The sequence below is a fragment of the Clostridium sp. Marseille-Q5894 genome (assembly GCF_946902305.1).
GTDB lineage: Bacteria > Bacillota_I > Bacilli_A > Erysipelotrichales > Coprobacillaceae > Thomasclavelia.
The window spans coordinates 173,014-230,684 of record NZ_CAMPPT010000005.1; the positions used below are offsets into that span (position 1 = coordinate 173,014).

At 30.3% G+C, this 57,671-nt stretch carries 55 protein-coding genes, 6 tRNA genes and 1 pseudogene (2 of these 62 only partly in view); 16 read left to right on the forward strand and 46 right to left on the reverse strand.

The features are described from left to right. The 12 genes from OC535_RS09355 to OC535_RS09410 form a co-directional block, all read left to right on the forward strand. Nucleotides 1–855 carry the 3' portion of a lipopolysaccharide biosynthesis protein gene (locus OC535_RS09355; protein WP_024722258.1) on the forward strand. Its footprint begins 555 nt before the window's first position, so only the last 855 of its 1,410 coding nucleotides appear in the window; the start codon falls outside the window, past its left edge; the stop codon is at nt 853–855. Between the two features lie 129 nt (nt 856–984). After that, a complete protein-coding gene (locus OC535_RS09360; RefSeq protein WP_498823648.1) occupies nt 985–2,601 on the forward strand; it encodes a response regulator transcription factor in 1,617 nt (538 codons plus the stop codon). Beyond that, on the forward strand, nt 2,591–4,309 hold the full coding sequence (locus OC535_RS09365; protein ID WP_498823649.1) for a cache domain-containing sensor histidine kinase: 1,719 nt from the start codon (nt 2,591–2,593) through the stop codon (nt 4,307–4,309). The genes OC535_RS09360 and OC535_RS09365 overlap by 11 nt, the downstream gene beginning before the upstream one ends. Then, nucleotides 4,302–5,252, forward strand: coding sequence for a substrate-binding domain-containing protein (locus OC535_RS09370; protein WP_498823650.1), 951 nt, complete (start codon nt 4,302–4,304; stop codon nt 5,250–5,252). The genes OC535_RS09365 and OC535_RS09370 overlap by 8 nt, the downstream gene beginning before the upstream one ends. Nucleotides 5,253–5,385: 133 nt before the next feature. Next, the gene (locus OC535_RS09375; RefSeq protein ID WP_498823651.1) at nt 5,386–6,474 is read left to right on the forward strand and encodes a galactose ABC transporter substrate-binding protein; all 1,089 of its coding nucleotides are present in this window, start codon (nt 5,386–5,388) and stop codon (nt 6,472–6,474) included. 72 nt (nt 6,475–6,546) lie between these two features. After that, a complete protein-coding gene (locus OC535_RS09380) occupies nt 6,547–8,043 on the forward strand; it encodes a sugar ABC transporter ATP-binding protein (RefSeq protein WP_498823652.1) in 1,497 nt (498 codons plus the stop codon). Nucleotides 8,044–8,057: 14 nt separating this feature from the next. Continuing rightward, nucleotides 8,058–9,131: a galactose/methyl galactoside ABC transporter permease MglC gene (locus OC535_RS09385; protein WP_498823653.1), complete on the forward strand. Its 1,074-nt coding sequence runs from the start codon at nt 8,058–8,060 to the stop codon at nt 9,129–9,131. A gap of 13 nt (nt 9,132–9,144) precedes the next feature. Next, nucleotides 9,145–9,726 (forward strand): InlB B-repeat-containing protein, encoded by a 582-nt coding sequence (locus OC535_RS09390; RefSeq protein WP_227053223.1) that lies wholly within the window; start codon nt 9,145–9,147, stop codon nt 9,724–9,726. 125 nt (nt 9,727–9,851) lie between these two features. After that, nucleotides 9,852–12,428 (forward strand): cation-translocating P-type ATPase, encoded by a 2,577-nt coding sequence (locus tag OC535_RS09395; protein ID WP_498823654.1) that lies wholly within the window; start codon nt 9,852–9,854, stop codon nt 12,426–12,428. Nucleotides 12,429–12,461: 33 nt separating this feature from the next. Continuing rightward, nucleotides 12,462–13,115, forward strand: coding sequence for a sporulation protein YunB (locus tag OC535_RS09400; protein WP_498823655.1), 654 nt, complete (start codon nt 12,462–12,464; stop codon nt 13,113–13,115). Next, entirely contained in the window at nt 13,100–13,936 is an 837-nt protein-coding gene (locus tag OC535_RS09405; protein ID WP_024722249.1) for a hypothetical protein, read from the forward strand. Before OC535_RS09400 ends, OC535_RS09405 begins: the two co-directional genes overlap by 16 nt. A gap of 174 nt (nt 13,937–14,110) precedes the next feature. Continuing rightward, complete coding sequence (locus OC535_RS09410; RefSeq protein ID WP_024722248.1) at nt 14,111–14,476, forward strand: diacylglycerol kinase family protein; 366 nt, start codon at nt 14,111–14,113, stop codon at nt 14,474–14,476. Between the two features lie 220 nt (nt 14,477–14,696). Here the strand turns inward: OC535_RS09410 and OC535_RS09415 are convergent, their stop codons facing one another. Then, the gene (locus OC535_RS09415) at nt 14,697–16,052 is read right to left on the reverse strand and encodes a recombinase family protein (RefSeq protein WP_498823656.1); all 1,356 of its coding nucleotides are present in this window, start codon (nt 16,050–16,052) and stop codon (nt 14,697–14,699) included. Between the two features lie 166 nt (nt 16,053–16,218). Here OC535_RS09415 and OC535_RS09420 point away from each other — a divergent pair, with 166 nt between their 5' ends. Continuing rightward, nucleotides 16,219–16,479: a hypothetical protein gene (locus OC535_RS09420; RefSeq protein WP_498823657.1), complete on the forward strand. Its 261-nt coding sequence runs from the start codon at nt 16,219–16,221 to the stop codon at nt 16,477–16,479. Nucleotides 16,480–16,535: 56 nt separating this feature from the next. Further along, nucleotides 16,536–17,336: a hypothetical protein gene (locus OC535_RS09425; protein ID WP_498823658.1), complete on the forward strand. Its 801-nt coding sequence runs from the start codon at nt 16,536–16,538 to the stop codon at nt 17,334–17,336. A gap of 47 nt (nt 17,337–17,383) precedes the next feature. Here the strand turns inward: OC535_RS09425 and OC535_RS09430 are convergent, their stop codons facing one another. The 26 genes from OC535_RS09430 to OC535_RS09555 form a co-directional block, all read right to left on the reverse strand. Next, a complete protein-coding gene (locus tag OC535_RS09430; protein WP_498823659.1) occupies nt 17,384–17,959 on the reverse strand; it encodes a type III toxin-antitoxin system ToxN/AbiQ family toxin in 576 nt (191 codons plus the stop codon). A 238-nt stretch (nt 17,960–18,197) separates the two neighbouring features. Further along, on the reverse strand, nt 18,198–19,934 hold the full coding sequence (locus OC535_RS09435) for a relaxase/mobilization nuclease domain-containing protein (RefSeq protein ID WP_498823660.1): 1,737 nt from the start codon (nt 19,932–19,934) through the stop codon (nt 18,198–18,200). After that, entirely contained in the window at nt 19,918–20,307 is a 390-nt protein-coding gene (locus OC535_RS09440) for a plasmid mobilization protein (protein ID WP_498823661.1), read from the reverse strand. Before OC535_RS09440 ends, OC535_RS09435 begins: the two co-directional genes overlap by 17 nt. A gap of 301 nt (nt 20,308–20,608) precedes the next feature. Then, nucleotides 20,609–21,247, reverse strand: coding sequence for a hypothetical protein (locus tag OC535_RS09445; RefSeq protein ID WP_498823662.1), 639 nt, complete (start codon nt 21,245–21,247; stop codon nt 20,609–20,611). Between the two features lie 40 nt (nt 21,248–21,287). Further along, nucleotides 21,288–22,178, reverse strand: a complete 891-nt coding sequence (locus OC535_RS09450; RefSeq protein ID WP_498823663.1) for a hypothetical protein — start codon at nt 22,176–22,178, stop codon at nt 21,288–21,290. A gap of 90 nt (nt 22,179–22,268) precedes the next feature. Continuing rightward, nucleotides 22,269–23,339 (reverse strand): ArdC-like ssDNA-binding domain-containing protein, encoded by a 1,071-nt coding sequence (locus tag OC535_RS09455; protein WP_498823664.1) that lies wholly within the window; start codon nt 23,337–23,339, stop codon nt 22,269–22,271. Next, the gene (locus OC535_RS09460) at nt 23,336–23,524 is read right to left on the reverse strand and encodes a hypothetical protein (protein ID WP_498823665.1); all 189 of its coding nucleotides are present in this window, start codon (nt 23,522–23,524) and stop codon (nt 23,336–23,338) included. Before OC535_RS09460 ends, OC535_RS09455 begins: the two co-directional genes overlap by 4 nt. Before the next feature lie 227 nt (nt 23,525–23,751). Continuing rightward, on the reverse strand, nt 23,752–25,452 hold the full coding sequence (locus tag OC535_RS09465) for a C40 family peptidase (RefSeq protein ID WP_498823666.1): 1,701 nt from the start codon (nt 25,450–25,452) through the stop codon (nt 23,752–23,754). Then, complete coding sequence (locus tag OC535_RS09470) at nt 25,449–27,848, reverse strand: VirB4-like conjugal transfer ATPase, CD1110 family (RefSeq protein ID WP_498823667.1); 2,400 nt, start codon at nt 27,846–27,848, stop codon at nt 25,449–25,451. The genes OC535_RS09465 and OC535_RS09470 overlap by 4 nt, the downstream gene beginning before the upstream one ends. Continuing rightward, complete coding sequence (locus tag OC535_RS09475; protein WP_498823668.1) at nt 27,841–28,530, reverse strand: PrgI family protein; 690 nt, start codon at nt 28,528–28,530, stop codon at nt 27,841–27,843. The genes OC535_RS09470 and OC535_RS09475 overlap by 8 nt, the downstream gene beginning before the upstream one ends. Before the next feature lie 9 nt (nt 28,531–28,539). Further along, nucleotides 28,540–29,211: a hypothetical protein gene (locus tag OC535_RS09480; protein ID WP_498823669.1), complete on the reverse strand. Its 672-nt coding sequence runs from the start codon at nt 29,209–29,211 to the stop codon at nt 28,540–28,542. 164 nt (nt 29,212–29,375) lie between these two features. Then, the gene (locus OC535_RS09485) at nt 29,376–29,702 is read right to left on the reverse strand and encodes a hypothetical protein (protein WP_195643815.1); all 327 of its coding nucleotides are present in this window, start codon (nt 29,700–29,702) and stop codon (nt 29,376–29,378) included. Nucleotides 29,703–29,752: 50 nt separating this feature from the next. Next, complete coding sequence (locus OC535_RS09490) at nt 29,753–31,489, reverse strand: VirD4-like conjugal transfer protein, CD1115 family (RefSeq protein WP_498823670.1); 1,737 nt, start codon at nt 31,487–31,489, stop codon at nt 29,753–29,755. A 207-nt stretch (nt 31,490–31,696) separates the two neighbouring features. After that, on the reverse strand, nt 31,697–32,845 hold the full coding sequence (locus tag OC535_RS09495) for a hypothetical protein (protein WP_498823671.1): 1,149 nt from the start codon (nt 32,843–32,845) through the stop codon (nt 31,697–31,699). After that, nucleotides 32,838–35,567 carry a DNA primase gene (gene dnaG, locus OC535_RS09500; protein WP_498823672.1) on the reverse strand — a complete coding sequence of 910 codons (2,730 nt, stop codon included), beginning with the start codon at nt 35,565–35,567 and terminating at the stop codon, nt 32,838–32,840. Before dnaG ends, OC535_RS09495 begins: the two co-directional genes overlap by 8 nt. Beyond that, complete coding sequence (locus OC535_RS09505) at nt 35,560–35,760, reverse strand: hypothetical protein (RefSeq protein ID WP_009299885.1); 201 nt, start codon at nt 35,758–35,760, stop codon at nt 35,560–35,562. The genes dnaG and OC535_RS09505 overlap by 8 nt, the downstream gene beginning before the upstream one ends. Nucleotides 35,761–35,918: 158 nt before the next feature. Further along, complete coding sequence (locus OC535_RS09510; protein WP_009299884.1) at nt 35,919–36,803, reverse strand: SpaA isopeptide-forming pilin-related protein; 885 nt, start codon at nt 36,801–36,803, stop codon at nt 35,919–35,921. Continuing rightward, a complete protein-coding gene (locus OC535_RS09515; protein ID WP_009299883.1) occupies nt 36,800–37,591 on the reverse strand; it encodes a class C sortase in 792 nt (263 codons plus the stop codon). Before OC535_RS09515 ends, OC535_RS09510 begins: the two co-directional genes overlap by 4 nt. Beyond that, nucleotides 37,591–39,411 carry an isopeptide-forming domain-containing fimbrial protein gene (locus tag OC535_RS09520; protein ID WP_498823673.1) on the reverse strand — a complete coding sequence of 607 codons (1,821 nt, stop codon included), beginning with the start codon at nt 39,409–39,411 and terminating at the stop codon, nt 37,591–37,593. Before OC535_RS09520 ends, OC535_RS09515 begins: the two co-directional genes overlap by 1 nt. Nucleotides 39,412–39,413: 2 nt before the next feature. After that, nucleotides 39,414–43,040: a SpaA isopeptide-forming pilin-related protein gene (locus tag OC535_RS09525; RefSeq protein ID WP_498823675.1), complete on the reverse strand. Its 3,627-nt coding sequence runs from the start codon at nt 43,038–43,040 to the stop codon at nt 39,414–39,416. A gap of 267 nt (nt 43,041–43,307) precedes the next feature. Further along, nucleotides 43,308–44,621: a hypothetical protein gene (locus tag OC535_RS09530; RefSeq protein WP_498823676.1), complete on the reverse strand. Its 1,314-nt coding sequence runs from the start codon at nt 44,619–44,621 to the stop codon at nt 43,308–43,310. Nucleotides 44,622–44,646: 25 nt separating this feature from the next. Beyond that, nucleotides 44,647–44,916 (reverse strand): hypothetical protein, encoded by a 270-nt coding sequence (locus OC535_RS09535; RefSeq protein ID WP_498823677.1) that lies wholly within the window; start codon nt 44,914–44,916, stop codon nt 44,647–44,649. A 578-nt stretch (nt 44,917–45,494) separates the two neighbouring features. Beyond that, a complete protein-coding gene (locus OC535_RS09540) occupies nt 45,495–45,953 on the reverse strand; it encodes a hypothetical protein (protein WP_498823678.1) in 459 nt (152 codons plus the stop codon). 17 nt (nt 45,954–45,970) lie between these two features. After that, nucleotides 45,971–46,426 (reverse strand): hypothetical protein, encoded by a 456-nt coding sequence (locus OC535_RS09545; RefSeq protein ID WP_498823679.1) that lies wholly within the window; start codon nt 46,424–46,426, stop codon nt 45,971–45,973. 516 nt (nt 46,427–46,942) lie between these two features. Then, nucleotides 46,943–47,638 (reverse strand): sortase family protein, encoded by a 696-nt coding sequence (locus tag OC535_RS09550; RefSeq protein ID WP_498823680.1) that lies wholly within the window; start codon nt 47,636–47,638, stop codon nt 46,943–46,945. 6 nt (nt 47,639–47,644) lie between these two features. Next, nucleotides 47,645–47,902 (reverse strand): hypothetical protein, encoded by a 258-nt coding sequence (locus OC535_RS09555; protein ID WP_498823681.1) that lies wholly within the window; start codon nt 47,900–47,902, stop codon nt 47,645–47,647. 187 nt (nt 47,903–48,089) lie between these two features. Between OC535_RS09555 and OC535_RS09560 the strand changes: the two genes are divergently transcribed. Then, complete coding sequence (locus tag OC535_RS09560; protein WP_498823682.1) at nt 48,090–48,548, forward strand: hypothetical protein; 459 nt, start codon at nt 48,090–48,092, stop codon at nt 48,546–48,548. Here the strand turns inward: OC535_RS09560 and OC535_RS09565 are convergent. The 19 genes and pseudogenes from OC535_RS09565 to OC535_RS09655 form a co-directional block, all read right to left on the reverse strand. Next, nucleotides 48,532–48,837: a hypothetical protein gene (locus tag OC535_RS09565; protein WP_498823683.1), complete on the reverse strand. Its 306-nt coding sequence runs from the start codon at nt 48,835–48,837 to the stop codon at nt 48,532–48,534. The genes OC535_RS09560 and OC535_RS09565 overlap by 17 nt on opposite strands. 612 nt (nt 48,838–49,449) lie before the next feature. Beyond that, on the reverse strand, nt 49,450–49,824 hold the full coding sequence (locus OC535_RS09570) for a hypothetical protein (RefSeq protein WP_498823684.1): 375 nt from the start codon (nt 49,822–49,824) through the stop codon (nt 49,450–49,452). Nucleotides 49,825–49,835: 11 nt separating this feature from the next. Beyond that, on the reverse strand, nt 49,836–50,126 hold the full coding sequence (locus tag OC535_RS09575) for a hypothetical protein (protein ID WP_498823685.1): 291 nt from the start codon (nt 50,124–50,126) through the stop codon (nt 49,836–49,838). 29 nt (nt 50,127–50,155) lie between these two features. Further along, nucleotides 50,156–50,434 (reverse strand): DUF2786 domain-containing protein, encoded by a 279-nt coding sequence (locus tag OC535_RS09580; RefSeq protein WP_498823686.1) that lies wholly within the window; start codon nt 50,432–50,434, stop codon nt 50,156–50,158. Between the two features lie 5 nt (nt 50,435–50,439). Beyond that, a pseudogene (locus OC535_RS09585) lies at nt 50,440–50,718 on the reverse strand (DUF6618 family protein); the annotation flags it as partial. Between the two features lie 58 nt (nt 50,719–50,776). Further along, a complete protein-coding gene (locus tag OC535_RS09590) occupies nt 50,777–50,968 on the reverse strand; it encodes a hypothetical protein (RefSeq protein WP_498823687.1) in 192 nt (63 codons plus the stop codon). Between the two features lie 93 nt (nt 50,969–51,061). Further along, nucleotides 51,062–51,424: a hypothetical protein gene (locus OC535_RS09595; protein WP_498823688.1), complete on the reverse strand. Its 363-nt coding sequence runs from the start codon at nt 51,422–51,424 to the stop codon at nt 51,062–51,064. Between the two features lie 25 nt (nt 51,425–51,449). Continuing rightward, entirely contained in the window at nt 51,450–52,502 is a 1,053-nt protein-coding gene (locus OC535_RS09600; protein ID WP_498823689.1) for a hypothetical protein, read from the reverse strand. 105 nt (nt 52,503–52,607) lie between these two features. Beyond that, nucleotides 52,608–52,910, reverse strand: coding sequence for a single-stranded DNA-binding protein (locus OC535_RS09605; protein ID WP_498823690.1), 303 nt, complete (start codon nt 52,908–52,910; stop codon nt 52,608–52,610). A gap of 23 nt (nt 52,911–52,933) precedes the next feature. Next, the gene (locus OC535_RS09610) at nt 52,934–54,055 is read right to left on the reverse strand and encodes a ParB/RepB/Spo0J family partition protein (RefSeq protein ID WP_498823691.1); all 1,122 of its coding nucleotides are present in this window, start codon (nt 54,053–54,055) and stop codon (nt 52,934–52,936) included. Next, entirely contained in the window at nt 54,055–54,939 is an 885-nt protein-coding gene (locus tag OC535_RS09615; RefSeq protein WP_498823692.1) for a ParA family protein, read from the reverse strand. Before OC535_RS09615 ends, OC535_RS09610 begins: the two co-directional genes overlap by 1 nt. 157 nt (nt 54,940–55,096) lie before the next feature. Further along, nucleotides 55,097–55,170: transfer RNA gene (locus tag OC535_RS09620), tRNA-Gly, on the reverse strand. A 62-nt stretch (nt 55,171–55,232) separates the two neighbouring features. Next, a tRNA-Lys gene (locus OC535_RS09625) sits at nt 55,233–55,308 on the reverse strand. A gap of 4 nt (nt 55,309–55,312) precedes the next feature. Next, nucleotides 55,313–55,388, reverse strand: a tRNA-Gln gene (locus tag OC535_RS09630). A 6-nt stretch (nt 55,389–55,394) separates the two neighbouring features. Then, nucleotides 55,395–55,477: transfer RNA gene (locus OC535_RS09635), tRNA-Tyr, on the reverse strand. Nucleotides 55,478–55,481: 4 nt separating this feature from the next. Next, nucleotides 55,482–55,557 (reverse strand) — tRNA-Thr (locus OC535_RS09640). A 13-nt stretch (nt 55,558–55,570) separates the two neighbouring features. Further along, a tRNA-Val gene (locus OC535_RS09645) sits at nt 55,571–55,646 on the reverse strand. A gap of 98 nt (nt 55,647–55,744) precedes the next feature. Beyond that, on the reverse strand, nt 55,745–57,025 hold the full coding sequence (locus OC535_RS09650) for a glucose-6-phosphate isomerase (protein WP_024722247.1): 1,281 nt from the start codon (nt 57,023–57,025) through the stop codon (nt 55,745–55,747). Between the two features lies 1 nt (nt 57,026). Beyond that, on the reverse strand, nt 57,027–57,404 hold the full coding sequence (locus tag OC535_RS09655) for a S1 RNA-binding domain-containing protein (protein WP_024722246.1): 378 nt from the start codon (nt 57,402–57,404) through the stop codon (nt 57,027–57,029). Nucleotides 57,405–57,583: 179 nt separating this feature from the next. On the opposite strand from OC535_RS09655, the gene OC535_RS09660 reads away from it, so the two are divergent. Then, nucleotides 57,584–57,671 carry the beginning of a NifU family protein gene (locus OC535_RS09660; protein WP_227052550.1) on the forward strand. The gene runs 164 nt beyond the window's last position, so only the first 88 of its 252 coding nucleotides appear in the window; its start codon is at nt 57,584–57,586; its stop codon lies off the right edge, out of view.

Sequence of the window (57,671 nt, forward strand, 5' to 3'; positions counted from 1 at the left end):
ATGTATGTTCTTTTTGTTTGTAACATCTTTAGCTATTTTAGTCTAAGACATCTTAGAATTGAATATGCTTCAAAAATGCTACAGTATGCGTTACCATTTATTCCTAATACAGTATCATGGTATATTAATCAGTTATCAGATCGCTGGATCATTTCAATATTTTTAGGAGCAGGGGCAAATGGTATCTATGCGCTGGCAAATAAAATTCCTTCAATTGTCAATATCTTATATCCAGCTTTTAATCTGGCCTGGACTGATTCGGCAACAAGAAGTGTCAATGATCCTGATAGTGGTCGATATTATAATCGAATGTTTAAGATGCTATTTTGTATTGTTTCAGCGGGAACTGTTTTATTGCTTGCAGTTTCACCAATTATTTTTGAAATCTTATGTCGAAATGAATCTTTATATGAAGCATTTAACTATACGCCAACTTTAATTATTGCTACTTATTTTTATTGTTTTTCACAATTTTTTGGAAGTATTTATGTAGCTGTGAAATGTGCTAAAAATATGTCGATTACGACAACGATGGCGGCAGTGATCAATATTATAATTAATTTGCTTTTAATTAATAAAATTGGAGTACAAGCCGCAGTACTTTCAACATTAGTAGCTAATTTGTTTTTAGCAGGATATCGTTTTTATGATTTAAATAAAAATTATTATCGCTTAAGAATTAATAAACGATTAACTATTTTAACTGTTATAGTTATTGCCATAGTTTCATTACTAGCTTGGTCTAATGATCCAATTCTTTGGAGTTTAGATATTGTTTTAGCATTTGGATATGCATATTTTATTTCAGGTGATATATTTGTAGGAATGCTTAAATCTTTTTTGAAGAGAAAATAAAATAAAATAGCTGGAGAATATTTCCAGTTATTTTTATTTGAAATTAATTTATTAAATTTATACCGGCTAAGAAGAATTTATGATACAATTTGTAAAGGGTTTCAGTTTAAAGTAACGGAGGGGAAACGGATGTACACAGTAGTAATCGCTGATGATGAAATTGCATTACGTCGAGCAATGATAAAAAGAATTGATTGGCAAAAAATAGGTTTTGAGGTTATTGGTGAAGCTGAAAATGGAGTTGAAGCTTTAGAGTTAGTAGAACGTTTAGAACCTGATCTTTTATTGACTGATATAAAAATGCCATTTATTTCAGGAATTAATTTAGCTAGAAAAGTAAGGAAAATTAGACCAGCAATGCAAATTGCTTTTTTAAGTGGTTATGATGATTTCAGTTACGCCCAGCAGGCAATTCAATATAATATCATCAAATATTTATTAAAACCAATTTCATCAAAAGAACTGACAAAAGAACTGATTGATATTAAAGAAAAGATGGATGCTATCAATCAATCTTTTATGACTTCAATTGAAAGTGATCAACAGCAGTTTTTAGTAGAAAGATTATTAATGCCGTTGATATTTGATACTGATTTTATTATTGATGATAAGCGAAAAGAATATGAAAATCTTATTAACCAGGAAGCTGTTCAATTACAAATCAGAAGTAGTTTAGAAGAAAAAACAAAGTATTTAATGATGGTGATTCGTTATTTTGATAAAAAAGGGACAAATATCACAAATAGGCAGCATTTACCAGGGGTAAAAAGAATTATTAAAAAATATTTACGGTTTGGAACATTCTATTCTGGTAAAAAAATCATTACTTTACTTTCTGGACAGGCTTGGGAAATCGATAAATATGTAAATATTATCGCTAACGAAATAGTTCAAAGCAGTGAACGAATTTTATGTGCTGATTGTTATTTGGGATTCAGCAACATAAGTGATTCTTTATTGAATGTTAATTTATTGTATAATGAAGCAATAAGTGCTGTTGAATATGGTCAGGGATCAAAACGAGGAATAAATTTTATTGGTGATATTAAGCGGACTTCGATGATTTGTTATGAAAATGTAGATAAAATTGCAAGTAAGACAGAGAAGTTGATTAAATCTGGGACGGATAGTGAAATAGAATTGTATTTATCTAGTGTTTTTGTAATGTTTATTGATCAAGGTGCGAGTCGGGCTGATATTGATTTATTGATGGTTAGAATTATTTCTTCTATATGGGCTCTTGTATATTCTGTTTGTGATGCTAAATCTTCATCTCTATTTTTTAGTAAAACTTCACAGTTATCAAATATATTTAATAAATATTCTTTTAATGAAAAAAGAATGGCTTTAATTAAATTTTGTATATTATCAAAAAATTTAATTAAAGATCAAAAAAAGATGAATAGTGAATTGATTTGTGATGAATTAATGGAAATAATCGATAAAGAATATAGTAATGAGGAATTGTCGTTAGGGGTAGTTAGTGATAAATTGCATGTAAGTATTAGTTATTTAAGTTCTTTGGTAAAAAAGAATATGGGTGAAACTTTTATTACTTTGCTTACTAGAAAACGGATGGAAGTAGCTAAAGATCTTGTTTTGTATTCATCGGCAAAAGTATTAGAAATTGCTTATAAATGCGGTTATAGTGATCAACATTATTTTAGTTATTGTTTTAAAAAACAATTTGGTGTATCACCAAATAAAATGCGTGAACAAAATACGGTGGTAAATAATGAAGTTTAAAAAAAAGGATTTTTCGATTTCTATTTATTTATCACTATTTGTTGTCAGTATTATTATCATCGTCGTTTTCCTTTTAACTATTTCATTTAGACAAATATTAAAAGATAGTTTATTATCTACAGCCCAAACTAATTCAGAGCAATCGGTAACCCAGGTCTTGAATACAATTGAAAATTATTCAAATGATATCTTAAATAAAATGAATGATATGACTAAAATTATTAACGAATCTACTGATATTGTTAGTATTAAGGAATATATGGAAACGATGGTAAATATTAATGAAGATATTGTTTCTATTATTGTTTATGATATGGAAGGTAATATTTTGGATTATCAAAGCAATGCTGCTTTAAAAACTAATGTAAATAATAACTTATCATTTGATAAAACGTTATTTAGTAATAATCGCGATTATGCGATTACATCACCGCATGTTCAGAATCTTTTTGAGGGAAATTATCCCTGGGTTGTAACAGTATGTCAAAAACAATGGTCAAGCAGTTATGATAAACTTGTATATGTAGCAATGGATATTCGTTTTGTTTCAATTGCTCGTTATATTGATGATGTTGGAATTGGAGAGCATGGATACTGTTTCATTGTTAATAAAAATGATGATTTAGTATATCATCCTTTACAGCAGCTTATTTATTTGGATATAAAAGATGAAAAGATAAGTGAAGTTATTCACTATCATGAAGGAAATACAATAAATAATGGCGTAATTTATACAGTTAAAGATGTTTCAGAATTTGATTGGCGTGTTGTTGGGGTTAGTTATGTTAATGAATTAGTAGATGCTAAAGCAACTACTGCGGTTAAATCAATTATTGTTATTGCCTTGCTGGTAATGATTTTTGCAATTGTCATTTTGTTTATTTTATCTAAAAAGTTAACTAAACCAGTACGTTCTCTTGTGGAAGCAATGAGTATATTTGAAAAAAATGCTGTTGATTTTAAATATACACCGGTAAAAGGGGCAAGTGAATTTAATAAATTATCTAACTCTTTTGAACATATGGTTATTCAGATCCAAGAACTGATGGAAAAAGTTAAAAATGAAGAAGTTGCATTACGAAAAACAGAATTAAAAGCTTTACAGGCGCAAATCAATCCTCATTTTTTATACAATACTCTAGATTCTATTCAATGGATGTGTGAAGAAGAAAAAACTGAAGATGCCATTACGATGGTTGGCGCATTAGCACAGCTGTTTAGAATTAGTATCTCAAAAGGTTACGAACTGATTCCAATTGAAAAAGAAATTCAGCATGCTAAAAACTATTTAGTTATTCAAAGTTATCGTTATAAAGATCAATTTATTTATAACTTTGATATTGATGAAGAAGTTTTACCTTATTTATGTAATAAAATAACAATTCAACCAATTATCGAAAATGCCTTATATCATGGAATTTCTAGAATGGTTGATGAAGGCGAAATTTCTATTTCAGTGCATAAAGTCGGTAATGATATTATTATGAAAATTAAAGATAATGGTGTTGGAATGAGTGAGGAGCAGGTTCAAAATATTTTGAAAAAAGAACGAACTGATAGTAAAGGAATTGGCGTTAAAAATGTTAATGATCGAATAAAAATATATTTTGGTAACAATTATGGAATCGTTGTTGAAAGCGAATTAGATGTAGGAACAACAATTACGATCAAAATTCCTGCTGTGATGGAGGATAGATATAGTGTGTGATAAAATAAAAAAGATAACTATTGTAATTATATTGATGTTTGCATTAATTGGATGTAATAGTGTAAGTCGCAAAGTAAAGGTGGCAGTTATTGTTAAATCAACCACATCACAATTTTTTAAATCAGTTTTATCAGGAGCTAATGCAGCTAGTAAAGAATATAATTTAGATCTTACATTTAATGGTCCTGAAAATGAAGAGGATTATGCAACACAAATAAAAATGATGGAAAAAGCTATCAAGGATGATGTTGACGCGATTGTCTTATCAGCTATAGATTATCGTAAATTAGTAGAGAGCGTTGAAGCCGCGGTTGAGTCAGGAATTCAAGTAGTTGTTATCGATAGTGATGTAGATTCAAAAAAAGTTCGTACTCGAATAAGTACAGATAATTATGAAGCAGGTAAGATGGCCGGAGAAACAGTCCTTAAGTTGCAGGGGGATAAGATTCATCTGGGAATTGTAAATTTTGATGTTAATACTGCAAATGGACAAGAAAGAGAAAGTGGTTTGCGTAAAATATTGGAAAATGATGAAAGAATTTTATCTGTAAAAACTATAAATGTTCAATCAGCGGTTGATTATACAACGCAAGCAACAAAAGATATTTTATTACAGTATCCAGATATTAATGTTCTTGTTACTTTTAATGAATGGACAACACTTGGAGTTGGTTATGCAATTGAACAACTGGAATATAAAGATAAAGTTTCTGTAATTGGTTTTGATAATAATCCTGTTTCTATACAAATGTTAGAGGATGGCATAGTAGATGCATTAATTGTACAGAATCCTTTTGCAATTGGTTATTTAGGAGTTGAGGAAGCTTATCATTTATCAAGGAGACAAAGTAGTAAAGAAAACATTTATACTAAAACAGTAGTGATTACTAAAGATAATATGTTTCAAGAGGATAATCAAAAAATTGTTTTTCCATTCGATTGATCTTCCGATAAAGGAAGATTTTTTTATTGGAATAATTTTTTACCCATAAAAGATAAGATATTATATTACAATATTTAGTGCCAGCAAATAAAATATAAATAAGTGAAAACGAAATTATAGAGGAGGACTAAAAATGAAAAAAATATTATCGTTTTTATTATCATGTACCATGTTAGTATGTATGGCTTCAGTACTAACTGGTTGTGGCGGTGAAGGAGATGGAGATGTTCATGTATTCTATTATAATTACAGCGACACATATATCTCTAGTGTAAGAACTGCTTTAGGAAAACAATTGACAGATGCTGGTGTTAGTTACCAAGACTATGATGCAAATGGAAATCAGACAACACAAACAGAACAAGTGCAGACAGCAATTACTAAAGGGGCTAAAGTATTAGTTGTTAATATCGTAAATACTGGTTCTGATGATGCAGCACAAGGAATTGTAGATATGGCTAAAAAGGAAAATATTCCTGTAGTTTTCTTTAATCGTGAAGTTTCAGATACAATCGTAAATGGCTATGATAAATGTGCATTTGTAGGAACAGATGCTGCTGAGGCGGGACATCTACAAGGAGAAATGATTGGTGAATATTTATTAGCTAATTATGATGCTTATGATTTAAATAAAGATGGTGTTATTTCTTATATCTTATTTAAAGGAGAAGAAGGGAATAACGAAGCGATTTATCGTACCCAATATGCTGTTGAAGATGCAAATAAGAAATTAGTTGCAGCTGGTAAACCAGAATTAAATTTCTATGATGCATCAAATAATGATAAATATTTAGTTGATAAAAATGGACAATGGTCATCAACTGCAGCTAACGAATATATGACTACAGCATTAGCTGCTTATAGTGACAGTCATAATAATATGATTGAGTTGGTTATTTGCAACAATGATGGTATGGCTGAAGGGGCTATTACAGCTTTAAATTCGGTCGGATATAATACAGGTGTAGATAAAGAAGGTAAAGTTGGTAAATCAATTCCAGTATTTGGAGTAGATGCTACAGATGCTGCGAAAGATTTAATTAAAAAGCAAAAAATGGCAGGAACTATTAAGCAAGATGCTGATGGTATGGCAAAAGCAATTGCATTATTAACGCAAAATGCTTTAGATGAAAAAGATTTAATGGATGGAACAAAAGATTATAACGTGGATAAAAAAGCTGCTAAGATTCGTATCGCTTATGGTAAATATTTAGGGGAATAAAAAATAAGTGGGGTGTTTGGTTTGTTATCCAAACACCTCTTTAATTTTATGAATAAATAAAGGAGGGAAATTATGAGTGATGTTTTGTTGGAAATGAAAAACATTAGTAAAGAATTTCCAGGTGTAAAAGCATTAGATAATGTTTCATTGACGGTAAAACGTGGTACTGTTCATGCGCTGATGGGCGAAAATGGAGCGGGTAAATCTACTTTGATGAAATGTTTATTTGGAATGTATGTTAAAGATAGTGGTCAAATTTTTTTAGAAGGAACAGAAGTTAATTTTAAAAACTCTAAAGATGCTTTAGAGCATGGTGTAGCAATGGTGCACCAGGAATTAAATCAAGCTTTAAAAAGAAATGTCATGGATAATATTTGGTTAGGAAGATATCCTACTAAATTTAAAATTATGACATCTGAAAGTATTATGTATAAAAATACTAAGGCGATTTTTAAAGATTTGGATATTGATGTCGATCCAAAAAGAATTATGAGTACGATGTCAGTTTCTAATCGCCAAATGGTAGAAATTGCTAAAGCAGTATCATATAATTCTAAAATTATTGTTTTAGATGAACCTACTTCCTCATTAAATGAACAGGAAGTGGAACATTTGTTTAGAATTATTAATATGTTGCGTGATCGAGGCTGTGGAATTATATATATTTCTCATAAAATGGAAGAAATTTTAAAAATAAGTGATGAAGTTACGATCATGCGAGATGGACAATGGATCGCTACTAAACCAGCTAGTGAGCTGACGATGGATAAGATCATTAAGCTGATGGTAGGAAGAGAATTAACTAATCGTTTTCCACCTAAAACAAATGAAATCGGAGAAGTTGTTTTAGAAGTAGATAAATTAACAGGTATGTATAATCATATTAAAGATATTACGTTTGATGTAAAGCGTGGTGAAATCGTGGGAATTGCAGGGTTAGATGGTTCAGGACGTACAGAAGTTGTAGAAACTCTTTTTGGAATAGCAACGAAAAAAGATGGAACGATTAAAATTGATGGTAAAGTTATCAAAAATAAATCAGCTCGTGAATCAATAAAAAATGGTTTTGCTTTGTTGACTGAAGAAAGAAGGGCAACTGGTATTTTTGGAATTTTAGATATTAGAGAAAATACAACTATATCCAATTTAGACAGTTATGTAAAAAATCATTTATATTTGAGTAATAAGCAAATGAAACTTGATACTCAATGGTCGATTGGAGCAATGAGAATCAAAACCCCTTCTCAAAGTACACAAATAAGATCTTTATCAGGAGGTAATCAGCAAAAAGTAATTTTAGGACGCTGGTTACTTACAAATCCTGAGGTATTATTATTAGATGAGCCAACAAGAGGAATTGATGTTGGGGCTAAATACGAAATTTATCAGTTGATTATTGATTTAGCAAGTAAAGGAAGATCAGTAATTATGGTATCTTCAGAAATGCCAGAGTTACTTGGAGTTTGTGATCGAATTTTGGTAATGTCTGGGGGAAGACTTGCAGGTGAAGTAGATGCTAAGACAGCAACTCAAGAAGAAATTATGACACTTGCGACAAAATATGTATAAAGGAGAATTATTATATGACAAAAATATTTAGTGGGATAACTAGACAATATAATGATTTTAAGCAATTAAACAGCAAAGATAAAAAAACGTATTTAAAAGAATTACTTATCAATAATTCTTTATATATCATTATGATCATTGCTATAATTGCAATTCAAATCATTAGTCCTAAATTTTTATCTAGTTCATCAATTATTAATATTATTTCACTTTCAGCTGCAAATCTACCTATTGCTTTAGGAATCGCAGGATGTATTATTTTGACCGGAACTGACTTATCTGCTGGACGTATCGTAGGTTTAGTGGCTTGTATTTCAGCTTCACTTTTACAAGCATCGGGATATGCTAATAAAATGTTTCCTGATCTTGCAACAATGCCTATTTTTGTGGTTTTATTACTAGCAATTGCTATTGGAGCAGTCGTTGGTTTTGTAAATGGTTTCTGTGTTTCTAAGTTCAGTTTACATCCATTTATTGTAACTTTAGCTACTCAATTGATTGTATATGGTATTTTATTAATGTATTTGATGATTGGTACTAATAATGGTCAATCAATCTCAGGATTAGATGCTAGTTATACAGGTTTTATTGCCGGAGCAGCAATCAGTATTGGTAATAAAGGAATTCCAAATTTTGTTTGGTATTCAATCGTAATTACAATCATTATGTGGTTTATTTGGAATAAAACAAAGTTTGGTAAGAATATGTTTGCAGTTGGATCTAATCCAGATGCTGCTAATGTATCTGGAGTAAATGTTTCAAGAACGATCATCATGGTATTTGTGTTAGCGGGAATCATGTATGGTTTGACAGGTTTTGTTGAATCAGCGCGAATTGGTTCAAATAGTGCTGCAACGGGGTTAAACTATGAACTGGATGCAATTGCTGCCTGTGTTATCGGTGGAGTATCATTTGTTGGTGGTATAGGAAAGATCCGTGGTGTAATTATTGGTGTTGTTTTATTACGAATTATCTTTGTTGGATTAACTTTTTTAAGTATTGATGCGAATATGCAGTATATTATTAAAGGATTGATCATTTTAGTTGCTTGTGCAATTGATATGCGAAAATATTTAGTAAGAAAATAAAATTGGTGATAATATGAATGAAGAACAAGAGATTGAAAAAAAACAGAAAACCTGGGGCTCTGGTGGTGGAATGTATCAAGGGGTCAATGTTCCTGTTAAAATGTTAAATTATATAATTGTTATTTTAATGGTTATTTTAATTGGTGTTGTCATTTTTTTAGGAATCAATGGTCATTTTACAGTTACTTTAGAAACTAATGGTGGTGGAAAAATAAAGCCGATTGAATGTAAAATTGGTGATTCAATTGAAATTGAAAAACCGCAAAAAGCAGGTTATACTTTTGATGGCTGGTATCTTGATCAGGACTTAAAGCATCAATGGAATCCTGACAAACAAAAAGTTGAACAAAGTATGACTTTATATGCTTCTTGGAAACCTAATAAAATAAATGTTATATTTGATTATGATGGTGGTAATGAACTTATACAATCTAAAGAAGTTGTTTATAATGATACTTATGGTAAATTGCCTCAGCCAACTAAAGAAGGATATCAGTTTTTAGGCTGGATCTATAGTGGTGAAGTTATTACTGGTGATACAGTTGTAACAGTAAATGGTGAACACGTTTTAAAGGCTTTATGGCAATCTCAATAATTTTTCAATAATCACTGTAACCAAGTCTTGATTAGACTTGGTTTTTTAGTTTAGATATTATATTTAAACAATTTTCTTATTAATATTTTTGTATAGTTTATTAAGAGTATAGATAGGAGGATAAAATGGAGGCTTATCAAAAATCTTTTAAAGAGGTTCAAAATGAATTAGGGGTATTTAATCAGGGGTTAAATAAAAAACAAATTTATAAATATAAACAGTTATTTGGTAAAAATGAAATAGTTAGTGAAAAACAAGAAAGTGCGATTGCAATATTTATTGATCAATTTAAAGATCTTTTAGTTATTATTTTAATTGTTGCGGGAATTATTTCAGCAATCAGTGGTGAATTTGAAAGTACTTTAGTAATTTTGATAGTAATTAGTCTAAATGCAGCATTAGGAACTTTTCAAACAGTTAAAGCACAAAAATCTATCGATAGTTTAAAGAAACTATCGATACCTAAAGTTAAAGTTATTCGTGATGGCAAAGTCCAGATAATCAATTCAAATGAGTTAGTAGTGGGAGATATTGTAAATATTGAAGCTGGTGATATTATAGCCGGAGATGGAAGATTAAAAGAAGCGGTTAATCTCCAGGTTAATGAAAGTGCTTTAACAGGCGAATCAAATAGTGTTGAAAAACAGCTGTTACCAATTGAAAAGAAATGTACTATTGGGGATATGAATAATATGGTCTTTTCAGGTAGTTTAGTAACGAATGGGACAGGACAGTATATTGTTACAGCAGTGGGTATGAAAAGTGAGTTGGGAAAAATAGCTGGAATGCTTAATGAGACAAAACAAAGAAAGACGCCTTTACAAAGAACATTAGATGAGTTTTCTGTTAAGTTATCAATTGCTATTATTTCTATTTGTATTATTGTGTTAATAATGAGTGTCTTTATTGCTAAAGAAAATATTTTAGATTCATTAATGATTGCTGTAGCTTTAGCTGTTGCGGCAATTCCCGAGGCATTAGGATCAATAGTAACGATCGTTTTATCAATTTCAACTCAAAAAATGGCAAAAGAAAATGCTATTATTAAAAATTTAAATGCAGTTGAGAGTTTAGGTTGTGTTTCAGTAATATGCTCAGATAAAACCGGAACACTGACCCAAAACAAAATGACAGCAATAGATATATATACAAATAAAAAAATAGTTTCTGTAAATGATATGGATCATCATCAATATAATCATTGTCTTATGTTAAAAGCATTTGCTTTATGTAATAATGCTACAATCAACAATAACCAGCAGGTAGGCGATCCTACTGAATTAGCATTATTAAATCTTTATCACGACTATACAATTAAACATCCCTTTAAGTTAATTGCCAAAAGACAATTAGAATTACCTTTTGATTCAACTCGTAAATTAATGAGTGTTAGCTCCAAAAATCATCTATATACTAAAGGTGCGCCAGATGTTTTATTACAACGTTGTAATAGAATTTTAGTTGATGGGTATAAAGAAATTTTATCTGAAATTGAACGAAGAAGAATTTTAAAACAAAATGAAGACTTTGCTAAAAAAGGATTACGGGTCATAGCGGTAGCGTATAAGGAATTTTATAAAAATACGCTAGATGTTAGGGATGAAACTGATCTAATATTTGTAGGATTAGTTTCATTGATCGATCCGCCACGTAAAGAAAGTAAAGAGGCAGTAAAAAATTGTCTTATTGCTGGAATTAAACCAATTATGATAACAGGGGATCATGTTGTTACGGCCTGCAGTATTGCTAAAAATATCGGTATTTATCAAGATGGAGATATTTGTCTTGAAGGGGTCCAGTTAGAAAGAATGACAGATCGAGAATTAGCAAATGTTTTACCAAGGGCGAGTGTTTATGCTAGAGTTGCCCCAGAGCATAAAATAAGAATCGTAAAAGCTTGGCAAAATCAAGGACAGATCGTTGCGATGACCGGTGATGGAGTCAATGATGCGCCAGCTTTAAAACAAAGTGATATAGGTGTAGCAATGGGAATTTCTGGTAGTGAGGTTTCTAAAGATGCTGCTAGTATGATTTTAACTGATGATAATTTTGCTACGATCGTACAAGCAATAATTACGGGACGTAATGTTTATGCAAATATAAAAAATGCGATAATTTATTTATTATCAGGGAATTTAGCAGCAATAATCTGTGTATTAATTACTTCGTTTATGATTTTACCAACACCATTTTTACCAGTGCACCTTTTATTTATCAATTTAATTACAGACTCTCTTCCAGCTATTGCGATTGGGATGGAACAGGGCAGTAATGAAATTTTAAAACAAAAACCTCGTGGCATGAATGATTCTCTATTAAATAAAGAAACGTTATTACAAATTAGTTTTGAAGGAGTGATTATTTGTATTTTTACAATGTTATCTTACTTTGTAGGCTTAAAAACTGATGAACTATTAGCATCATCAATGGCTTTTGGGACATTATGTTTGGCGCGGCTATTACATGGTTTTAATTGCCGTAGTAACTTACCATTATATAAGATGCCACTAAATTATTATAGTATTGGAGCTTTTATTATTGGAACAGTTTTATTGGGCTGGATTTTAGTTTCTCCAAATTTTCATACTATCTTTTCTATTAGTGAACTAAATTTACGTCATTTAGCAATGATTTTTGTTTTTGCAACAATGCCTAGTATTATCATTCAGTTATATAAGGTGGTTGCCACAAAGCATATTTGATGGGGTTGCTTAATATACTATATTGGTGATTTGATGAAAAAACGATATTTGTTCATTATTGTTATAGTGCTTTTGGGCGTTATATTACATTTTTTGAGTGTAAGTATAACGCCAATGTTAAAGAAAATCGCCACCAAAGAAATAGATCGTTTTTGTCAAATGGTAATCAATAATACACCTTTTCCAGTTGAATTAGATCATCAGGAATTAATAAAAGTAAATCGTAGTGGTAACGAGATTTCAACGATTAATTTTGATACTAATTATGCCTCGAGTATCGGAGCAAAGATAGTAAATAATTTAGATGAATTATTTGTTTCGTTAGAGGAGGGAGTATATAAAAAAACAGATGACACATTTTATCAACGTAAATTGGAAGAAATCAGTAATAATGGTGGTGTCATTGCTAGTGTACCTTTAGGGATGATGACAGACAATCCTTTTTTAGCTGAAATAGGACCAAAAATAGAAATTAGATATAAAACCATTTCTGCGATTACTTGCACTGTAAACAAAGAAATAAAGAGTTATGGTGTTAATCATGTAATGGTTTCATTATCCTTAACGATTAAAATTAAAATGATGGTTCTGTTGCCATTTTATAATGAAGAATTTAATAAAGCTTATGATTATCCATTAGTAATTGAAATTATTGAAGGGGAGGTGCCTAATTGGTATCAAAATTAGAAATATTACAACGTTTTTATCAAATTTATATAGATCAAGAAAGTGACTATTTTACGTATCAAAATAATAATTATTATTTTTGTAGAATAAATAATTTTACAAATAACTATTCGTATTATATTCATAGTTTAAATTTAGCTGGTTTTACAGTTGTAAATAATTGTTTTGATCGTCCTATAACTATGGACCATATTTTATATATTTATCAAATTGAACCATATACTTTAGATATGTTTATTCGTCGATCAATGATTCCAATTCCTTCCACGATTGAAGTGATAAAAATAAAAGAAAGCTGGTGTAAAATTTTAGATGAAGCAAAATGCAAAATAGGTAATTATGCTTCTAGAATCAGTCACTTTGAACATTTTGTAGTATTATCATATTATTATCAAGGATTAGGGGAATGTGCTATCAGTATTTTAAATCAGATAAAATCTATTAAACTGCCAGCTGGTATAGAACACTTTTATTTAGAAGATAACTATGAAACACTGTGTTGTCCAAGTAATTTTGTTATTGCCTCAAGAATCAAAGACTTAACTACCGGATATAAAAATAATTTAATTATGATCAATGAGTTAGAAGAATATATAAATAGTGCCAATCTAACAAATGATGAATTAGTATACTTATACGCCCGTTTGTTATTTCCAGGTGAATTTATGCAGCTGGCAATAAATGATGATTGTAATGATAATTTAATCAAAGCAAAACTGCTTAAGATTTATCAAAATATTGATAATGAAAAAGAAATGCTTAACCAAGCTTATCAATTATTGAGCAAATACACATATATTCCTAAAATAGCATGGCTTTAAATACTCTTAACTGTCTGGATAGCCTTATTTTATTGGCTTTACAGACAGTTTTAATTTTTAGCAGGATCAGTAAATAATTGAGAAAGTGTTACTGTTATTAAAAAGATAAATAAGATTGATTTTAATTAGAATAATTAGTAAAATTTTTATATGATAGAAGGGGGTAATAGTTTGATGCAGGAGTTAAAAAAAAGAATAAATAGCTTTAAATATGCATTTGAAGGAATAATAATGACGATTAGATCAGAAACAAATATGAAGATTCATTTGTTTGTAATGCTTTTAGTAATTGTTGCGGGAGTTGTTTTAAAGCTGAGTGCTGCGCAATGGAAAATATGTATTATCTTATTTTCACTAGTTATTGCCGGTGAATTATTTAATACGGCAATAGAAGCAGTAGTTGACATGGTAATGCCTGAATTTCATCCTAAAGCTAAGATTGCTAAAGATGCAGCGGCAGGCGGAGTTCTTGTTCTAGCAATCGGTGCAGCAATAATTGGCTTAATGATATTTATTCCTAAAATAATTGCTCTTCTATAATTTTATTTGTTACAAAATATAAAATGCTAAGTTCTTTATAAATAGAACTTAGCATTTTAATGTGAGTTTAAATGTAAATAAAAAAGCCGATTACATCGACTATCTTTTATTTATGGAGCCATATTGATCGATATAATCGAACTCATGCCTCTTAAAAATCAAAGTTATTGTACCATAGTTCCTCTACAGACATTATACTATAATAACAGGTGTTTATCAACTAAATTCTAGTTATTTTAAGAACTTTTTTTTCTACCAAATTTATTTTAATGTCTTTTACATATTTTTGGAAAAGCTGACATTTTAATTCTTTGCTTATAGAAGTAATACTATGGCTTACTTTCTTTCTTTGAATTTCCTGAATATTTTTTAACTGTTTTTTATAATAACTTATTTTTTTATCAGTTCTTTTTTTAAAATCATTATATTCTAATAACTGTTCTTTTGTTCCTTCTGTAACTGTTAGTTCATAATAGTTTGAAATAATTTTTGACAATCGCTTTATCTCTTTTTCGATTTCCTTTTCTTCACCGCTTTTTTCTATATTCAAAATTTCTTTATTATATAGATCATTAGTAACATTTGTTAATTGACGATCTATTATTTTTTCATTAATTCTTTTATTACATTTTGGACAGTAATAATAAAAGTATATTTTACCTTTTTTATTTGTTGTTTTTTGTTCTAAATGCGTTGAACAGTCATTGCACGTACAAAGATTATGATACGCATAATCATATTTTCTAATTCTTGCAGATCGATTAATAAAATAATTTGCTCTATAAAAAGTATCTCTATCTATTATTAAATCCGTTAAAATATTTTTATATATTTTACCGTTCCATTCAACCTCACCGATATAAATTCTATTTTTACACATTCTAATAAGTGTTTTATCCACCCACGAACGCCCTAAAGCCTGTTCAATGGTTAACTCAGCAGCTAACTGCAATGCACTTTTTCCTATTGAAATTTCATGAAAAATTCTTTTCACAACTCTAACTTCTTCAATATTGTTTGAAATCACCAGTTTTTCACTGGTTTCTCTGATATATCCCAATGGTGGTTTGCCACCAAATGGATACAAACCATTTTCGAGTTTATCTCGAATCACATCTTTAACCCTTTGTGAAGTAAGTTCAGGTTGAAGTTGAGAAAAAATCATTGAAACATTTGCATTGGCTTTTTCCATAGGATTTTTTAAATCCGTTTTAGGATTGTCAAGCGGAATCAAAGAACACTCCATATTGTTACATATTTTTATGATTGAATTAAAGTCAATGAGGTCTCTAGTCAGTCGATCAAATTTCATCATAACAACCATTTTATATAATCCTTTTTTTATTCCATCTAAAAGATCTAATAAATCTGCACGATTGATATTAGTACCTGATTTTCCGCCATCTGAATATATATCAATATCATCATCAGTATATCCCATTTTATACACAAATTTTCTGCACTGGTTCTCCTGGACTTCTAAACTACATCCTTCTTCATATTGTTTTTTTGTTGATACTCTTATATAAATAGCTATCCTTCGGGTATCAAAGTGGTTTATTCTCTTCATAATCATCATTACTCTCTCCATTCATAATAGTTTAAAAAATAATCTTTTATGATTAAATAATAATATTTTTTTATTATTATTTTCAATACATCAATAATGTTTTTTTACTATTTTATAATAAAAATTGATTATTTATATTTTTAGAGGTATAATAATGATGAGGTGAACAACAATGCGTAAAAATAAAAAAGATGATTCAAAAATAACTTTAAAAATAAAATCTCTTTTAGCTGGAAAAGGACTTTCATTTGCTGATTTTGGAAGAACAATTGGCGCCATTCCTCAAACAATGAACAAAAAAAGAACTACTGATTCATATCGGGTAAGTGATCTTATTCTTTTAGCAAAAGCAACTGAAACCAGATTATGTTTTATAGATCAAGATGGAAATACATTGCTGGAACTCAATGAGAAAGATATACAAAAAAATTAGTAGTCATGTATGACCACTAATTTTAAATTTATTCATTTATAACAGGAGACTATAAGATGCGTGATAATAAAATACCTTTTGGTTTGAGAAATAATTTATTAGTAACCATAAATGACCTTAGAGAAGATGAAGCAGGTATAAATTGCAATTGTATATGTCCGCAGTGCAAAAAACCACTGATTGCTGTTTTTTCAGAAAAACAAAAAAATCATTTTAGGCACAAGATGCATGAAAACCACTGTTACTTTAATATTAACAATTTTATACCCGAATTTATATGGCAACAGTTAAATGAGAGTGATTATCCTGAAATATTAAATATTTCAAAAGAAACCATGAAATATTTGAAAATCTATTTAAAAAACAAAGAGTTGAAAAAAAGAATTGAAGCAAAAAAAATTTTGCAGTATAAAGTTTCCAATATTAATCATAAAAATAATACTTTTACATTTATTATTGATGATAATGAATTTATTGTAAAACTCTATTTTGATAAAAAAAATATTCCTGTCAGTCAATACAATTTCCATATAAACATTAATGATTTAATAAAGGATTACGAAAAACTTGATGAGCTTAAAAACATAATTTTTGAGGAGTGTTTAAAAAAATCAGTCAGCTATCTAAATAACAAGTATGAAAACAGTTCGTTAATACATCAGCCTTTCAATTCTAAAAAAGAGTTAGAAAATGCATTATGTCCATATGGATATAAAATAAAAATTCCACCTGATTTTAAAAAAGAAAAAGCTTGTACTGGATGCAGTCATTTAGTTGAAGACAAATGTCTTTATCCTTATAAGTTTCATTACATTAACGGCAAATGGATAAGAGTGGAAAATAAAAAGAGCGAGTGAACATATGTGTTCACTCGCTTTATCAGCATTTCTCAAAAGAAATATTTTTAAATTGTTAAACCAATATCATCATTATCTAAATTCATGTCATCCACATCATTTTCAATTGTTTTTTCAGTATATTCTCTACACTTTAGTTCAAGTGTCTTAAAATCACAACACCTTTCAGCAACTCTTTGAGGCAAATTATTGTTTGTTCTTTTTTTATATAATTTTAACGCTTTCTCTCTTAGTCCACCGCCCTCACGATTTAACCATCTTAATTGGTCTCTTAATAAATTTTGATATCTTTTCTCTGCATATGTTAAACATACAGCGTTTGTATTAATCACTGTATAACTGCGATCAGGAATCGGGATCATATTATTAAAATTTATTGCACCCAGTTTTCCACTATCAATTTTATAAAAATCGATTTGATTTTTCATTTTTAAATGTTTTGGCTTAGGTGAAGATAATGGTGCAAAATATTTGCAATTATTTATAGTAAACAAAACTCCAACGAACGGTCTTAATTCCTTCTCATTAGCATTATAGCTTACTCTATAGTCGTACTTTCTTAAAAAATCACAATAACTAGTATCTACAATTACTAATTTATATACAGGATTCTTTTCTTTCATCTTATTTCCTCCAAACGAAAAGCTAGAGATCATTCTCTAGCTTTTCAACTTTTTCCATACCCGCTTATCTGGTGGGGAACACCGCTTTTTCCATACCCGCTTATCTGGTGGGGAACACCGCTTTTTCCATGCCCGCTTATCTGGTGGGGAACACCGCTTTTTTGAATGTTTCCATTCATTAAACTATAGTCATTATATAATATTTTATTCATTTTTTCAATATAATTTGCTTAATTTACTAATAATTATACTCATAATTTACTGATCTGTTTTTTTCTAAAGTATCAATATTTTTACCCGTGATTTCATCATAATACTTTTTATTTTCTTTGTCATAAACTCTATACTGCTCATCTTCAATTATATATATGTATGCTTTTTTATTATACTTCACCCATGATACAGCTTCTTTATCAACTTCTATACAAGTTTTTTGATCACGAAGCATAACAAGTTTTTTTCCTTCTCTATCACTGTCGAGTATCTGCTCTTTATTTGCATAAAAGCCTTTAGTCAGTATTTTATTCATTTTATCAATCTCATTACGATAGCTGTATGATTTTATATAATTAAGTCTGTCTATCTTTTCTTCGATTTTTTTTATCGCAAGCAGGCAGGCATTAGTCTCAGCTTTTAATGTATTTGCTTCTGTTATAATCTGTTTTGCTTCTTCTATAGATGTAGTTGGTTTAAAAGCATTTAATTCTTTTTTAGCTTCTTCAAATAATTTAAGTTCTTTACAGTAGGTCTTTTCCATTTCTATTTTATCAGCTGAACTGCACTCTTTTAAAGCATCATTAAAATAACAGGTTTCAATGTAAATTTTGGCTATCGGCATAAGTTTCTGGAGCTGGCGATTGTGAATCTTAAGATGATCATAATTTCTTTTTAAACAGGAATAATCATCTTCATATTGCAGGATACGCTGATCGATATCGTTGTAGCTATTTATTTTTTCACTATTCATTATTTCAAAAACTTTATTGATCTGATTAATTTCTTTCACTATAAGATAGCGCCTTTTATAATATTCACCGCTGTTTTCATCTGTTAAATTATTAGCCAAAGCATCCTGCTTATTTATAAAAGTTTTCATCTTATACTGCTGTAAAGACATATAACCGCTTAATTTGTTGCAATCTATTTTATTGGATTTTTGTTCTCCACCGATATTCTTATATAAAATATGTTTTGATTCAAGCAACTGATCCTGATAAGTCCTGTAACGAATAGATTTTATCCTTTGTCGAAGGTTTTTCTCTGAATATTTTCCATCATCAATAGTTTTTAATCTCACAAATCTTTTCATCCCGAAAGTTTTGACACTTATATATTTACCACGGTTTATTAAATATCCTTCATTTTCTAAAAGTTCAAGCAGTTCTTCAAAGTCTTCAGCATTTTCAATTAGTCGTTCTATATCTTCTTTTATTTGTGCTCTCCATGACTTATTTGCAAAATTGTACAAAAAATTTTTGTTGCTGTATTTGTTTATTGGTGGAGCATCATTTAATACCGTTAGCCCGTATTCTTTACTTATTTCATCAGATACCTTGCGCAGATTCGATATTCCTTCCTCATGCCATAAACTGTCAGTAAGTTTCTTTCCCGTCTTGATATTGACACTGTTTAAAACTATATGATTATGTATATGTGCTTTATCAATATGAGTAGCTACAACTGCCTGAAAATCCGGATATAACCGTTTAGCAGTTTCTATTCCTATTTCATGTGCTTCTTCATAAGTCAGTTTATCAATGCAATTAAATGACTGATAAATATGATAGCCGGTACGTTTTCCTTTATTGTTATATAAACGGTTCATCATCAGCATTTCATTGTGTGCAAGATTTGCATCAGGTGAACAGTTGATTCCGCTGACAAGCAGTCCGCCATCTGTTTTTTGTGGATTGACAATATATTTTAAACAACCAAGGATATTCTTATGCAGTGCTTTTCTAAATGTCACTGTCATAATCAGTTACTTCCTCATGAATGATATAAAGTTTTTTTGAAATAATTTTATACAGTTTTTTCTGCTCTTCAAGACACTGCTTAGCAAGCAGTTTCGCCTGAAGCATATCTTGTTTTGTGGCAACAGTATTTTTAGACAGACTGTTGAGTTTTCTTGCAATCTGATTGATATTATTCCCGACTTGTTTTATTTCACTTATAACTTCATCTTTGCTGGGAATGCTTTCTACAACTATTTTTCCATTTAGTACCCGATTACGTACAAAAGAAGCAATATCTTTTGAGTTGTACTGCTTTACAAGCCAGTTAATTTTTTTCCATTCATCATTGGTAAAATACAGTTCATATCTTTTTTTATTTTCTCTTCTTGACATATTTACTCCTTCCTAAAAACCGTAGAAAAAATATAAAGCCAACCAAAAACAGCATTCATATGAGCGCTGTTTTTGGTTGAGATTTTTTGCGTGCGCGCACGCTAAGAAACGGTCACGTTTCTTTCAAATTTCAAAGCGCTGGCTAGTGATTTGAAATTTTGCAAGCATGGTGTCTGTCCGGACACCCTACCTGCGGTAGCTTGTTGGGGAAAGTCCCCAAACCCCTTAAAAATTTGAACATTATATATGTTCAAACACAGTAACATATAAAAAAAACAACTGGTTATATATGACCAGTTGTTTACATTTCAATATCTAATTCTATATTCATTTTATTTTCTATTTCTTTAACTTCATCTATTTCAATCTGACCATCAAGCCACTGTAATGCAAGTTCTCTATTTGTAATTTCTTCAATATTCGGTAAGCCGTTTTCTCCTTGAATAAAATCATAACATATGTATTTACGATTTTCAAAATCAAAAAACATAAAACTGCTCCCAAAATTTTGTTGAACCTGTTCACAATATTCTTTATACTCTGTTTTATTTCGATTAAACGTTTTAGTGAACTGGTCAAATTCTTCTTTTGAAATTTCCAACACTTCTGGAAATTTACTATTTTCAGTTTTTTCTAATTTATGAATATTAGTGAGTATTATATTTTGGTATCTTTCTTTAGAAAAGGGTTCAATTGACTGATCTATTTTATATAAAATCTTGTCCATATCCTCTAGTCGGGCACATGCCTCCTCAAAAGCTTTTTTATAATCCTCTTTTGAAAAATCATTATCTTTTTTTAATTTTATTTCTTTATCTTTTAATTCCAGTTCACGTTCTTTTAACAGATTGGCTTTTTTCAATTCATTATCAATAGATGATAAAGTATTTTCAATATTATCCGCAAACCGCAGATCTCTAACAGTTTCAAATAAAACCATTTTATTCTTCCTTTCAATAAACATATTTTAATTTATGGTACTAATATAAAGTTACTTGAAAGCCTTCACCTGTAGGTTTAACTTCATATCCGTTTTTTCCATTTTTTTCTGCATATTCCAGTGCCTGATTATAAGAATCAATTGAATTTCCGCTAAAGAATTTATTTTCAGCAGATGGCTTTTCTTTTTTATCAGATGGACTGGATGTGACATTTTTTCTACTCATTGATTCATCAGCTGATGAATCAGCCACTGTATCACTATTAACAGTTACCGGTTGTTTAACGGTAACCTGAATATCTTTGGATGTCTCATTGCCTGCTTTATCCTGAAGAACATAGTTTAATACATAACTACCGCTTACCGCAGTGTTTATTTCATTATGAATAACATCTTCTACACTTAATTTATCAATATTATCCTCAGCTTTGATTATATATGATTTATAATCAATACTGTCATTTGTGTTGATTTCAATAATTTCCTGTGATAATTCCAAAACAGGAGGTATATCATCATAAATATTAATCTTTAAAACTGATTTCTCTGTGTGATAATCATTTTTAAATATAATATTTGCCTGATAAGTACCTGGTGTTCCGTTTTTTAAACTCTTTAAACATTTTTTTGTTTCTTTATCATTACTAACTTTTAATTCAAAATACTCTTTATTGTAAGATTTAATTAAATCTTCAATATCAGTGTTTCTGCTTTTGCTGGATGCGATTCTAAAAACATCATTAGAAAATTCATAATCATCAGTATTCATTTTTATTTCAGAATCAAAATAATTAAAATTCATATATTTATAAGTAAACAGAAAACCTGATATGCTTATAAGAGCTATAGTCACTACTATGATAGAAATAATTATAATTTTTTTTCTTTTCTTTCTGCGATAGAGCATCAATAATTCAGTTTCATCAATCATTTTCACACCACCTTATATTAATTATCTTCATGCGATTAACCGCCTAATAACTGTTCTTCCATATTAGCTCCTTCTGGTCATACCTGACCACTATATATTAATTTCGATTTCTGCTTTTGAGTAATCTTTTTCATTTTCTATTTTCTCAGTCTTAACCTCTTGTATTTTTTCACGATTAAGTTCATCCAGACGCATAGCGTGCTTTTTGTAATTTTCAAAGGCATCAGAAATGAGTGTTTCAATTTTTTTGTTTACATAGCTTTTAACATCAGCAGTATCTTTTTTATTTTCTCCCAGCTCTTTTATTTCTTCTATCAGACTGTCAAAAACTTTCTTAAAATGTTCTTTTCGTCTGATCGGGATTTCAAGTCCATAATTTTTATGAAACATAATACTTATTACATCTGCTTCAAATTCTTTATGCAATGGACTTTTACCATCTATAAAATTGTGATTTGAAATCATATGTCCAAACTCATGTGATAGAGTTGATAATTTTGCAGTGTCATCTAATAATGAATTAACAGCGATTGTATCTTTCTTATAATCATAAAACCCGCTCAATGTAATTGAATCAAACTGCTCACAGCAGACATTACATCCTAATGTTCGGCAGTAATCTGCAAGTACATCAGCAAGTTTCCCATGCTCTTTTGATTCATAGCCAACTGACAGCAGGGCAGGGTATTTCTCTTTTGGATAATCTGTTTGACTAATATCAAAAACAGTTCCGGTTCCGTATACTAGTTTTTCATAAATCTTCAGTTTACCGCTCTTAGCCTGCTCTTTGATATCATCTTTTGCTTCGCTCCATTTAATATATTTTTCACTATTTTTGTCATAAATATATTTGATAGTTTTTGGAACAAGTATAGTCATGCCCTTTGAACCTTTTTTTATATTGGCATTTTTAGCTTTCCAGTCTTTAAAGGAAGCACAAAAACTCGCATATGGATTCTGCTTAAAAATAAGTGCTGTATTTTTTAACGAATATTTATAGAATTTGGATGAAAAAGCGAGCAGTTCATGCAGATCGTTTGATGAGGTCTCATAATTCTCAATCAGATCACTGATGACATGCTCGCTTTCCTGTAGTGTTTTATCCAGTTTTTCTTTAGCTTTTTTTATCTGTTCAGGGGAAGCTTTATATTTTTTAGTCATAATTTTCCTCCTTTGTACAACTCGTAAATTGCATCATCCATTTCTTTTAACATTTCTTCGTCCGGAATCCGACTTCCAACAGGATACATATGTTCAACATAAAACATATCCCTAGTATTTTCATCTGCTACAACGGAAAATCCTTCTTTTTTTAAATTTTTTATGCATATTAAATTATTTTTCATATTGTTACCTTCTTTAATTAAAATAAAAAAGACAGCCATCGACTGTCTAAAAAGCAATTTAACGAGGGAGTAATTATCATACATACAACAACTGATTTTTGAGAAACTATTGCTGATACTCCCTCATCAATTATTAGTTTATCATATAGAATAATAAAATTCTACTTATTTTTTAAAAATCAATAATTATTTTATTCTAAATATAGATAACAGTTTGTTATCTGTTATTAATATAATCTTCTACATGAATACAGGTGTTTTTTATAGCTTTCTACTGATTTAGTTGTTATGGCTTTACCTGTTTGAGGCGCATGAACAACTCTGCCACCGCCAATATAAAGCGTTACATGGTGTATACCGTTATACGTTCCATCTTTTGAATACAGAAGAATATCGCCTGCCTGTAATTCAGAAAAAGAAATTTTCTTTCCCATCTTTGATAAACTTTTTGTAGTCTGCGTACCGATATTAGCACCTGCCTGATAATACGCCCAGCATATCAATCCAGAACAGTCAAATTTTGTCCAGTTTGGATCCTTGACCTGATTCATAGAGTGACATCCACCCCAGACATACATATATCCTAATCGTGTTAATGCTTTTTGTGCTATTGCATTTCCAAGAGTACTGTTACCTGAAACAACAGTTCCGCCTTCAATGCTGTCATTTGATCCATACTTTACTTGAAAATCAACACTGAATTCAGATATTAGATTTTCAGAATTATAATACTCTTTTGCTTCTTCAACTACCTTACTGTTTATATAACTGCTGTTTTTCTTTAGGCAGTCTACATAATCATCAAATGTTGCGTTTTTTATTTCAAGAGTTGCAACTCCGTTAGTATTTGTTTCTATATGTGTTTCATAAAGACCATCTTTATTCTGGTTTTCAAAAATCGAAAGAACTTTTTGTTCTTCCTCTGAAAATGACGGTTCCTCAAATATTGCCTGTATCAACGATAAAACTGCTTTCCAGTCACATCTGCCACGGACACCATAATTACAGATAATTGAACCATTAGGATTATTCTGCTCAAATAAGCCGACTTTTGAATCATAGTTTTGTGACCATGTTGTACAGTAGTTTTCATACTGGTTTATTACTTCCTTTCCGCCTGAAGATCCAAAAACACTGGATACACCAGCTCCGCATACACATATAATAATTGCCGGTATAATTAAAAACGAAAGAAAAATCGAAAGTCGCAGCGTTAATTTTTTTAATATCTTTTTTAGAAGCAGAAATACTTTATTTTTAATAATGTGTGTCCCTTTTCTGACAGAAAGATTAGCAATACTTTTTCCTGCTTCTTTATCAATTGTCGAATCCCCATTTTGAATATCAGAACCTGACTTAATCAGTTTTGCCGGTTTTTTTAAAGCACTGCCGGTTTTTTTAAGACCTTTGGAAACAGTTCCTGTATTTATACCAAAACGCACCTTTGTATCTTTTGTTTTAATATCTACAATTTTTTCACTGTCTACAGAATTATACGTTGTTTCCTTTTTTTCGATATTAGCTACTCTTGTTTTAATCATATTTTTTGATACGTACACAGCTCCTGTATCTTCAGCATATGATTCATTGACTCTGGTTTTTATACCGCTTCTTTTTTCATTGAATACAAATCTTATATCAGATGTTTTGTCGATCGATATTTCATTTTCGCTATTGCTGATCGTCTTTATACCACTGGTTTTTTTATTGAGCGGGGATTCTATATCAGATGTTTTAGCATCTGATATAGAATCTCCATCACCGCTGATAGTTTTAATGCGACTTGCTGTTTCTCTACTTAATACTTCGATTCCAACTGAAGGAAGTTTTTCTACACCTTTTGATACTGCCAGAATTTCGGCACTTAAAGCGCTAGAAGCATCTGACAAATCATGTACCTGACTTTTTTTTATTTCTGAATCATTCATCGCTGTATCGCTATGTTCGCATTATTTGAAGTGTCATTAAGTTTGTATATATAAAAATCTTTAGGTACATTATTTCTAAAAGGTACTTTTGAATTTCCGTATACAATAATTCCCTGACCAGATATATCAGCAGTTATATAATTTGATTCCTCATTACTTATATCAAAAATTTTGCAAATCTCAATAAGATCAAGCGGTTTCTGTTTCAAAACAACTGCGAATTCACTATTGCTTAAGATTTTTCTGCCGTTTTTATTTTCAAGAATATCAGCAATATTTTGGGTGATGATAGTTGGAAATGAATTATATTTTCTGCCTTCTTTATAGAGCTTAGCTACAAACTGAGCTGAATAAACATTTTCAAGCAGAACATGAAATTCATCAATAATTATCCATGTATTTTTCTTGAGTTTTCGATTATTAGTTATGCGATTCCATATATGATCCAAAACGACTAGGTATCCGGTTTTTAAGATTGATTCAGGTAATTTGCTGATATCAAAACTAACAAGTCTATTATGGATATCTATATTTGTTTCATGTGCAAACATTTCCAGTGAACCTTTAGCGTACCTTTCCATAATCAAAGCAAGATTTTTTGCTTCTGATTCCTGCTGACTGCTTAGTTCATCCCAAAACTTCTTTAAATTGGGAATCAATGATTTGTCTGAAAAACCACTGCGCTCGTAATCAAAAAATAAATTTTTTACACATCTATCAATGATTGATTTTTCACTTCCGGTAAGATCACGTCCACCAAGAAGCGATTCGCACCACGCAAGAATCCATTCAATCTTTGATTTGATAGGTTCTTTATCATCATATCCTATATCCATGTGAAAAGGATTCAAATAAGTTTTTGATGTATTTGATATTTCCAGTGTCTGTCCATTAAATTCTTTAATAATATTATTGTATTCTGTATTAAGATCTACAATAATAACATCATCGTCAGGATATTTATTCATAATCTGTTCAATCATAAATTTGATAATAAAAGACTTCCCAGCACCCGCAGTAGCCAAGACACAGCCATTACCATTTAACTGCTTTTTCCTATCTACAATCACAGGATTTTTCGATAATAGATTCACACCATAATATATTCCATCTTTATGAATAAGGTCTTTCGTATTAAACGGTACATGTACAGCAGTAGCTTCAGAGGTAAGTGTTCTTAATATCTGTAAATTATCTCTGCTGAAAGGAAGAACATTTTGAATCCCTTCAAGCTGTTGAAACAGTAGCGGTTTTACATTGCATAACTGTTCACCTGCTATATCCATGATTCTTTTACAGTTTCGATTCATTTCATCTGCATTTGAAGCTACAACCATTATTAGAAGATTAGATCTAAAAATCTTTTGATTGTTTTTTTGAAGATCATTTCTAAGTTGTTTTGTATCTCTCAGCTTGTCTTCTAACTTTTCATCCTTAACAGCATTATAATCAATATGCTGTTTAGCTGCTCTTCTTATTTTAGCTAAACGCTCTGACTTCATACCAGTAATTTTTTTATTTACTTTCTTGATAGATTTTGCACTATTAGTAGGGTTGATGTTTTGCGTTATATAAAGTTCCATTTTCTGTTTCGAAAGAACATTATAAAGTTTTGGAGTAAGCGAACTTGGCAGATCATCAAGATATAATATCTTAACAAATTTTTTATTATCTATTAATGTAAAATCCTTATTTTTAAACAGAATAGATTTTGGAGCTAAAATATCATATACGGTTGCATTTTCTTTTTTTGCGTATTCCTTTATAGATAGATTATTTTTATCTGTCCATTTAGTGCAGTTGAAAAAATTATAAAGTATTTCCAACCTTTCATCTACAGATATTCTTCTAATAGAAGAGCCAAGCTCCTTAAATTTTTCTTCAGATTTAAGCTGAATATCTATAAATTTTTCCTTAACATCATCATATGAATCATTTTTTATTGTGACAGCAATATAACGTTTTGATTCTAGAGTTTCATTTATATTGCCAACCCCCAGTTCAATAAGCTGGTTGGTTTCTTCAGCAATTTTAGGAGAGGGGAGCGTTTCTACATTTTGAAGCATATACTCTTTTTCGAAAGTTTTGCTGTTTATTGGCTGAATAATATTTATTACCTGAATATGACAATCAGGAGAAAAAGAATTTAAATAATCTACCCACTTTAAAAAGATATTTTCCTGCACATCTAATTTTGCTTTTGCAAATGAAATATCTGAATATTCAAAACAGATTGAATATAAACCGTCTTTTATTTTAAAAACCTTAGTATCTTCATAAAAATCCTTAAAAAATGTTTCAATCACTCTTTGAGTGGTTACTGGCTTATCTATGGGTTCTGATTTAATTTTAGCTAAACCATTTATTAAATCATTTTTTACTTTAACTTTACTCATTTTTTTCAGCATCCTTCTTTTTTAAATATTCAATCATCATCTGTTCTATCTGATGATCAGAAAAATTATTTACTGTATCATTTTGAACATCACTGATCCAGCCTTTTTTTAATGCTTTTGCTTTAAACTTTTCTAACTTTTTCTGTTCTTTTATTTTTTTTCGTTCTTTTCTGGTAATTTTGAGCTTTTTAGCTGTTTTATCCTTTATAATATCTTTGTTGCTTTTTTTATCTGATTCAAAAGTTGATTGCTGGATATTATTTTTAACATAATCCCTGCAGGCTTCCTGTACCTGTAGAGAAGCTTTTTTAGATAAACTTTTTTTTATTCTTGTGGCCAGTTTAAGTTTTTTCATATACTCCTTTTCTAAAAAGATTTCTTTTTCAGTTTTATAAGACAGTTCTTTGAAAAATACCGTTTCTTTTCTGAAAATATATTTCACTATTTTTTCGGCTGGCATTTTTTGAATTGGAATAAAACCGATAAAAGCAAATGGAATAGCGTATGCAATTATAATATAAGATATTGGATCTTCTCCAAGCATTGTCCTGAATTTCAGGTAAAAAGGAACTGCTGTAATACCAAAAAGTATAACCGCTACCCACTGCCTGAAAGTAAACCAGTAGAATTTTTCATGATAGTCATTGATTTCTTCGTGAATTCTTATTTCTATTTGATCCATGTTAACCTCCTATGCACCTGTCAATTCTCTAGCTATTGAATTTCCAAAATTCATTAACCCAAGATATAATGCATTGATTATAATTACAGCAAGAACAACATTTATTCCCTGAGCACTGTCACTCAATCCTGACAGCATTAGGGAATAAATTTTAGTGGATATCATAATAACAGTAGCTTCCAGCCCTAAAGATGCCAAAGCCATGAAAAAACGTTTAGCTCCCTGTGAAGTTGCTTCATTTGTAGCCATAGCTAACGGAATTGCACATGTACTGCTGTAGATGACCATTTTAAATATTCTTGTAAAAACTATAGTCACTACACCAACTACTGTTCCTAAATATATCACCCATATAATAATCGTCAGTGCAAAATAACCTAACTGGGCAGCCATAGAGCCTGAGCATATTTCAGCCATAATCTGCCCTAAGTCCGGCGTTGCACCTGAACTGCCGATTTTTACCCATACCGAGTGATATATGTCCTGAGTTATTTGTAAAATCATTGTTGCAAATTTATAACTGTTTGTCATAATAACTTTTATAAAGATAAACTTGCAGATCGTCATTGCGACCCGTTCCCAAGTCACTCGCTCTGGATCACTCATTCTTTGCAACAGTTCAAGCATACAGAATAGTGTCAAAAGGGAGTATCCAAAGGGGAGGATTACGCTATGTGCCATTGAGCCTAAACTCCACAATGAACTCAATTCATTTTGTATATTATTTAGGCTTAATAGATGAACTACTGTTTTTGTAAGATTACTGCATGATATTGTCTGACCGAGGATGGTGAAAGAAAGATTAAATATTTCTATAATAAGATTATCAAACATAAAATCAATCCTTATAGTCCGAATATATCAGGGGATTTAGCAATACCAATTAGCATAAATCCTGCCATAACTACCATTAACCCTCTGTATTTTCCATCTGCATCATCTCTCGTCCATCCTGCACAGAACATCACTCCTCCAATCAGTGCGATAACTCCGCCGATTTTTACCATCCAGTCAGTGATATACGTAACAAAATTGTCAATTGCCCCTGTATTGCTTTCAGCATAGACTGTATTTATCGATATAATGAAAGTAATCAGTGCTGTATGAATAGCAAAAAAAGATCTTTTGTATTTTTCATAACTCTTACATAAATATTTTTTTAAATTCTTCATATTTTTTTTTCTCCATAAAAATGGTGGTCATATATGACCACCATTGCCTTCTATAAATTTGATAAATCTGTATCCTGATTTCCTACAACTTTAAATTTTGCAAGATCAACAGGATTTATGCTGTTTGATGTAATTGTAACTATTTCTGCATTGATACCCATTTCTTCAAACTTCTTTTTCCTGATTACTTTTTTATGATTAGCTTCAAGATATTTTCTATGATCATACAGATTATTTACTGTTTTTGGGTCTCTAGGTTCAAATAGAGTTTTATATCTTGGATGTTTTTTCAAATCATAAATATCAGAATAAAACACATTATGTTCAGTATTGGAAATTTTAGCAATACATTTTCCTTTTGGCATTCGACCAATTTCATCCTTAAAAGCAAGTTTTCGTCCAACGATATCATAACTTTTGCTGTTTGAACCATTTTTTGAAAATGTACGAGATGTCGATTTTTTATACCATGTCTTACTGCCAAGCATATTTTCCATGTATTCCAGTGTCGAATCTGAATTGGAACCAAGAAAAAGAATTGAATCACAGCAGTCAAGAATTGTTTCCCAGCTTTTTTCATAAAGTTCTTTGATCTGTGAAAGAGATTGTAAAAATATTGCAAAACCAACATTAAATGAACGTACATATGCTAGATTTTCAGCAAAACGTGGAATTTCACCTAGTTGTTTAAATTCGTCAAAGTATATATCTACAGATGTAGGGAGATACCCGTTAAATTTATTTGCATTATAATCCAAAAGACTAAACATCTGAGAATACATCAGATTTGCAAGAAAGTTAAATGCATCATCAGAAGGCTTAGTTACGATAAATATTGCAATTTTCCCCTGTTCTTCAGGCATTCCTAAGCTGTCTAATTCTAAATCATCATATGATGTTAAATTAGACGCTTCTTCTATGTTCAACGGTGCAAGACGTGCAACAGCTGTCATAACTATAGTCCTCAACATTTTACCTCTAGCTGATTTAAAGTGTTCGTACTGTTTTACTCCAACATGATTTGGTTCATCTGCTTTCCACTTTTCAAAAAGAGCATCCAGCTGGCATTTATCATTTTCGTCAGGATTTGCTTTTCTGATTAGATCAAGCATTGTTGAAAATGTATGTTCACTTTCAGGAAGCCTGAAAAGCATATAGTAGGTTATTGCCTGTAAAAATATCATTTCTGCTTTTTCCCAAAATGGATCACCCGTACTGCTCTTGATTGTCGTTGACTGAGTAGCTTTGAACAGGAGGTTAATCAGTGACATAACATCATCCTGAGCTAGAGTTTTTTCATTTGTTACTTCAGCCATATCATCATCAAGATGGTAAATAACCTTTGGAATTTTCTTAATATAATGAAATGGATTATAATGATTGGATTCATATTTTTTATCAAGGTTAAATACCTTGATCCTATAACCCAGTGATACCAGAGAATGTCCTAACGCTCTCAACGCTTCACCTTTAGGATCAGTTATAACTACCGAACCTGTTGCAGAAAGAATATTAGGATATAAAAATGCTCTCGTTTTTCCGGTTCCGGGGCGCCCACAGACAAAAATATGTCTGTTTATATTGCTGATATTTGCATCTTTGGCAAACTGTTCTGTATTTGTGATAATCACGTTATCCTGATAATTTTTAGCTTTCATTTTATTGAGATCCATGGCATCACCCCATTCAGCAGTACCGTATGTCTGCTCCTGAATAGTTCTTTTATAACTGCCAAGATAAGTATTTATCAGAGCAAAAACAAATACTGAAACAAAAAAAGCAGTCATTACTGCCTGCCTGTCTAATACCAAGGGAAATGATGGATCGATTATTCTATTTAACGACGTTTCCAGATATTCCAGTTTTAGAGGTGTATTGTTTATTTTCATAAGCGAATATACCCTTATCGAATATAAGGAAGCTGTCAGCATAGGTATAATGTATATTAATTTACTGCGTTTTCGTTCTTTTTTTACCAGCACTGTATATAACCTCTATTCTTCAATATTCAGTTCAAGTTCTTTACCTAAATCAAGATCTCTACCGACATCATTACTAATACTGATTTCCTTGTCTTTTTCTATATCGTCTAAAACTTTCTCTAAGGATGGCTTCCTGATGTCGTTCTCGAACTTTTTTGACAGTTTATCCTCCTCAACGAACACTGTCCACTGATACTGATTATTTTCACAGCTTCTTTGTGCATTAAAAGAAACATCACTATACTGATTTTTAAAATCTTTATAATCCTGCTCATTTTTAAATTTAAGCTGAACTGTATCTGCATAATTAATAGGGGAAGCATTATGGTCAAAATTCGCCTCCATGAGTGTGTAGTCTTTAATATCATTATCATTTAAAAGAGTTTGATATTTTTCTAAATCTTCCTGCTTCACAATAACTGATACTACCGGATTATTATTTGAATCTCTGTTTACATAAGCAGAAAAGGTTTCAATTTCTAATGTCGTTTCAATATTTGATCTACAAAAATCCTCTTTTGAAATATCAATTACAGCATGATTTATACCTTTAAACTCACTTGAAAGCACACTTCCATATTCTCTGTTTTCCTCCAGATTTTCCGGTTTCATATCCAGCTCCTTATGACTTACTTCAAAATCTTTTTCATCAACTATACCGTCTTTATTAAAATCTGTACGCTCAGATGGATCTCTTGAAATTTGTCTTTTCAGTCTTTCTTCAGCAACCTGTTTTAAAATCCCTGTCATGATTTCACCGTCAGCATTGCGGTATACAACTTCATATTTTGGTTCTTCAACAGTCTTTTTATCAAACCTTTCTTTCAGCAGTTTAAAGAAGCCTACATTATTTTTCCGGTTTTTAGCATCCACCTTAATGATACTGTACTGTATTTTCCAGTTTTTAGCTTGTTTTTTTACAATTTCTAAATCTTTTAGCGACAGGGGAGATGAACGTGAAAGACCGGATTTATTTTTAGACAGTGCCTTGTATGATCTGATAACAGAATATTTATCTGCAATTTTTAAAAATATTTTCTCAGCTTTTAAAAATATTTTTTTCATAAAGAGTGCCCCTCTTTTTAAATAATGCAGACCTCGCATTACTGCACGTTTAAAATCTCTAAGATTTGAATTAGCTTCTGATGATGCATCAGCCATATGCTACACTCCTTTCAAAATCATCAAATTTATCATTATCAACATTACTATCAGCAGCTGTATCAAGATCATAATCTTTATCTTTATGCTGATTATATATTTTCATTATTTCATCGGGTGTTTTTTTCTCTCTGATACCATTTAAATCAAGATTATACGTCCAGTTATCCTGAACCTTAAAAGAAATCATTCCATCTGTTTCTTTGTGTTTGTATGAAAACGGGATCGTCATAGTGGCAGTTTCATTTTTATAAGGAATTGAAACTACTGCATACTTAGTTCCATTTTTTTCAAAGGAATTAACATCATATTCTTTAAACAGCATATATGTCGTTTTGTTTTTCTTTTCTTTGGTATTGGATTTAAATACTTTAAAATCTTTTTCTATTTGTGAATATGATGCATTGGTAATATATGTGAATTTTTTATTTTCAGCATCATAGGAATATTCACCAAGTTTATTGATATTCTGTAACGACACACCTAAAGTCCTCTTATTATTTCCATACCATTTACATATTTCTTTTGGTGCAAAATAATAGCGGTCATTGTTTCTGCCTGCTTTAAAATAAAATCCTTTTTGTGTTTCTTTTTTTATAAGATTTACAAAAACATTGATATAACTGTTAGAAATACTTTTAGTATTTATCTCATTAGTTTTGGTGACTGTTTCTTTATGATCTTTTTGATTGGCTTTAATTTCTTTCACTAAACTTTTATCGGATATTTTGATAGACTTATCCTGATTTGGATATATCAGTACCGCCTTTAGTTTATTATCATCTGCTTTAAAACTCTTATCAAAATAATCGAGTATTCCCATCTTTACCTGCATAGTATCAAAAATAGTATTAAAATCGAAACAGATCATCTTTTTTTCATAAAAAGTTCTCTGTATATCCTTGAATTGAAACTGATTCATCATTTTTACAGGAAGGATATCAAACAGATCATCTATTTTGTCAATAACATAAGCTTCAGTTATATTGTTTTTATCTTTTAATTCATCATTTTCAAACGTTTTGTTGTATTTTTCAATAAACTGAAACCGTCCTGTTTTAGAAAGAGATATTTTATTAGCACTGTTATTAGCATAGCAGTTATCAAACAGTGACTGATATTTAAAAGTATTGATCTCTTTATACTGTTCATAGGATTTATTTTCTCTTAACACTGCATTTAGAAGATTATATCCTGCGATTGTTCCATCCTGATATAAATATCCGCCATCTTCCTGTAAAAGAGAATCAGCCATTTTTAAAATGTCTTTTTTGTTTTGAAGATAATAGTTTTTTAAAACAATGTCCTCTTTTTGGATTATTTCATGAGTTAGAATATCATCCAGTGCTTTATTAAGCGATGCAGATAAAAATTTTGAATAATTTTTATTAACAGGGTGCAGGATCTCTTGAATCTCAGTCTGCGAATAATTGGAAATACTTTTAATGTATTCTGTAACTGCTGTTAAATTTGATCCTTTAAGCTGATCTTTAAATTTCCTGTAAATATCTTCAATGTTAACTAAATTAAGACCGCTTTTTAACTCCATTTCTTCTAAGTATCTTTTAATTTTAAAAACAACTGGTTTTTCTTTTGATCTCACAATCTCAGATTTAAGCGTTGTAAGTTTTTCTTCTGCTTTTTCTTTATCTGTATCTTTTATTACAAATTCATAATATTCACCTAGATCTTTTAGTTCGCCCAGTTCTTTTAAATCAACAACATTCACTTCTATACCATTCTGTTCTAATTGATCAATAGCCTTAATGATAGCATTTCGCCCCGGTTCGTCACTGTCAAGCATTAGATTAACAGGACGGTTAATACTTTTTAAAAGTTCAATATGTTTATCAGTCAATGCTGTTCCCATCAAAGCACATGTGTTATGCAACCCTGTCATTTTAGCTGCTATAACATCCATATACCCCTCAACAACGTATATACCATCATTTTCGATATGTTTTTTTGCATCATAAAAATTGTATAGTATATCGCCTTTTTTAAAGATTTCATTCTCTTCAGTATTTAGATATTTAATACTGCTTTTTTCCTTTGAAAGAATTCTTCCGCTAAAACCAGCAATGTCGCCTTTATCATTTCTTATTGGAAAAATAATACGATTTCGCAGTACCTCATATCGTCCATTTTCACTTTCTTTAACTATTCCTACAGCATTTGCATTTAAATAGTTCTTGTCATTTAGAAGGGCAGTATTTTCTGGACAGTAGCCTAATTCAAGATCAGCAATAACTTTATCAGATAATCCTCTTTGATAGAGGTAATCGAGAGGTTTTTTACCGGATTCTGTCTGATTCAAATAGTATGAAAAAACTTTATTGATATTGCTGTTTATTTTAACCATTTGTCTTTGATTTGCATTTAAATAATCCGGTTCTTTATCAATAGTATTTTCTATTTGTATATCAATATTGCATATTTCAGCAACTTTTTTTATTGCATCAATGCGTTTAAAATTTGGATTATTATTAACCTTATTTTCATACCGAAGGACAAAATCAACTGCATTGCCTGCTGTCTGGCAGGAAAAACATTTAAAAATCTGTTTATCGGGCGATACTGACATAGAGGGATTTTTATCATCATGAAAGGGGCATAAAGCTTTATAGTTGCGTCCTGCTTTAAAAAGACTTATACCATACGACTGTATGACATCAATAATATTGCTTTTTTCTAATACCTGTGATGTTAAAGTGTTACTCATTTTTTTCACCTCCATATGTCATGGCACAAATACACCCAGTATCGACCAGTCCATTTTTAAATGCTGTTGACAGTTCTTTTGGTATTCCTTTTATTTTTTTAATATGATCAAAATATAGTAAAGTATAAGTATCGTTTTTGATATCAACATCATAAAGAATCGAGAGAGAGAAATTTATTTTATTGTCCTTCATATAAATTCCTTTCGTTCTTACTGGTCATACCTGACCAGTAGAATAAAAGAATCAGTGAAATATAGTATGTTATACAAATGTAAAAACAATATATTTACCGATTCTTTATTTGTGCATGTAAATTTTTTCTATGTTACTGTCATTAATTCTTCAAATTATTAATTTTTTCTTTTTCTAAATTTAAATAAACCTAATCCCAATAAAGATAATCCGCTTAATCCAAATAGTAAAGCAGTATTTGTGTTGTCACCTGTTTTAACTTTCACCGGCATCAGCTCATCATACATAATTACCTTTTGAATTTTGCCTGATTCTTCAATTTTAAAGTTAATTGACTGTGCTACTTTATAATTTTTTGGAGCAATAGTTTCAGTCAATGTATAAGTATGATTACAGAATAAATTCTGAATCATATGGGGTTCTTTTCCAGAAACCCATTCATCCACAATATTTCCTTTTTCGTCGATTACTTGAAGATGAGCACCTTCCAGTTCTTTATGATCAGTTATATCCTGTTTAGATACCGATACCTTAAAAGGGGTATGTTTAGGAATAACTGTAACATCAAAATTCATTGAATTCTGAACATCTTCATCGTATGTTGGAATAGAAATTAAAGTTGGTTCAACATATTCATATTCATTGTAATCAGTTACTCTTAATAAATAGATACCTACCTTTAATTCTTTAAAAACAAGTTTACCAGTATTATCGGTTATATCTGATATACCAGTAATTTTATTTTCATTTGCAATTTTATTTAATCTGATTGCTAGTTCTTCCATTTCATCAGCTTTTTCAACTTTATTTAAATCAGTTTTTTCATCAGCAAAATCTTCTGTATATTCATAAAGACCGTCAATGACATCACCGACTTTAATCAGCTCAAATTCAACACCTTCTGTTGATGTGCCAGCGACGCCGTCTTCTAGTGCAACTGTTATCGATCCAGTTTCGCTATATGCATCTACTGTACTTACAGTACTTATAATTCCAACTGCACTTAATAATGTAACAGCGAAAATCATAAATTTTTTGATCATTTTTTTGCTCCTTTCCTTCTGAAAATTATAATTCCTAAAACAACAAATAATAATGGTATTGTATAAATGATAAGTTCGTGCGAGGATGGCAGACTCTTTCTTATTGTATCTTTTACACCCTGATCATATTGAACACGATGACCTGTTACCAGCAGTCTATGTGTGTTAATACCATATGGTGTACATGTTACAAGGGTTGCAAGGTCTTTACCATCTTCAATTGTATAGTCTGCTTTTTCAGGTAATACTATTTCAATTTTATCTATTTCATATGCAAGAACTTCATCAAGTATATAAATATAAAATTTATCATTTTTTTCTAATTCATCCAGCCTTGTAAATAATTTATTTGATGGCAGACCGCTGTGTCCAGTTATAACAGTATGTGTATTTGTGCCACCAACGGGCATAGAAGAATCTTCAACATGTCCAGCTCCAATATTCAGTACATCATCATTAGTTCCATGATATATCGGCAGATTTACATCTATCGCTGGTATTTCAATAGTTCCAATTATTTCATCACCAATGTTTAAAATATTTTGATAATCAAGATTATCATCAACTGAAATGCCTTTCTGCTGACGATATAATTTATCATTCCACTGTTCAGCTTTTTTTATCATTTCTTTTTTTTCAGCTGAGCTTAAATTATCAACTTTTGTTTCATAAGTCGATATTAACCCCATGTTATCTTTTGAGGCAACGAAACTTGAAATAATAGGGTAGCATACTAGTGCTATCCCTATTATGAAAATAAAAATATCTTTTCTAAAAATTTTACTCATTATTTATCTTCTTTATTTTCTTTTCTACGCTTAATTAAAGCTGTTGCCATCATTGCAGTACCTGCACCAACCAAGATCACTGTCATTGTTGAACCAGTTGCAGGCAATTTTGAACCTACCTTATTAACTACTTTAATATTTAATGTTCCATTTTCAACATCAGTAGTCAAATTATTATCATACTCAGAATATTTACCTGAATAGAATTCTTTAAAATGTGCTGATGCTTCTAATTTCTGTAAAGTTCTGTTCGTTGCACCATCACCCTTTACATAATTTTCTCTATTTTCATCATCATAAGTAGCCTCAACTACAATCTTAATAGGATCTTTTAATAAACGATACCCAGCAGGAGCTTTAGTTTCCTTTAAGTAATATGTTTGACTATCTAAACCAACAATATTGAAAATACCATTTTCATCTGAAACCATTTCTACAGCTTCAGCAGGCGCTTCATCGCCTTTAACACTGTCACGGTTGATTACCGTGTAGCCGTCACCATTGGCTGCTTCTTTAACATATACTTCTTTTGTACATGAGCTGTCGCTATACAATCTAAATTTAGCACCTTCTAACTTCACTTCAGGATCCTGATCATTTACTTTGACTCCATCCATTCTAAACGTAAAACAAACTACTGTATCCCAAGGTGTTTCCCCAGTCTGCCCAGTACCATCACTGTCTGGGTTATTACTGTATTCTAGTTTTACGTCATTTTCAAAACCGGGACGTCCTGTATCATTTGATGCACTTTCATTCAAGGTCGCATTATATTCAACAACTATTTTTTGACCATAGAATTTTTCCATTTCAGGTACAGCACCTTCATATTCAGGGTAGAAATATTTATTTACAGTTGCCTTTAGATCAGTAATCTGAATTTGAAAAGTTTCATCTTCTGGAATACCTTCTGTAACTATACGATAATCAACATCTTTTATTAATGCTTTATCTTCGATTTTAACTACTACACTATCTGGGTTAAAAGTTAACGCTTTATCCATTTTATCGTGCATAGAAAAATAATAAGATTCGTAACCATTTATATTTGGTACATATGTTAAATAACGATATGGCACTGTTTGTCCGATTTCAAAATCAGCGACATCATTCCACCCGTCTTTATCGCTCCCAATACTTCCTCTGCTGTCATCTTCTCTTATCTGCTTCTGGATTACTGGAAAATCACTCTTGATATTGATAAACACATCCGGATTTGCTGTATTAACCATACACAAAGAAGAAGCACTGTGAGTACCCTCAACTGATGTAATTTCATCCACAACATACCATCCAAAATCAACATCCATCGTATAACTGTCTTTTGCTGTTTCAGGAACAGTTACTGTCATTGTTGGATCTATCTTTTCAGCAACAATCTCATTTCTCAAATTTTCGATAAAATATCTGAAATTTGAATATCTGCTTTCATTCAATTGAGGTGCTTCTACATTATTGATCACTGTATTATTATTCATTGTTTGAATGTAATCAATGATTGCGTATTCTGTATCCTTTCCTGTAACTTTCTTTAAAGATTTTTCATATGCAGGATTCATAGTATAATTGATACTTTCCATTCCTGCTGAATTTTCAGCGTCGAAAATTTTGTAAACATTAAATTTTTTACCTGCTAAAGACTGTACTTCACCATTATCACCAACATTGGCTCTAATTGTAATATGTCCTTGTTCATAAGCGTTAACAGAATTAATAATACTGCTGTTTGAATTAGTTAAATTAGTTATTGCTAATGCACCAGAAAAAGCTGTAGAAACAGCTAATAACCCTATTAATGATTTTTTAATATTCGTTTTCATAATTAATTTTCCCCTTTATTATTTTTTCTTTTTTTATTTAATCCAACTAAACATAGAATAGTGCCAGCGCCTACTAACAATGCTGTTCCTTTTGAACCAGTTGCAGGAAGTTTAGCACCACGTTCATTTATGACTGTCATATTTCCAATATACCAGTCATTTTCAACTGTCATGCTGTAATTTTCATTACTGTTGTTTTCATCAATAACAACATCATTAACTACAAAGACATGTTTACCGTCAATGCACTTAAATTCTACTTTTATCGGATCAAGTAGCTTTCTGTAACCGGCAGGAGCTTTAGTTTCTTTCAAGAAATAAGTACCTACTTCAACTTTGTCAAATAATAAGTTTCCGTTATCATCAGTAATTCCCTTCGTTACTTCATCGGTACAGTCAGCATTTTTATACAATGTAAATTCAGCTCCAGCTAACAATTTATCAGCATCATTCTTCTTGACTACATTTAATTTGAACCATCTTAATTTATTGCTTAACGAAACAGTCATATCGCCTTTATCGTTGATAGTAAAGACACTCTTATCGCTATTTTTATCAGAAATTTTTACAAAACCATTAGCATCGATATCAAAATAGAATTTAGTATCATTGATTTCATATCCATTAGGAGCAGTAACTTCCTGTACGTAATAGCTGTTTCCGCCAGCTAATTTATATAAATCAATAATACCTTCATCGTTAGTTTTATAACGACCAACTTCCTGATTCGTAGTTTCATTAAAAATCAGATATTCAGCTTCTCTCAAGGGAGCTTTAGTTTCGATATCATATTTGTAAAGTCTGATATGTGTTTCTACATCAGTAACAGTAAAATGCTGTACTTTTGTAGTTTCACTCACATCTTTATCAATAGTAAACTCAAAATCATCAGCTTGTACATATCCAGCAGGTACTTTTGTTTCTTTAGCGATATATGTACCGAAAGGCAAATCCTTAGTAACTGCCTGTCCGTCTTTTCCATCAATATTTGCTGTAGTTACAACATCATATGTTTCTGCACTGTCCCATCCGTTTTCAGTCACATCATTCTTTAATTTGATAGTAAATTCTGCATCATTCAAAGGTGTAGTATTACTTTCCTGATCCAGAGCTACTTTTTCGATTTCAATATGATGTTTTTTTACCTCATCTTTAACAATAGGGAAGTTACCTGCAACAACAGACGTAGTATCTCCATTTTGCTTTATTTGAGTAATGAAAACACCATTATCAATATTTTCAGTTTTTCCATCCTTATCTTCTAAAACCGCTCCTTCCAATAAATAACCTTCAGGCGCCTTGGTTTCCTGAATAGTCATAGTTCCTATTGGTAAAGTAGCCAATCCATCCTGATAATAAAGTTCATCACTTTTTTCACTAACAATACTTTCTTTGCTCATTAAACTCGCGATATATGCATTAGCATATTTATTCCACACCGTTTTCACAACCCAAGTCCTAGTTGCTTTCTCAGGTAAATCAGATACTTTATCATAAAGAGCGTTGTAATATTTAATCGTAAATTCTGCACCCTCTAAAGAGGCGTTACCCTGAGCAATTGATTCACTATTTTCTTTATCAGCTTTTATTATCGATATGGAAACAGGGTCATTGGCTGGCTGTTCAACAAGACATCCAACACCGTTCAGTGTAGTAGTCTGACCTGCGTTGATAGTAACAGATGTATGCTCTGTATTAAGTTCGAAGCCCGGTGATGCTTTTGTTTCAACAAGTGTATAATTACCCGCATTGATACCTGTAACACTCGCATTACCATTTGCATCAGTCGTTAACGTCGCAATTGCATTACCGTTTCCGTCTCTTAACTGGTATTCAGCACCAGCTAATGAATAGCAGTCATTTCCATCTGTCAACTCTGGATTTCCATTTACTTTAGTAATATTTAAATTACCTTTTTTTGGTTTGATCTTAAATTTTGCAATACCAGCACCGGACTGACTGTTTACTCGTTTAGTCAAAAATCCTACAACAATTTCATCTCCAGTTTTATCAAGTACACGAACATTGATCATTTCATCTTTCCACTCGACACCTTTACCGGTATCAGGATTAGATAAATGCGTACATTGTAGTCTTAACCATGCATCAAGCTGTGTTGCACCTGTTACATTTTCTGCTGTCCAGTTCCAGAAACTGTTATGCCATATACCAGTCGTTGTATCTAATCCACCCTGAATCCAGATTCCTAAATACATTGCGGTATTCTGATAATACAGTTTATTATAATCCAACTGACCTCCATAATAAATTGTGTTCATTAGATCTGCTTCGCCGGTTGTTAGACCGTAAACGGGCAGTGTTGCATTCTTCCAGTCAGAAGCGTATGCTTTATACAAAGAAATTTGACCGCTCCATCCAGTACCTACACCGTCTGGAACATCTACAGTTCCTGCACATCCCATTTCACCCATTGAAAAAGCTTCAACATTAGTGATATTTAGTAATTTATCTGCCAGTTTTGCTATCGGTGATTTCTTATCAACATCTACATTTACGCTCTGTACAGCAGTAGATGACTGTGGAATTGTAATGATTCCGTTATCAGAATCATAATTAAAATTACTCGTTGGCAGACCGTTAACAGAAACTGTTAATTCAGTTTTATCTAGATCTTTCTCTGTTTTAACGTTCGTTTCAAAATTAAAACTGTCAACATTTCTGCTTCCTTCTTTTACCGTTCTGCTGTCAGTTGTTGTATAATTAACTTTTGATGAAAGTTTTGAGGTTGACTGAGATACAGCCTGTAGAAACTGTACCTGAACATTACCGGCAGTGTTTCCAAACAGATCTTTTGAAATATAAACTAAACCTGTTTCTGCATCGTAATGACATCTGTCATTAACAACTTCGGCATTGTTGTTATTGATTGCGAAAATATGATCTTTCACTTCAGCAGTACTGTCATTCAGCATTGTATTACCAAGACCTACATAATAGTCACTGTTTGTGTCGAGGTTATATAACGCGACAGTAGAAGGGATAGTTGTTATAAACAGATCACCAGTATCTTCTCTTAAAAAGAAACTGTCGATTGTTTCATTTTCAGCGATTCCCTCCGCTTCAACTAAAGTGTTTTTTACAACTAATACCTGATCTAAACGCATCATATTTAATGATGTGTATGCAGTATCAAGATTATTTTTAATATATTCAGCAGTTACCGGATCAAGATTATTTTCAGATGCTTCAGCATCAGATTCCTCTTTTGCAGTAACTATATCCTGAGGTTTCCTTTCAACTACATTAATTTCAATTTCAGCAGTAGACAAGTTTATATTTTCCTCTGCACTGACTTTGTTTCTGTAGTTTACAGTAACAGTGATTTTAGCTTTACCAGCTGCTTTTGCTTCTACAACCGCACTGTTCATTTCACCGGAAACGATTGCAATTTCTTCATTGTCGCTTGTCCACTTATAATCAATTACTTCAGCAGTTTCCGGTAAATCAGCACGAACATTTAGATTTGTTTTTTCACCTGTCTCCAGCTCTTCTTTTTCAGAAGTTAGAGTAACTTTTTCAATATTCATTGCACTAACAAATGACATGTCATTTGCAACAATACCAAAAAGCACCAGTACAGATAATAAGAATGTACTAATTTTTTTCATTACACCTATTCCTTTCGTTAAAAATATTTTCTGTGATGCAAGTTACAGCTTAAAGATTATTTCTATACTATATTTAATTTAATAAGCAAACATCACTGTACTTCTTTAAAATCGGTATTATGATCAAGCAAATGATCCACCAGCAAATAATAATGAGCAGTCACAAGACTGCTCACGTATCAAATACCCATATATATACTTTTTTCATTTCTCATTTCCTCCAATAAAAAAAGACAATCTTTCGATTGCCTTGTTATTTTATTTTAATTACTTGTTCTTAGTAGCACCGCAGCTGCATTTATAACCGGTAGTTACTGTTTCATCATATGCAGGCTTTATGATTACCGTTTCGTCATATGCTTCTTTGATTATAACTGTTCTTTCCTCTTGATGAGTAACAGCATCATGATGAATTGTATCAATTTGCACCTTACCTACGTGGCATCCACCACCACATACGCTGATAAGATGACCAGAAATTTCGTCACCATCTTTTGTAGAAAAACCGCACCTATTACAGATATATCTGCTTTCATAAACCGGCTCATCCCATGCTTCCTTATCGACAACTGTTACTGTTTCTGTCTTAGTTACTGCATCATGATGAACCGTTTTTGTTTCTGCTTCGTGGTGTACTGTTTTCGTCACCGCTTCCCAGCTGTGTGAATGAGCAGGTTTGTTATCACCTGTGTTTCCGCTGTTGCTGTTTTCGCCGTTATTTCCTGTATTTCCACCAGTTGATCCGCTAGGTGTAGACGGTTTAGTTGCACTGCTCCCTGAACCGCTTTGTACTTTATCTGTGTTTTCAACTGGTTTTCCAGTTGTAACGTTATCTTTGGAACTTACTTCACTGCTTGATTTCTTAGTTACAACAGTTTTCCTGTTTCCATTTTCATCAGTTACGATTTCAGTTACTGCTACTTCACCTTCAGCTACAATTGGTGCTTCAACAACATTGATTTTCATTTCTTTTTCAGCTTTGTTTTTTTCAACATCACTGATAGAAATTTTTAAATCATACGTTCCCAATGTGTTGACATCAACTTTTGAAGTATCAATCTTCCATTCTTTTACATCACTGTAATCAGAGACTTGTAACAATTCCGAAAAATTAAATGTAGACAGATCAGTATACTGAATCACATCAATTGTATCAGGAGCGATGATTTCAGGTTTAGTAGTATCTTCGACCGTTACTTGAACTGTTTCTTTTTCGTCATTGTAAGTAAAATCAATTTTATACTTACCGACTTCAGGGAAGTCTTTTTCTTCCTTAGAAACTACATTACCATTTTCATCTTTGTTTTCAACAGTAGCATATTTGAAGTTGTCTTTTGACTTAGTGTCTCTAATGATTTTTTCTGCTTTTTTTGAATCAACTTTATTGTAATTCAAGTAGTCAGCCACATCAGTAGATACAGTCTGTCCTAATTCAGCAGTAATTTTATTTTTTGTTAAAATCAAATCACCATTGTTTCCTGATAAGGCATAAATACCTATACCGCCAAGAATCAGTATACCGGCACACGCTCCTGCGATAATCTTTTTCTTTTTTGTATCAAGTAAATTATTTAATTTCATATCTATTCCTCCCGAACTATTTTATTTACATTTTTAAAATTTTATCTAATAACTCATATCTTCTATTTTTTATATTCGTTATTTTGTCCATCATATAATCTATAAGCTCTTCTATTACTGCAATGTACAGCGGTATAAACACAACAAGCAGTAGCGATCCTAAAGCATCTAAATGATCTAGAAAGCTGTCTCCTGATGAAATAATGAGAATTATACATAAAGCAAAAAGTAAAAATCCAATTACAGCAATACATCCACCACATAATTCAACAAATATCAAAAGATAACGTAACATGAATAATACAATCCATAATAGGACTGTAAGTATAATCCTGCATAAAGAAATAAGAATAACTGCTATAAACAACAGTGTAATCAAAATCTTTTTAAAAAAACCGCTTTTGCTGTATTTTATGTAATGAATAAAATCAATAATATAGTCTATCATATGTATCTTTCCCTCCCTGAATTTGAAAATTAAGTAATCTGTAAATTTTACAAAATTTTTTAATGATTTATTTAGCATCTAAAATAATTATATAATTATTTTGTTTATTTTTCATCAATAAACATATGATTTCATTTACAAAAATATAATAGAAAGGGTGACGGGAGAGGGGGTCACCCTTTATTATTATAAATCCGCCGAGAGAAAATTATTAAAACTCTCTACTGTTTATTTAAAGCAGGCGGAAGTATTTAAAACCAAAAAAGCGTTACTGTGAAATAACGCTTTTTAGTAAATTGATTTCTGCTTCTTTAGCCACTTTGACCTAATAGCATTATTTCACATTTCGTTGCACATTTCAATCACGTTTTTATTTCACTTTTATTTCACTTTTATTTCACTTTTATTTCGTTTTTATTTCACTTTTATTTCACTTTTATCTCACTAGTACTTTTATAGACGATATTCCCAGTCAGATAAGCAACTTGTAAATGCGCTTTATTTCTAACATTATAAAATCTTCTGCGTGCTCCACAAAATTCATCTGAATATATTATTTCTTCATTAGTTTTACCGTAAAAGTAGTGAAAGATTAAATAATATTCACATTCAATATCAACTTTCCTTATCTCTTTACAAATTCGTAAAAACTCGGATGCCGGTTCTTCTGGATTATAATTTATATAGGCTAAAAACAATTCTTCAGTAGAATTTAAGGGTGAATTAGTAGATACTCTAATAATACTTGATGTTTTGAAATAGTCGTCGTTTAGTATATTGGCTCTTGATAATTCTAAAATTGGTCTATAATCTTCGCAAATCAGTTGTCCAATTTTTGTCATTGCTTTAACATCTATAACTTTGGGTTTCCTATTTATATTCATTTTCATCCTCCATCCGATCACCTAATAATTTGATATAAATGGTCTAAAATATTTTTTCTAGGAGTTTGTACATAATACATTCCCTTTGAATAGTATATTCTGTGAATATCAATTGTTCTTATATCACTAAATTTCAATTTAGAAAAAATCATCTTATGAGTTTTAGGGTTATAAGATTTTATTATTGTTTGAAAAAAACCTAACTTATCATTTTCTTTTATACTTGAAGCAGGTATTATAAGTGCTTTTGAACTTCCCATAATTTTAACAATGTAGCACCAGTGTCCATCCATAAATTCTTTTGGAAAACCTCTTCCCAGATTCACATACATTAATGTATGCTTTTTGATTTTTTGCTGTTTTGAAAGAATATTTTTATTATTTATATTTTCATAAAAATATTGCAGCGATAGTAATTGATAATTATATGATTTTATTAGATTAATAAGATCATATAATTCAATATTTTCCATTTTTTTAATATTTTTCACCAGTAGATCTATTTCTATATCAAGCTCACTCTTCATTCCGTTCACCTACTATTATATTTGTGTTTCCATCATCTGGTATCATGTTTATTCACCTCGTTCTTTGTCCTGTATATTTTTATTTGTTTTTCATCCAATCAGTACTGGTCAGATATGACCAGTTCTTTATCAGAACAGGTACTCAAAACACTCAACGCTCACATCACGTTGATATCAGTCACATCCGCTAATTAAATTTAAAACACTAAACACCAGTAATATTATAGTGTTTATCAAAATTATAAATTTTTTATCAATATTTATTAACGCAAATACAATATGCAAGGAACTAAGCAGCATTATAAGTGCTGATAATAAAAGATCTCTTTTTACCATAATCATCACCCCTTTATCAGCGTATTTTCTGTTCAAATAATCCAAGAAGATAATAACCTGCGACTAAAAATAAATCCGCTACAACCAACAGTATTAAATTTATTATCATTATTTTTACTCCTTTAATTAAATTCTGACAGCTTTTACTAACCAGTTATTTTTTCCATAACATGTATATATATATAAAATCTCCTGATTCACATAATAATCAAGCATATTTATACCTGTATCAATATCATATAATTTATATCCGTCATTGATACATTCATTACTGTATATAATTTTATATTCATATTGATTATAGTTATAATAAACAGTAATAACATCGTTTAGATGTGCACTATATAAATATTTTAGTGATTTTGTGTTATGTCCACCAAGCAAAACAGGTCTAAGTTTATCATCTCCAAAATTACTATTATTTGCTTCAGTCATAATACAGATATCATACTGATTTACTGCTTCCTGCGTAGAACCAATGCTTAGGCAAGCATTAGTACATACATCAGGAATAGTTATACTATTATTTAGCAACTGCTCTCTATCATCTTTTTTAGAATCATTCGGAGTTTTTTGTTGACTAGTTTGTTTGCTGTCAGACATAACTGTATTATTTTGATCATTTGCACAATATCCGGTTTTTACTTCTAAGCTAGTTGAAATTTTAATTGCAGGGGCTGTTTTTACTATCTTTACCTTGCTATTACCACTTCCACAAGCTGTAAGAAAAATACTGAACAATATTGATATTGACAAAATTTTGATTATTTTCATAAAAATATTCAAATGAGGAAATCTTAATCTTTCACAATACTTATACATCAACTATCACTTCCTTTTTGTTTCTAGTTTTCTCGGTTTTCCATAGTGTGTTTTACCAATTAAAATATTATACCGCTGTTCTTCACCTGTTTTTTTAAGCTCACTTAATTCAGCATTAAACAATGTAGCGGGTTCATATTTAAATTTATCATGCCTTTTTTGATTTGTTTTTTGTTCAATGATACTTAAGAAAAACACAACAGATATGATTTCAATTATTATAGTAATTACAATAATAATATTTTCCTTTGTAATTCTTTTCATCGTTTTCTCCAATCTATATAGGGAACTTGTTCCATGTCTATTTATCATTTTTATACCCATACAATTCCGCAAATTAATAATCATCAGAATCAAGCGCTTTTGCTATTTTGACAATTTTTACCATACCTACTGTTTCTTTTTTATTATCTTCAGCTATGTTATAATAATTTATAGAGGAGGTGAAAAAATGAATAAGTTTATTCTTTCACAAAAAGATAGTGATCACATTATATATGAATATAATCCAGATTCTAATTGGTATGAGATATGGCCAGCCAATATAATAATATTCGATTTTATTGATGAAGTTTGTTTCCCATACTGCAATTACAATTATGCAATAGAAAATATTATTGATAACTGTTTAGATGACCTTTCTCAAGAAGATATTGACAGATGCAATAATTGCGACAATTGTTCATTATTGGAAATAGATTCGTCTTTATCACAAAAAAAACAAAAACAAATATCTGATTGGATTTCAGTTGGTGATCGATTAGGCGGTGGTACTGTCTCTAATATTTCTCATTGGGAAAATGAGCTACTCTCAAACCAAAGTCATAATATCTATCTTGGTGAATTTAAATCCATTAAGGAATGTCGTAATTATTTAACAAACAATATTAAAATTAAACTTGATGAATAATATCATTAAGTTTTTTTAATGATTCAGTTATATAATATCTAGAGCATTTTTCATAAGTTAACAAGATATACGAATTGTATTTTTTTATGTGTTTTATCAATATATAATTATTAATATCTAATTTACCGATTATCATATAAATGGATGTTAATTCAATATTGTTAAATATATATACATAATTATATTTTGTTTTATTAGCTGTTTCTCTATCTTTAATTATTCTTCCATCTTCAAAATATGAATCAATCTTATCTGTAGTTAATCTTTCAATTATAATTTCATAATTCATTTTATTTCTCCTTTTAATAAAACATTATTATCCTTTCTTTTTTTACTTTAGTCTGTCCGTGATCTACTGGTCATATCTGACCAGTAGATTTGTTTATCCTGTTAGTTTTATTTTTTCAAACATTTACTATCGTTATATGTACTCACTATTATCTGGTAGTTCTATTAATTTGAAATTTATTTTTAAATTTGCCAGTTTAAATAGCAAATAAAGTATTGTTACAAAAATTAACGGAATTATAACTATGCTAAAACAAACAATACAAATACTGATTTCTAATTTTAATAAAAATTCCATAAGCAAATAAAATACAGTGTCAAATGTAGGGTCTATTTGTACAAATTGGGTATTGAATAACAGATTTAATAAGTATATTAATAACTTAAAGTAATAAATAATAAATACAATAGATACAGCTAACGCTACAATCGTTAATACAATAATAATTGTTACCTCAGCATTTTCATTTAAATGAATTTTAGAACTCTTATATTCATTATGTAGTCGGCTACTACAATTAGGACACACATTTAATCTATTACTTGAAACATGTCCACATACATTACACTTTCTTCTTAATATTAATTTTTTCAATAATTTTATCATTTATATTTATCCAATTTGTGATATTGATTCATTACTATTATTCAAGTTATATTTACTTCCTTCTTTTAGTCCCAATTCATAAGCGTCTTCACTTTCGTCTGTATAATTTGTTTTGGCTGTTCTAATTTTCATTTGTGTTTTAACATAATCTACCACCGCTGGATGCAGGTCTGTTAAAATCAGTTCATATTTTTTATCAATATTCATATCAATAAAAGAGTTTTTTAACTGCTGTTCTATTCCTTTTGCAAACCCACGGCAGTAATCTCGCTTGTACACTCTAAAATCTACATTTCCAACCTTCTCATTTGTTACAGTATTTATCAGATAATTATCCTTTTTTTCTAGAATAATATTTTTACCTTTTTTAAATAAACTCATCCTAATTCCTCCTACTTGATCACTAATTTACAAACTTTATCTTCATTAAATCTTGTATAAACATTGGTAATCAAATTATGTAATATTAATTCAAGTTCACTTTGTGGATTGCTTATCATTTTCCAGTCAATGAAACCCATATCATTAAATTCAGCTTCAAAATATTCATATATTTCATTTTCATTAATATCTCCGTTAACTTCTTGCAACTCAGCAAAATAATTATAAATTTCTGTCTGAATTCGACCACTATTAATATCTTTTATTAAGTCTTCTTTCCTATTGTAATTAATGCCTAACATATGTTTCTCCTTTCTAAAATAATCTTTCTTTAATGTTTCAAATAAACATCTTGTTTATAATAATCATCTTTTTCCTTACAATAATGATGTAATATTAATTTTATCCCATACAAGCTGCAAAAATTAATAACTTCAACAAGTGCAACAGTTAAACCTGTTACATATAAATTTAATTCAAGTTCTGTAATTTTATGCTTTATCATAAGCTTGTTTGCTCTATATGTAGCAAGTTGAATTTCCTGATCGCTTGTACCTGGATCATCAGCAATCGCCATCAGCTTTTTAATTTTGTTAATTATCTTTTCCATTCTAATCACCTATTTTTAAAATTATCTATCCAAGAATTGATGTGTAATGCTATAGATTTTGCGATAATTTCATCCATTCCGGCATTCATTAATTTTGTTTGATTATAATAACTGCTATCATAATGATCAGAAGCTTCACAGCAAATATTCCAATTTGGTATTGCTATAAACCCACCATTTATATGATGACCGAAAATTATTAAATAGCTGTTATCATTTATCTTTACACTGTGTTCAAAATAAATTTGAACATTAGCTGTAAAATCTATTTGCATTGTCATTTTTCTTTTACCTCTTTTCTTTTAATTTAGTTTACTGTTTTACAATCAAAATTTGCCATTTTTATACCTTCTTTTTATTTTTTAATTTGTATGTTTTTTTTGAATCTAAATTGTATTTTCCTTCTGGCAAATCCTTTATAAAAATAATTTTTTCATCAACAATTTTTGCTACTTTTTTATCTTGCATTAAAATAAAATTATCTTTTTGAATTAAATTGATTATTTTATCTTTTTTTCTAAATATGTTAAACATTTGAATCAGCTCCTTTTTAAGTAAAATAATTTATGGCAACCGAAATTATATTTTTCTCTTTTTATATAAATGCCATCGTAATTTTTAATCTTTTTATTTTGAAACAGTTTTATTTATGACTATTTTTAATTGCGAATAATCTTTGATTATTAAATTGTTCTTTCGATCATAATAAATGATACAGTCACGAAAATGATCAAAGTCATCTTTTGGATAACAAAACAGATAAAATCTGCTTATAACGGTTTTTTTTCTTCTGATTGTGTTTTCTGTTCGATTTTTTATATCTTTTAAGTATGTTTCATAATCCTTGAATACATTTTGTGTTTCGATTGTCTTATTATGTTCACAAAGAAACATTATAAATTCTGCAATATCATCTTTATATGTTTTTTTTGTTTTATAAAGCCCATCCATTTGATCAACATATTCATTAATTTTTTGTGACAGATCCATAGTTTCACCTCGTTCTTGCTGGATTTTAATAAAGCAGTGTGTAATCATAGATATATTTTTGTTTAAACTCTTCAATATAAGTTCTAATAATAAGATCTTCAAGCTGATCATGCGATTCTCTAAAATTGACAAATGACTGCTTATATCCTAGATATATTTCTGGACTGCGATTGTCTTTTTTTAAAGTTGATGCATATATTATTTTATTTAATTTAAACAACAAGTTATTAAATATCTTTACAGTGATACCATCACCCCAATTTTTATAATCTTCAAATCCACCGTCATAGATTGCATTTTGTATAAAATTCAGTTCATTGTTTATTCGTATCAGCATTTTATTTTTTATAAGTTTCTTTTGAATCATCAAAATATTGTCAGTTGATTCTATTTTAACCAACGAAAATTTTCTGTATAATCTATAATTTCTTGTAAACAGCATTGCAACATAACGAACTTCTTTTTTTATACCAGCAATAAATTTTGCAAAAGATCTGTATTTAAATATCTTTGCTTCCTTTTTTTGAACATAGATCTTCTCATACTGCTTATTTCCATTTCTATCTAATTTTGCTTCACCTTTTTTATGTTTTAAAACTGCATTAGGGTGATCTTCAGTACAGCGTTTTTTGCTGTTAAAATCCTGATAATATGTATCGTTATATTTAATCAGCTTCTTATCGCCTTTACAAAAAGTTACACGTGTAAACATCAAAAATTCTATATATTCTCCATTTCCTTTTTTTAAAAATTTATAACAGTAGGGGATGATTTTATATCTTGGATCAAAGTTGACTGCAAACTTTTTTGCAAATTCATGTTTTTCATTTAAAGTTAATTTTTTGGGTATCATAATGTTTATAACATGAGCAAATATATTTTTATAAGTACGTTTGTTTTCAGTATTTTTATACTTATACAAATGACTTTCTTTGTATTCAACTAATCGTACAATATGTTTTTGATAATTAATCTTATTAGAATATATTTCTTGAATCCCGCTATTTCTGAGCCATTCCCATACTTCCGTTTTACTGTTTAATGTTTTATATTCTGTAAAATCGTTATAATTAATCATTGTTACTTTCCTTTACATCTATTAAATTGACATCTAAGCTTCGCTTAGATGTTTTTTTAGATTTCTCAAATAAAAAATCTAAAAAATATGATTTTAAGCTATTTTTTAAGCCTTTAAAATTTTGTATTTATTTATCAAAAAATGACTATATCTTTCCTGAAGAGTACCGTCTACAATTATTCTGCTGGAACGATACTCACCAGTAACAATAACAAGATCACCATCTTTTGCTTCTTTATAAAATCGTTCAGCTTTTTTTCCGTAAAGGGAACAGTCTAAAAGATCATATATATCATTTTCATCCCGTTTTATTTTTAAAATAAAATCTAAAAATGGTGTATTAGATTTTTCTTTTATTCCATATTTCATATCAAAAATAATGCCACACAGTTGATTTGTATTAAACATAATCTATCTATCCAAAGGAGCGATTATAAATCACTCCTGATTCCTTTCTTTTGTAATAATTTAACAATCTCTATGCATTTATCTGCCATATTGTCTATATCTTTGTACTTGCTTTCGTTTCTTAAATAACAGTCTGTTATTATCTCATTTATTATGTATGTATAAGTAGCACAGCTTATCTTCATCAGCACAACTACTGCTGTTTCAATATCTATATATGATGCAATATTAACTGTTTTATAATAACTTTCATTGTTTGACTGCCACGAAATTTTAATTCGTCCTAATTTATAAAAGCATTCAATTATCAGTTTAGATCCACTGTACATATTGAATTCTGTTTTCAATGGGTCATTTCCTTTACAGTGAGTAATAGCTAAAAGATTGTCCTTCAATAAAATGATATGATTATCATTAATCTCTTTAATTTCAGTTTTTTTATTTGTCTTATCATTTTTTTTTAGCTCATTAATTGTTTTCTTTATAAAATTAGAGGGTATTTCCTCAGTTAAGGTAGCTTTCTTTTCCACAGTTTCTATTACTTCGTCTTTAAAATCACTGGTAGCTATCATATAAGCTCCCTGAAGATTTATTTTTTTATTAAGAAACATTTCTGTGACACGATTATCATTTTTGATAATCGACATTAACTGCTGTACAGCTGTTGCGGACATGCCTAAATCATTCGCTATTAACTGTTTCGTAGAAATTCCTTTATTTTCAGGAAGATCTCTTATTACAGGAATTACCTTTTCAAGATAAAGTTTTACTTCACGACATTTATCTTGAACAGTACGTTCTTTTTGTGTTGCATTATCACGCATTAGAGAACGTAATGAGCTGGCTTCATCATCAAAATGAACTATATAACATTCTATTTCCTCATATCCTGCTATTTTTTCCTGATTAATTAACTGATAAGCATAATATCGGCTATGCCCTTTATTAATTACATATCCATCTTCAGTATCCTCAACTACAATAGGGTTATTTAATCCCTCGTCTAAAATACTGGCTTTGATTGCAATTATTTTTTCTAAATGTTCATCTTTAATGTAAGGATTATTTTTGTTGGGTTTAATCAGATCCAAAGGAAGTTTAATAACTTCTCTTGGATCAATACTGTTCATTATGTCAAATGCCATTATTCATCACCTCCAAACAGTTCTTTAGCAAGTGATAAATATTCATCAGCTAATTTAGATCTTCTGCTCCCTTTAAACATGGAAAAATGCTTATCATGTACATTTGAGTTAGAATTGTCTACTACAGCAGTTTGATTTCTTAGCACAACAGAAAATCTATGATTTCCAGACAGATTATTAAACACTTTGGCTAATTTATTCCCATCTAATCTGTTTAATTCATTTATAAATTCTTTATGTAGTTTAATATTTCGATTAGCCATAGTAATAAGAATTCTAAAATTTATTTTAGGATTATCCATCATAGATGCCTGATTAATAAAATCTATCGTTTGCATAGTTCCTGATACACTTTGAAATTCCGGCTGTAGGGGAATTATGCATTCGTCAGAAGCATTTAATACGTTGCTAAGGATATTATCCGTAGCAGGGGCGCAGTCAAATATAATTAAGTCATACTTATCTCTCATCGGTTCAACTACAAGCTTTAATAAATAATTGGCTGATGAAGAAATAAATCTTTTCGCTGTATTTAACTGAACGTCAGCGGTAATAATATCAAGATTTTCATAATCAGTTTTTTGTACAGCATCTTCAACCTTAGCCTTTCTCATTAGAATGTGAGAAATATTAATAGTTTGATTATCAATTTCATTTGGATCATAATTGATCATATAATCAACTAGTCCTTTACCATCGTAAACGTTATTTTGATTAATAAACATTTTTGATGTATTTCCCTGTTGATCAAGATCAACCAGAAGTGTTTTTAATCCAAAATCTTGTGATGCGATAATACCTAGTGTCTCGGCAGTAGTAGATTTACCTACACCGCCTTTTTGATTTGTGATTGCTAATACTTTAGCTTTCTTTGTTTGATTCATTTTATTTCCTCCATTTTCGACCAAACCTATGATTTGGCATATTTTGAGGAACTATATATTATAAAAACGAAAAAACGAGAGTTTCTATAGAGAAACTCCCGTTACACGTATTCTTTAATTTTTATGTAATTAATCAAAAGTTCGACTAAATACATTATGGAGCGGGTGATGGGAATCGAACCCACGTAGTCAGCTTGGAAGGCTGAAGTTCTACCATTGAACTACACCCGCAATTTCAACGCATTAATATAATATCATATGTTTAAGATATTTGCAATAACTTTTTTTAAAAATGGTGACCCGCAGGCGATTCGAACGCCTGACCCTCTGATTAAAAGTCAGATGCTCTACCGGCTGAGCTAGCGGGTCATCTTGGCTGGGGTACCTGGATTCGAACCAGGGAGATGACAGAGTCAAAGTCTGTTGCCTTACCGCTTGGCTATACCCCAATTAGATGGTGGAGGAGGGCGGATTCGAACCACCGAACCAAAGGAACTGAGTTACAGTCAGCCGCGTTTAGCCACTTCGCTACTCCTCCATCATGGTGCCGGCTAAAGGACTTGAACCCTCAACCTACTGATTACAAGTCAGTTGCTCTACCAGTTGAGCTAAGCCGGCTTATTTATTTTTATGGTGGAGGTTAACGGGCTCGAACCGCTGACCCTCTGCTTGTAAGGCAGATGCTCTCCCAACTGAGCTAAACCTCCGTCGCTTAGTGCTTTACTATATTATCACTTACTTTTAAATTAGTCAATAAGAAATTTACATAAAATTAAAAAAGACGATTTGAGAATCGTCTTTTCTATTAATATCCAGGTTTACCAAGTAATTTAAACATATTTTTCTTATATACTTCAACACCTGGCTGGTTAAATGGATTAACATCTAATAAATATACAGACATTGCACATGATTTTTCAAAGAAATAAACCATGTAACCAAATCCATAAGCATCCATTTTATCTAAAGTAATTAAGATATTAGGAACATTACCAGTATTAACATGAGCATCGATAGTTCCTTCACAAGCTTTTTTATTTACATAATCAACTGATTTACCAGCTAAATAATTTAAACCATCTAAATCATCTTTATCACTAGGAATTGTCATATCACCAGCAGGTTCTTTAACTTGCATGATTGTTTCATATAATACTTTTGAACCTTCTTGAATAAATTGTCCTAATGAATGCAAATCAGTAGAGAAAGTAGCACTAGTAGGTAAAATACCTTTTCCTTCTTTTCCTTCTGATTCACCATATAATTGTTTCCACCATTCAGCAACCATTGCCAATTGTAACTCATAAGTTACGAACATTTCTGCAGGATATCCAGCTTTGTGTAAAATTTGACGAGCAACACCATATTTATAAGCATCATTTTGGTCTAAATCAGCATTATTATACTTAACCATGGCATCTTTAGCCCCATTTAACATAGCATCAATATCAATACCAGCCATAGCGATAGGGAATAACCCTACTGGTGTTAAAACAGAATAACGTCCGCCAACATCATCAGGAATTACAAAAGTAGTATATCCCTCTTCAGTTGCTAAAGTTTTTAATGCCCCACGAGCTTTATCAGTAGTAGCAACGATTCTTTCTTTAGCTCCTTCTTTACCATATCTAGCTTCACACATTTCTTTAAAAATTCTAAATGCAATTGATGTTTCTGTAGTAGTTCCTGATTTAGAAATTACATTGATAGCAAATTCTTTTCCCTCAAGATAGTCTGCTACTTGTTTGATGTAATTTGATGAAAAAGTGTTACCCACATAAATTATTTCTACATCATTTGTTGGATATAAACCATTAATTGCTTCAATTGCAGCACGTGCCCCTAAATAAGATCCTCCAATTCCACATACTAACAAAACATCTGTTTTTTCTCTTAATTTAGCAGCAGTTTCTTTAATCAGCTCAACTTCAGCTTTATCATAATTTTCTGGTAATTCAACCCAACCAAGAAAATCATTACCAGCTCCAGTTTTGTTATGAATCATATCATGGATATCTTTTACCGTATCTTTATATGATTCGATATCTTCATTTAATTTGGCTTTAGATAAATCTAATGTAATCATTTTAACTTTCCTCCGTGATTCCTTGTTTAAGCCAGTCTTCCATGGCTAATGCTAATGGTGCAAATCCATTAGGCGTTTCAACGATCAATCGTCTAGGGTTTTTATAATAAACTCGTTTATTACGCCTACGATAACGACTATCAATGGCTTTTAAACTCAATCTTGCATGGTTAGTTTCTTCATCAAAATCAATCACTTTGACTTTAATAAACTCACCAACTTTTACAAAACTATCAATGCTTTTAACGAATTTATCTGATATTTCTGAAATATGAATTAAACCGGTTGAATTATCAGGTAAGCTTGCAAAAGCTCCATACGGTTGAATACCAGTAATTTTTACATCAATGATATCACCGCGTTTAATTTTTTGGCTCATTAATAATCACTCCTTGCACAAGTTATTATATCATAAAATGATTAAAAATATTTCATTTTAGTAATTTTTATTGATGAATTTTAAAATAAAAATATTTATGTAATAAGTTTATCGTGTATTTTTATTTAAAAATAAAAATTTTGTGGTAGAATAAAGTATCAGATAAGGAGATGTTAAAGATGGAAAATACAAGTACAATAGAAGAAGTAGAAAAAGTAATTAATAAATTAAGACCATATTTAAATCGCGATGGTGGCGATATTGAGT

What these genes read in the sequence shown, in the direction of transcription:
- OC535_RS09360 (WP_498823648.1), top strand. Translation starts at nt 985, where the DNA reads ATGTACACAGTAGTAATCGCTGATGATGAAATTGCATTACGTCGAGCA.
- OC535_RS09365 (WP_498823649.1), top strand. Translation starts at nt 2,591, where the DNA reads ATGAAGTTTAAAAAAAAGGATTTTTCGATTTCTATTTATTTATCACTA.
- OC535_RS09375 (WP_498823651.1), top strand. Translation starts at nt 5,386, where the DNA reads ATGAAAAAAATATTATCGTTTTTATTATCATGTACCATGTTAGTATGT.
- OC535_RS09380 (WP_498823652.1), top strand. Translation starts at nt 6,547, where the DNA reads ATGAGTGATGTTTTGTTGGAAATGAAAAACATTAGTAAAGAATTTCCA.
- OC535_RS09385 (WP_498823653.1), top strand. Translation starts at nt 8,058, where the DNA reads ATGACAAAAATATTTAGTGGGATAACTAGACAATATAATGATTTTAAG.
- OC535_RS09390 (WP_227053223.1), top strand. Translation starts at nt 9,145, where the DNA reads ATGAATGAAGAACAAGAGATTGAAAAAAAACAGAAAACCTGGGGCTCT.
- OC535_RS09395 (WP_498823654.1), top strand. Translation starts at nt 9,852, where the DNA reads ATGGAGGCTTATCAAAAATCTTTTAAAGAGGTTCAAAATGAATTAGGG.
- OC535_RS09400 (WP_498823655.1), top strand. Translation starts at nt 12,462, where the DNA reads ATGAAAAAACGATATTTGTTCATTATTGTTATAGTGCTTTTGGGCGTT.
- OC535_RS09410 (WP_024722248.1), top strand. Translation starts at nt 14,111, where the DNA reads ATGCAGGAGTTAAAAAAAAGAATAAATAGCTTTAAATATGCATTTGAA.
- OC535_RS09415 (WP_498823656.1), bottom strand. Translation starts at nt 16,052, where the DNA reads ATGATTATGAAGAGAATAAACCACTTTGATACCCGAAGGATAGCTATT.
- OC535_RS09420 (WP_498823657.1), top strand. Translation starts at nt 16,219, where the DNA reads ATGCGTAAAAATAAAAAAGATGATTCAAAAATAACTTTAAAAATAAAA.
- OC535_RS09425 (WP_498823658.1), top strand. Translation starts at nt 16,536, where the DNA reads ATGCGTGATAATAAAATACCTTTTGGTTTGAGAAATAATTTATTAGTA.
- OC535_RS09430 (WP_498823659.1), bottom strand. Translation starts at nt 17,959, where the DNA reads ATGAAAGAAAAGAATCCTGTATATAAATTAGTAATTGTAGATACTAGT.
- OC535_RS09435 (WP_498823660.1), bottom strand. Translation starts at nt 19,934, where the DNA reads ATGACAGTGACATTTAGAAAAGCACTGCATAAGAATATCCTTGGTTGT.
- OC535_RS09440 (WP_498823661.1), bottom strand. Translation starts at nt 20,307, where the DNA reads ATGTCAAGAAGAGAAAATAAAAAAAGATATGAACTGTATTTTACCAAT.
- OC535_RS09445 (WP_498823662.1), bottom strand. Translation starts at nt 21,247, where the DNA reads ATGGTTTTATTTGAAACTGTTAGAGATCTGCGGTTTGCGGATAATATT.
- OC535_RS09450 (WP_498823663.1), bottom strand. Translation starts at nt 22,178, where the DNA reads ATGATTGATGAAACTGAATTATTGATGCTCTATCGCAGAAAGAAAAGA.
- OC535_RS09455 (WP_498823664.1), bottom strand. Translation starts at nt 23,339, where the DNA reads ATGACTAAAAAATATAAAGCTTCCCCTGAACAGATAAAAAAAGCTAAA.
- OC535_RS09460 (WP_498823665.1), bottom strand. Translation starts at nt 23,524, where the DNA reads ATGAAAAATAATTTAATATGCATAAAAAATTTAAAAAAAGAAGGATTT.
- OC535_RS09465 (WP_498823666.1), bottom strand. Translation starts at nt 25,452, where the DNA reads ATGAATGATTCAGAAATAAAAAAAAGTCAGGTACATGATTTGTCAGAT.
- OC535_RS09470 (WP_498823667.1), bottom strand. Translation starts at nt 27,848, where the DNA reads ATGAGTAAAGTTAAAGTAAAAAATGATTTAATAAATGGTTTAGCTAAA.
- OC535_RS09475 (WP_498823668.1), bottom strand. Translation starts at nt 28,530, where the DNA reads ATGGATCAAATAGAAATAAGAATTCACGAAGAAATCAATGACTATCAT.
- OC535_RS09480 (WP_498823669.1), bottom strand. Translation starts at nt 29,211, where the DNA reads ATGGCACATAGCGTAATCCTCCCCTTTGGATACTCCCTTTTGACACTA.
- OC535_RS09485 (WP_195643815.1), bottom strand. Translation starts at nt 29,702, where the DNA reads ATGAAGAATTTAAAAAAATATTTATGTAAGAGTTATGAAAAATACAAA.
- OC535_RS09490 (WP_498823670.1), bottom strand. Translation starts at nt 31,489, where the DNA reads ATGACTGCTTTTTTTGTTTCAGTATTTGTTTTTGCTCTGATAAATACT.
- OC535_RS09495 (WP_498823671.1), bottom strand. Translation starts at nt 32,845, where the DNA reads ATGGCTGATGCATCATCAGAAGCTAATTCAAATCTTAGAGATTTTAAA.
- dnaG (WP_498823672.1), bottom strand. Translation starts at nt 35,567, where the DNA reads ATGAGTAACACTTTAACATCACAGGTATTAGAAAAAAGCAATATTATT.
- OC535_RS09505 (WP_009299885.1), bottom strand. Translation starts at nt 35,760, where the DNA reads ATGAAGGACAATAAAATAAATTTCTCTCTCTCGATTCTTTATGATGTT.
- OC535_RS09510 (WP_009299884.1), bottom strand. Translation starts at nt 36,803, where the DNA reads ATGATCAAAAAATTTATGATTTTCGCTGTTACATTATTAAGTGCAGTT.
- OC535_RS09515 (WP_009299883.1), bottom strand. Translation starts at nt 37,591, where the DNA reads ATGAGTAAAATTTTTAGAAAAGATATTTTTATTTTCATAATAGGGATA.
- OC535_RS09520 (WP_498823673.1), bottom strand. Translation starts at nt 39,411, where the DNA reads ATGAAAACGAATATTAAAAAATCATTAATAGGGTTATTAGCTGTTTCT.
- OC535_RS09525 (WP_498823675.1), bottom strand. Translation starts at nt 43,040, where the DNA reads ATGAAAAAAATTAGTACATTCTTATTATCTGTACTGGTGCTTTTTGGT.
- OC535_RS09530 (WP_498823676.1), bottom strand. Translation starts at nt 44,621, where the DNA reads ATGAAATTAAATAATTTACTTGATACAAAAAAGAAAAAGATTATCGCA.
- OC535_RS09535 (WP_498823677.1), bottom strand. Translation starts at nt 44,916, where the DNA reads ATGTTACGTTATCTTTTGATATTTGTTGAATTATGTGGTGGATGTATT.
- OC535_RS09540 (WP_498823678.1), bottom strand. Translation starts at nt 45,953, where the DNA reads ATGAATATAAATAGGAAACCCAAAGTTATAGATGTTAAAGCAATGACA.
- OC535_RS09545 (WP_498823679.1), bottom strand. Translation starts at nt 46,426, where the DNA reads ATGGAAAATATTGAATTATATGATCTTATTAATCTAATAAAATCATAT.
- OC535_RS09550 (WP_498823680.1), bottom strand. Translation starts at nt 47,638, where the DNA reads ATGTATAAGTATTGTGAAAGATTAAGATTTCCTCATTTGAATATTTTT.
- OC535_RS09555 (WP_498823681.1), bottom strand. Translation starts at nt 47,902, where the DNA reads ATGAAAAGAATTACAAAGGAAAATATTATTATTGTAATTACTATAATA.
- OC535_RS09560 (WP_498823682.1), top strand. Translation starts at nt 48,090, where the DNA reads ATGAATAAGTTTATTCTTTCACAAAAAGATAGTGATCACATTATATAT.
- OC535_RS09565 (WP_498823683.1), bottom strand. Translation starts at nt 48,837, where the DNA reads ATGAATTATGAAATTATAATTGAAAGATTAACTACAGATAAGATTGAT.
- OC535_RS09570 (WP_498823684.1), bottom strand. Translation starts at nt 49,824, where the DNA reads ATGAGTTTATTTAAAAAAGGTAAAAATATTATTCTAGAAAAAAAGGAT.
- OC535_RS09575 (WP_498823685.1), bottom strand. Translation starts at nt 50,126, where the DNA reads ATGTTAGGCATTAATTACAATAGGAAAGAAGACTTAATAAAAGATATT.
- OC535_RS09580 (WP_498823686.1), bottom strand. Translation starts at nt 50,434, where the DNA reads ATGGAAAAGATAATTAACAAAATTAAAAAGCTGATGGCGATTGCTGAT.
- OC535_RS09590 (WP_498823687.1), bottom strand. Translation starts at nt 50,968, where the DNA reads ATGTTTAACATATTTAGAAAAAAAGATAAAATAATCAATTTAATTCAA.
- OC535_RS09595 (WP_498823688.1), bottom strand. Translation starts at nt 51,424, where the DNA reads ATGGATCTGTCACAAAAAATTAATGAATATGTTGATCAAATGGATGGG.
- OC535_RS09600 (WP_498823689.1), bottom strand. Translation starts at nt 52,502, where the DNA reads ATGATTAATTATAACGATTTTACAGAATATAAAACATTAAACAGTAAA.
- OC535_RS09605 (WP_498823690.1), bottom strand. Translation starts at nt 52,910, where the DNA reads ATGTTTAATACAAATCAACTGTGTGGCATTATTTTTGATATGAAATAT.
- OC535_RS09610 (WP_498823691.1), bottom strand. Translation starts at nt 54,055, where the DNA reads ATGGCATTTGACATAATGAACAGTATTGATCCAAGAGAAGTTATTAAA.
- OC535_RS09615 (WP_498823692.1), bottom strand. Translation starts at nt 54,939, where the DNA reads ATGAATCAAACAAAGAAAGCTAAAGTATTAGCAATCACAAATCAAAAA.
- OC535_RS09650 (WP_024722247.1), bottom strand. Translation starts at nt 57,025, where the DNA reads ATGATTACATTAGATTTATCTAAAGCCAAATTAAATGAAGATATCGAA.
- OC535_RS09655 (WP_024722246.1), bottom strand. Translation starts at nt 57,404, where the DNA reads ATGAGCCAAAAAATTAAACGCGGTGATATCATTGATGTAAAAATTACT.